The following is a 55,682-nucleotide window of genomic DNA, read 5'->3' as shown; positions in this document are numbered from 1 at the left end:
TACCCCACCCCCCTATCGTACACGACCGCAGGGGGTCATCCTCGCAGTACGATGCGCCCACGGGCTGTGCCATTCGAGGGATTGAAGTACGTCACGACTTGATATCGACCGTCGACTCACCCTACTCTTGGGCTCCGTCAGCCCGGACCCCTTGCCACCACCCCGGTGACACCGGGCGACACCGCCGAATCACCGACGCTCACGCGCCACCCCCAGGTGAACCGGGGAACCACGCCATTGGGGCGAATCCTGCCGCACAACGCAGGTAGGGCGATGCTTCTTCCCGCCCGAGCCCGTCAGCTAACCCGGTAGGCGGTTCGAGGAAGAAGGAGCCGACCACCGGTGCGAATCCGTTATGTCGCCCTGGCCGCGGCAGCGGCAGCTCTTGCGCTGCTGTTCACCGCAAGCCCCGCACATGCGGACCCCAGCCTCGACGAGATCGAAGAACAGGTCGAGAAAAAGGGCGACGAGCTAGAGAAGATCACCGAGCAGTACAACGCCGCCCGGGAGAATCTCAAGAAGGCCGAGAAGCGCCAAAAAGAGATCGAGAAGGCGCTGATCCCCCTGGCCGAGTCGGTCGCCGCCGCGCAAGATGAGGTCGACGCGATCGCTTCGAGCACCTATACCGGCGGCAACCTCAGCCAGGTCAACATCATGCTGTCGGGCTCCCCCGACGAGACGATCGAGCGACTCTCGCTGATCAGTCAACTCGGGCAGACGCAGATCTCCGAGATCCGCTCCTTCAACGAGGCCACCACCGCCCTCCACACCGAGGAGGAGTCGCTGGCGACCACGATCAAGGAGCAGGAGGATCTCAAGAAGGAGATCAAGGAGAAGAAGGACAAGATCGAGGGCGACCTCGACGAACTGCTCGCCATGCAAGACCAGCTGGCGCCGCCGCCCAGCGGCCCCGGCAAGCCCCCGCCGCCCAGCGGCCGCGCGGGCGACGCGGTGCAGTTCGCCTACGACCAGATCGGCGAACCCTACGGCTACGGCGATGCCGGTCCGGGCTCATGGGACTGCTCCGGTCTGACCCAAGGCGCCTGGGGAGCGGCGGGCGTCGGCCTGTCGCACAACACGAACATGCAGTGGAACGAGGTCCCGCACGTGAGCCGCGACGAACTCGCCCCCGGTGACCTGGTGTTCTACAACGGACTCAGCCATGTCGCCATCTATGCCGGCGAGAACGTCATCGTGCACGCCCCACAACCGGGGCAGTCGGTGACGACCGCACCGCTCGACTCCATGTCGATCGACGGATTCGGCCGGCCCAGCTAGACCCGTTCGCACGAACCCGGACACCTCGTCTCAAAGCAACCCGGGGGTGGTACGCTACGGCGCTGACCCCACACAACCTGTCACCACCCCCGGGGACCTTTGAAGGAGCCGGTCATCATGACCACTCCGGTGCCGACCCGGTATCTCGCAACAATCTCCAGACTCCTGTTCACCGGCGCGGTCGTCACCGCGCTCGCCCTTTCTCCGTCGGCGGCGCATGCCGACCCCACATTGGACGAACAGATCGACACCGCTTCCCACGACCTCGAAGTCGTCGTGGAGCAGTACAACAAGGCCGCCGAGGAACTCGACGCGGTCAACGAGCGCTCCGAGGAGATCGACAACGCCCTCGGCCCGCTGCGCGAACTCATGGCCGCCAACGACGACAACCTCAGCGCGATCGCCATGCACTACTACCAGACCGGCGGTCTGAGCCAGCTCAACGCGATGCTCTCCGGTCACGCCGACGAGCTCGCCGAGCGCCTCACGACGCTGGACTTCCTGGCCTGGCAGGAGGACCGCGAACTCACCGGACTCCTGGAGACCCAGCGGGCCCTGGAGTCGGAGCGGACCACCATCGCCGAACTGCGCGTCGAGAAGGAGCGCCTGGAGAAGGAGCTCGCCGAGAAGCGCGGCACGATCGAGACCGAACTCTCCCGGCTGACGACGCTGCGCGACGGCGCCTCCTTCACCTACAACGAGGGCCGCACCTACACACTGGGCTCACTGCCCGCCGGTGGCGACGGCTCCGAGGCGGTCCGGTACGCCCACAGCGCGCTGGGCACCCCCTACCAGTGGGGCGGGTCCTCGCCGGGCGGTTACGACTGCTCGGGGCTGACCTCGGCGGCGTGGAGCAGTGCCGGCGTGGCCCTGCCGCACAACGCGGCCATGCAATGGGACTCGGTCCGCAAGGTCGACCGCGACGCGGTCAAACCGGGCGACCTGGTCTTCTACTACAACGACATCCACCACGTCGGCATCTACGCCGGCGAAGGGAAGATCATCCACGCGCCCGAAGCCGGGCAGAACGTCCGGGTGTCCCCTGTGGACTCCATGCCGGTGTACGGCTTCGGCAGGCCCTGACGACGAGCGAGGACGCGCCCCGGCCACCTGGTCGGGGCGTTTTCTCGTTGTGCGGCCGGCGATGCGGCGCATAGCCTGCGGGCATGAGCGGCAGACTGCGCGAGATCGCCCGCCGGACCGTCGAGATCGCCGAGGCCGGCTGCTACGAGACCCCCTCGGGACGCACGATGGACATCGACGTCGCGGGTGCCGTCCGCGAGACCAGGTGCCACGAACCCGGGGACTCACCGCGGCCGAGCGGATCGCGGGCCGAGCCGGTCGTCGAGGTCACCGCGGAGTCCACTTTGGAGGCAGCGCGGCGGCTGGCGCCCGACGTCGCCGCCCTCGTGTTCGCGTCGGCCAAGAACCCCGGGGGCGGCTTCCTGGGGGGCGCGCAGGCCCAGGAGGAGGCCGTGGCGCGGTCGTCGGGGCTGTACCCGTGTCTGCTGACCCAGCCGGAGTTCTACGCCTTCCACCGGGCACAGGGCGACCTGCGCTACAGCGACCGCGTGATCCACTCCCCCGCCGTCCCGGTGTTCCGCGACGACAAGGGCCGCCTGCTCGAAGAGCCCTACGAGGCGAGCTTCCTGACCTCGGCGGCCCCCAACCTCGGCGCCGTCGAACGCAACACGCCGCACCTGGCCGCGTCGGTGCCCGAAGTCCTGCGCCGCCGCGCCGAACGCGTGCTCACCGTCGCCGCCGCACACGGGCACCGGGTACTGGTGTTGGGTGCGTGGGGATGCGGAGTCTTCCGCAACGACCCGGCGGTGGTCGCGGGCGCCTTCGCGCAAGGCCTGGCGGCGGTGCCGTACTTCGACCGCGTGGTGTTCGGGATCTACGGCGGCGGGGCGGCGCTGGAGGCGTTCGAGGGGGTGTTCGGCGGCCGGGACTGACCGCCGAACCAGAGCTCAGACCGCGACGGGCACCCGCCTTTCTCGTGGCGCCACCCCCAAGGCCACCACCGCGAACACCACGCCCGCCAGCCCGGCCCATCGCAGGTCCCACGCCGCCACGACCACGCCCGCCGAGGCGGCCGCGAGCGCGTGGCCGCCCATGAAGGCCGATACGTTCACCGCCAGCGCGAGGCTGGATCCGCCGGTCCTTCGCGACATCAGCGACTGGAGGGGCGCGGCGAGGGCGTTGGCGACCGCGCCGAGCAGCAGGATCTCGGCGATCGCGGTGGCCTGCATGGTCAGCGCGAAGGGAGCCGCCGCCAGGAGCAGCGCCGTCGCGCCGAGGACGGTGAACAGGGTGCGGCCGAGGTCGCGGTCGGCGGCACGGCCGGCGACGAGGTTGCCGACGAATCCACCGGCGCCGTATCCGAGCAGCAGCAGGGGAACCGCGCCCGCGGTGAAACCGGCCAGCTCGGTCGCCGAGGGTGCCAGGTAGACGAAGACCGACGACACGGCGGCCTGGCTCAGCACGGTCAGCAGAAGCACCCGGCGGGTGTCGCGGCCGGCCAGGACCCGCAGCTCCCGGGCGACGGTGGACTCCGGTCGCGGTGTCCTGGGAACCAGCAGCGCCAAGGGGATCAGGCTGAGCGCGCCCATGACCGCCACCGCGAGGAACGGCGAGCGCCAGCCGTACTCCTGCCCCAGGAAGGTGCCCAGCGGGGATCCGAGGACCGTGGCCAGGGTCAAGCCGGTCGACATGATCGCGAAGGCCGTCCCGATGCGTTGCGGGGCGACGATCTTGGCGCCGGTGGTGAGCGCCGAGGCGAAGAGGGTGGCCTGGGCCAGTGCGGAGATGACGCGGCCGGCGAGGAGCTGGCCGTAGCCGTCGGCGGTGGCGCAGACTACGGCGCCGGCGACGAACAGGGCGGTCAGCGCGAGCATCAGTCCCTTGCGGGGCAGGCGGGTCGTCGCCACGGTGAGCAGCGGGCCGCCGATCAGGACGGTGAGGGCGTAGCCGGTGACGAGCTGCCCGGCCGCCGCGGTGCCGACGCCGAGGGAGCCGGACAGTTCGGTGAGCATTCCGGCGACGAGGTACTCGGCCGTCCCGGAGACGAAGATCGCGGCGGCGAGCGCGAGCAGGGTCGGCAGCGCGGGCCGGATCGAGGGGGTTGGTGGGTTCACCGGCCGAACGCTAAAGTCTGACATCCATGTCAGAGTCCATGTTCTGTGACGGAGGTCTCGCGATACGGATCGGCGAGCTCGCCCGGCGGACGGGCGTCGCGGTGCGGCTGCTGCGTTACTACGAGCAGCAGGGTCTGCTGTCGCCGCGGCGGCTGCCCAGCGGGTACCGGGTGTACGACGAGGGCGCGGTCGAGCGGGTCGGGCGGATCCGGGTGCTGCTGGCGGCGGGACTCTCGACGTGCGTGATCGCGCGGGTGCTGCCGTGCGTGCGGGAAGGGGATTCCGGCAGCTGGCTCATCGCGTGCGAGGAGTTGCGCGAGCGGCTTTCGGTCGAGCGGGAGCGGATCGACGGTGCGATCGAGGCGATGGTGCGCACGCGGGAGATCCTCGACGGTGTGCTGGCCGTCGCGGAGGTCTCGCCCGCGTGACCAGCGCCGAGACGCGAAACGGATGCTGGGCGCACGAGGTCGTGTACGGACCGAAACGAATGATCAACACTTACCAATGTTAAACATTTCAGATTCTGGACTATTTCCCGACGAGGTCTGGTCCGGGCCCGCGATCGTGACGTACGGTGTGCCGAACTGATCCCTGCCCGCACAAACATCCCCTGGGGTGATCATGTCTTTGGCGCTGGTGCCACAGCCTCTGTCCGTCACCGAGAATTCCGGAAGCTTCACTCTCGACGGGGGCGTCTCGATCGTCGCCTCCGGTGAGGCGAGCGGCCCCGCCTGGCTGCTGCACGACGTGCTGCGCGCCGGAACCGGCCTGCCGCTGCCGGTGCTGCCGTCGTCGGACGGTCCCGTCATCACCTTGTCGATCGAGGGCGAGGCCGCCGACTATCCGTCGATCGCCGCCGAGCGCTACACCCTCGACGTGGACGCCGACGGCGTCCGCCTCACCGCCGCGCACCCCGCCGGGCTCGCCCGCGCGGTGCAGACGCTGCGCCAGCTGCTTCCCGCCGACACCCTGCGGGCCGGCGCGGTGCGCAGCGGAAGCGCCGTCGAGGTGCCCGCGGTGTCCATCGTGGACGAACCGCGCTTCGCCTGGCGCGGCGTGATGCTGGACCTCGCCCGGCACTTCCTGCCGAAGGTCGACGTGCTGCGCCAGATCGACCTGGCCGCGCTGCACCAGCTCAACGTCGTGCACCTGCACCTCACCGAGGACCAGGGCTGGCGCATCGAGGTACCGGGCTGGCCGAAGCTGACCGAGACCGCGTCCTGGCGGCCCGAGACCGTCGTCGGCCACGCGGGCAAGCCGCAGGGCTACGACGGGACCCCGCACGGCGGTTACTACACCCGCGAGGACCTGCGCGAGATCGTCTCCTACGCCGCCGAGCGGCACGTGACGGTCGTGCCGGAGATCGACCTGCCCGGCCACGTCCGCTCGGTGCTGGCCGCCTATCCGGAACTGGGCAACCAGGACGTCCCCGGCCGCGAGGACAAGGGCGTGGCCACCACCTTCGGCATCTTCCCCGAGGTGCTGGCGCCGACCGACGAGTCGATCCGCTTCATCAAGGACGTGCTCGACGTCGTCATCGAGGTCTTCCCTTCCCCGTACATCCACATCGGCGGCGACGAGGTCCCGCGCACCGAGTGGCGTGAATCCCCGGCGGCGCAGGCGAAGGCGGCCGAGCTCGGGCTGGCCTCCACCGACCTGATCCAGTCGTGGTTCACCAAGATCATGGGCGAGCACCTGACCGCCGCCGGGCGCACGATGATCGGCTGGGACGAGATCCTCGACGGCGGGGCGCCCTCCGACGCCGCGGTCATGGTGTGGCGCGACTTCTCGATCGCGGCCAAGGCCCTCCAAGCCGGGCACTCGGTCGTCATCGCGCCCCACGACGAGGTCTACCTGAACTACTACGCCTCGGACGACGCCGAGGAGCCGCTGCACATCTTCGGCCTCAACACCCTTGAGGGCATCGCCGAGTTCGAGCCGATTCCCGAGGGCCACACCGCCGACGGCGTCCTCGGCCTCCAGGCCGAGCTGTGGAGCGAGTACATCCCGACCCGCCTCGCCCTGGAGTACTGCGCCTACCCGCGCCTGGCCGTCGTCGCCGACGTCGCCTGGGGCGGCAAGGAAGCACGCGCCGCCGCGCCAGTCCTGGACCGCCTCGCGGTGCACGTCGAGCGCCTCGACGCCCTCGGCGTCAACTACCGCCCCCTCGCCGGCCCTCTGCCGTGGCAGAAGGGCGGCACGGGGCGCCGCGCCCGCGTCGAGCGTCCCTACGAGAACCTGGACGACCACCACGAGAAGCTGAACCTGCCGCCGATCTAGCGGCGACGGCGTGACGAAGGGCCACCGGTGCGCCGGTGGCCCTTCTGCCTTGTGCGGCGGCGAACCCCCGCCACCGCACCCGGTCGGGCGCTGGTGCAGCCCGAACGACCGGATCATGGTCCCCCTTGCCGGCACCGGTGTGAACGGACCCGCCGAGGCAGGCGCCCCGTCCGGGAGCGTGACCGTCGCCGGGCCGAGTAAGGCGCCGCGGCGTGACACGAAGAGAGGGCACGCCTCCGGCAGGCGTGCCCTCTGTCGCGTCCTCCCGGCCCACCCGGTGAACGCGCTATCCGGAAAAAGCTTCAGCACAGGACCCGGCCGGCCCTGAGCGAGGTCACCACCGCGATCCGCGCGGTGGAGTCCACTGTGGATCGGTGCGGCGAACCGGCGACGGCCTTCGACATCGCCACGGCCCGCTCACCCCCTCCGGACTTCCCCTCGACATATGAAACGTGGACGGAGGGTGATTCGGTTGCCCTCGGCGCCCGGCGAAATCGCCGGACCCTCGAGAGCAGCGCCGAAACGGGTGGTGGATCCGCCGCGTCGCGGCGGATCCACCCTGGTCGAAGGAGGGCGCGCCCCCCGCCCGGCGGCGCGCCCTCCACGACGTGCCGGCCGGCCCACCCGTCCGGCACGTCAAGGGATGTGGCTATTTCAGGCCGTAGGCCTTGATGGTGGTGTGCGAGGAGCGCAGCCCGGCGTTGTCGGTCACCGTGAGGCGAGTGGACACCGATTTGGCACCGGCGGGGTGCTTGAGCGTGGCGGTGGCGTGATCGCCGGTCCGGCTGATCGTCACCGTCTTCCACGTCTCGCCCTCGTCGTAGGACACCTCGAACCGCAGGCTCTTGGTGCCCGGGCTGACCTCCGCCGAGTGCTCGACGTCGAGAGTGACCGCCTGCGTCTTCGCCACCGGCGCGAAGCCGTCGGCGACACCGGCCGCACCGAAGCGCACCGCGCTGAGACCCACCGTCGTCCAGACGTCGGGATCGCTCGGCTCGCTCGTGAAGGTCCACTCACCGCTCGACTTCGTCCCGATCGCCGACCACGCCACGTTTCGCGTGGTCTCGCACTTGAGCGTGAAGGTCCCGCCCAGTCCGGCCGGCAGGTCGAAGTCGGCGACGCACGGATCCTGCGTGCTGTCGACGACCACACCGTCCTTGAGGAGCGTGGTGGTACCGGTGACGCCCGCGGTCCAGAACGAGTGGGTCACCAGCGACGCGCTGGGCCCGCTGTACATCGGGATCGCCAGCGACAGCCAGTCACCCGCCCGGTAGACGCCGTAGTCGACCAGCGTCGGCCCGAGCGGCGCCTGGTTGTAGTTCACCGTTCGCGGAGTCGTGCGGACGGCCGATCGCGTGGAGGCCTCGACGTCGAAGTTCTCGATGTCGCCGATCTCCATGTCGCTTCGCCACGACCAGATGCCGTCACCGGGGGTGAAGTACTCCAGGACCGTCGACGGCACCGCGACCTCGACGCCGTAGGCCCCGATCATCACGCCGGCACCGGGCGCGAAGGGGAAGTCGGTGCGAAGCGAGCTCGCCTTGACGCCCTGCGAGTGGTAGACCGCCTTCTCCCGGACGACCTCGCTGTCCTTGATCCGCTTCACGGTTCCCTTGGGCAGCTTGCCCTCGGTCTCGAAGTACAGGTTGTAGCGGTAGGGCTGCGCGGCACCGGCCGGGCTGACCAGAAGCGGGTGCTCGGAGTACCAGAAGTCCTTGCTGGCCAGCAGCGGCGTCTCGACCACGAACGCGGCCTCGCCGGGCGCGATGCTGGCGTCGGCGTGGAACGCGGCGGTCTCGTCATGCGACCACGCCGACAGCGAGACGATGTCGCTGTCGAACTTCTCGTCGGTCCGGTCGGCGAGCCCGACGCTGTGGCGCGTCGCCTTCGTGGCGTCCCACAGGGTCGTGACGTCGGAGTGCGCGACGGTCACGTCGGTCGCCAGCGCCACCGCCGAGGGGGTGGTGCCGTCGCTGTAGATGGAGCCCATGAACTCGTAGGTTCCCGGCGGGACCCGGACCTTGAGCTCGTTGTCGGCGTCGAGGTCGCCGAGGAAGTCGCCGTCCCCGTTCTCCACGTTGAAGAAGAAGCCGCCGAGGTAGTCGACGCTCTCTCCCGCGCGGGGCTTCACCTTCAGCGTGATGTCGTGCATCTCGGGCTCAAGGACGCCGCCGGCGGCGGTGCGCACGACCTCGTCGCCGCCGGTCGCGGTGATCACACCGCTGTAGGCGCCGGCCGGGGATCCCGCCAGCGGGTTGAACGTCACGGTGACCTCGGCGCTGCCACCGGGGGCGATGGTGACGCTCGACTTGTCCACCGTGTACAAACCGGCCGGTGCGGGAGTGCCGTCGGTGGTGCTCGCGGCGACGTCCAGCGCCAGGGTGATCTCGGCGGCCGAGGAGTTGGTGTAGGTGAGCTTCTTGCTCACCCCGGGCTGGCCGTGCGGGAAGGCGAACTTGCCGAAGCTGAGGCTGGCCACGTCCGTGGTCACCTCGGCGACGACACCGCGGCCGATGTCGAGACGCCCGGCGCCGAGCTGGTAGATCGACAGGCCGTCGAGTCCCTTGGCGCTGCTCATGAGCGCCGACTTCAGCTGACGCGCGGTCCAGTCGGGGTGCGCCTGCTTGAGCAGCGCGGCGGCACCGGCGACGTGCGGCGTGGCCATCGAGGTCCCGCTGGCGCCGAAGTAGTAGTCGTCGACGGGCATCGGGCCCTCGGTGCCCGCGGCGCGGGCGGCGACGATGTCACTGCCGGGCGCGGCGATGTCGGGCTTGACGGCGCCGTCACCGAAACGCGGTCCCTGGCTGGAGAAGCCGGAGAGCGTGTCCTGCTTGGTGACGCTGCCGACGGCGAGGGCCTCGTCGGCCGTCGCCGGGCTGGAGACCCCCTCGACCGAGCCGTCGTTGCCGGCGGCGATCACGAAGAGGGTGCCGGAGGCCAGCGAGATCTCGTTGACCGCCTCCGACAGCGGGTCGGTCCCGTCGGTGGGGCCGCCGCCGATGCTCAGGTTCGCCGCGGCGGCGCCGTTGTCGGCCGCCCACTGCATGCCCGCGATGATCGAGCTGTCCTCGCAGAACCCGTCGTCGGTGCAGACCTTGCCGATGATGAGCTCGGCGTCGGGCGCAACACCCTTGTACTTACCGTTCGAGGCCGCGCCGGTACCGGCCACAGTGGACGCCACGTGCGTCCCGTGCCCGTATCCGTCGATGGCCCCGGGGGAGGTTCCGGTGAAGTCCTGGGCCGCGGTCACCTTGCCCTGGAAGTCGGGGTGGGTGGGGTCGTAGCCGGTGTCGAGGACGGCGATGGTCACGCCGGTTCCCGTGTACCCCGCCTCCCACGCCTCGGGTCCGCCGACCTGCGGGACGCTCTGGTCGAGCAGCAGCTTCGACTTCCCGTCGAGCCACACGTGCTTGTAGCCGTAGGAGAGCTCGCCCGAGCGATCGTCGGCGACCAGCCGGTCCCAGACGCCGACGGCGTCCTCTGTGGACACCGCGTAGGCGCCGGCGTCGATGCTGTCGAGGTCGGCGGTGCGGCCGGCTCCGGCGAGGGACTTCTCGGCCCGCGCCTTCTCGTCGTACTGGACGATCAGCGGAAGCGAGGGCGCGTCGGCGAAACCGTCGCGGGCCAGCGCGGTCACGTTGAACAGACGCCGGTCGAGCTTCCCGCTCGCCAGCAGGGCGCCGGCGTCGCGCGGAACGACGTACAGGTCGGTGACACCGTCGCGGGTCACGCTGGTCCGGCCGTAACCGACGCCCTCACGGCCTTCGCCGGGAATGAAGGAGAAGCGGTTGCCGCCCTGGAGTAAAACGGTGTCGCCGGTGACCAGGGTGATGGCCTGGGTCGCCTGCGACGGGTCGAGGGCGTCGGCCGCGTCGAGCGACGCGGGCCGGTCGGGCTCGGCCGCGTTGGCGACGCCGCCGCCGACAAGCAGCGCGGTCACCCCCGCGGTCGCGATCACGGAGCGAATCTTCAAGTTGAACTCCCCAGTCAGCTTGGTGGATCCCGAGGGCTCGATGCCCACGAAGCACAGACGCCGATTTTGGTACCGAAGGTTGCCGTAAGGTCGCCGAAAAGTTCCCCGGCCGTGACCTCGACCATCCGATGTGGACGGTGAGCTGCACTCCCGGCCGGAAACCCGGGATATTCAGTGAATTGGGCACCCGACGGCGAACACCGCACACCTCACCGTGAGTGCGCGCTCGCCGACGGTTCCGGCGACGGCCGTGCGGGTCGGCTCCGGGGAGCGTCCTGCCGATACGGTGCGAACGTGAACACAGCCCGACCGCGGCGCCTCGCCATCGCCGCCACCGCAGCCCTTCTCGCCCTCACGGCCTGCTCTCCCGACGGTCGGGTGACACCGCATCCCTCGGGCTCCGCGGCCCCGGGCGACGGTGTCCCCGCAGACGGCGCGGGCCCCGCCTTCTACTACCTCGGCTCGACCGCCGACTTCGCCTCGACCTCGGTGTACCGGCTGGCCGACGGCAAGGTGGAGGAACTCGTCGAACTCGAGTACTCCGCCGCCTGGCTGAGCGCCAACATCTCCGCCGACGGTTCCGTCGTTTCCTACGTGACGATGGAAGGCCGCCTCAACGTCATCGAGACCGAACCCGGCGGTGTCACGCGGGAGGTCGTCTCCGACGCCGACCCCATGTGCGTCGAGCCGGTATGGAGCCCGCAGGGCCACCTGCTCTACGGCCACTTCAGCCGCGACTCCGGCATGGCGACGGTCCACATCGCCGAGCCTGGCGCGGATGTCGGCCCGCCGATGGGCGAGTCCGGCGACTGCCACTACCGCTACTCCGCCGACGGCACCAAGATCGTGGTGGGCGCCCTCGGCGACGGTGACGTGTCCATCATGGACGCCGACCTGTCGAACGCCCGCGACGACACTTTCGAAATCCCCGGTCGCGTGATCACCGACCTCTCCGACGTCGGGCCCGGCGCCGCGCGCATCTGCGTGTCGACCGTCGCCGACGGCGATCCGGTCGGCGACGTCGCCCGCACTCTCGCCTGCGACACCGTCATCGACACCGCGACCGGTGAGGTCGTCCCACTGCCGATGGACGGGGTCCTCGGCGTGCGCTTCGCCCCCGACGGCTCCATGCTCGTGCGCACCGAGGGCGAGCTGACCTTCGTCGGCGCCGACGGCACGCCCGGCACGACGATCCCCGAGCCGGCCGAGTTCGCCGACTACGCCCTGCTCGACTACGTGCCCTGATCGTCCATAGAGGACGGGCACGTCCCCCGTGGGAAGGGGACGTGCCCGTCCGGGCGGAACCTTGCGTCCGGGAGTAACGGACGCCGGCCCGGGTCGACGGGTCAGCAGGCGCCGAGGTCGGCCCACACTCCCCACTGGCCGGTGCTGCCGGGTGTCTCGCCCTGTGTCCACCACTTCGCGCGCCAGTTGTGACCGGCGTGCGAGACGAGGTTCCCGCCGTTGTAGACCTTGGTGGCCAGCCACGCGGGGTTGGCGCAGGGCCCGGCGGTCGGTGACGTCGTCGGCGACACGGTCGGCGAGGTCGTGGGCGAGGCGGTCGGGTCGGTCGGGTTGGGGCCCGTGCCGCCGCCGCGCGGGTGGTCCACCGAGAGCCGGTAGGACTTGCCGCCGAAGGTGAGCTTGTAGTTCGACGGCGAGGAGATCGGCAGCCGGTAGACGATCTTCACCGCGGCCGAGGCTCCCGGCGCGATGTTCTGCCAGCTCGGGATGGTCATCTTCGCGTGCTGGAAGTCGCCTTTGAGACCACCGTTGTTGTTGCCGCCGGTGTGCCCGCACGGCCCGTTGGTCAGCGTCCAGCCCGACTGCTGCGACATGTCGCAGGGCGCGGTGGTGGCGTAGTCGAACTCCAGCGTCGCGCCACCGGGGATGGTGGTCGTGGAGTTGTTGGTGATCTTCATTTCCGGGTTGATCGGGTAGTTGGCGTCACCGACGGCGTAGCCGCTCAGGGAGACGTTGACGTTGAGCTGGTCGGCCGGCATCGGGCCGTTGGCCTTGAGGTTGCCGTAGGGGCCGGCGTTGTTGAGCTTGTTGTACAGCGCCGAGACGAGCGTGTCGCCCATCTCCCACTGTCCCTTGGCCGCGTTGAACCGGTAGTCGCCCGACAGCTCCCAGAACATCACGCCGCCGAGCCCCTTCGCGGCGACGAAGTCGGCCTTGGCGTTGATCGACTGCTCGTCCTCTGTGGACAGGAAGACCTTCTTGGTGCTGTTCCACAGCCAGGGCGCGACCAGGGTCGAGGAGTAGTTGCGCGCGTAGTCGCCGGTGATGCGGTCGGCGGGGTTGTTGACCGGGTCGAGTCCGTAGTCGTCGAGGTAGTCGGGGTTGATGCCGTCCTCCAGGTTCTTGGCGTGCCACATGGGATTGGCGCCCGAGGGGACCTCTCGGCCGGTGGTGTCGTCGTCGTGCCAGAGGTTGTCGATGCCGATCGCACCGTCTCCACAGGGGACGGTCGAGCCGACGTCGCTTCCCGTGCCCGGTGGGCACTTCGTCTGGTCGGCCAGCGCCGAGCTGCCCCACAGGCCGTTGGTCCCGCCGGTCACGTTCTGCCAGCCGCGCGTGTAGAAGGGCACGCCTATGTTGATGCGGCCGGCGGGCATCGAGCCCCGGAAGTAGTGGTAGGCCCAGTCGGTGTTGAGGTAGCCCTGGCCGTAGGTGCCGTACATGCTCCAGTGCTGCATCTCGGCGTCGGTGCCGTCGTCGTAGAGGGCGGCGTTGGGGCCGACGAACTTGTTCCACGAGCCGTGCAGGTCGTAGGTCATCAGGTTGGCGTAGTCGAGGTACTGGGTGACCTGGTAGGACTCGCTGCCGCGCAGGATCCAGCCGGAGGCCGACACCGCGGCGGTCGACATGTAGTACTGGCCGTCGGCGGCCGAGGCCGCGTTGAGCTTCTCCCGCAGCGTGCGCATGAGGTTGACGTAGCCGGCCATGAGCCGCGCGCGGCGGGGCTCGGCGAAGGTGAAGTCGAGCGGGTTACCCGCGTGGGGAGCGCTCGTGGCGTACTCGTAGTCGATGTCGACGCCGTCGAAGCCGTACTGGCGGATGAAGGCGACCACCGAGTCGGCGAAGGTGTTGATCCTCGACTGGTCGTCGGCGAGGGTGTAGAAGCCGCCGTCGTTGACGCGGGTGCCGGAGTCGTCGAAGTAGCCGCCCGACTCGGCCCAGCCGCCGACCGAGATGAGGGTCTTGACGTTGGGGTTGGCCTTCTTGTACTTCGTCAGCAGGTTGAAGTGGCCCTTGTAGGGCAGGGTCGGGTCCATCTCCGCGCCGGGGACGCCCGGCCAGGTCATGCCGGTGTGGGGGTTGTTCGGGCCGGGGGTGCCGACCGAGATCTTGCTGGCGCCGTCGATGTGGGCGAAGGCGTAGTTGAGGTGGGTGACCTTGCCCCAGGGGATGTTGGGGACGAGGTAGGTGGGCTGGTTGTTCGAGCCGTTGCGCCAGCTGGCGAAGTAGCCGATCACGCGGCGGTCGGGGCCGCCCATCTTCTCGCGGCCGTCGGCGTCGTAGACGTCGCAGTAGGGGACGGAGACGCCGGACTGGAGGTAGACGCCGTCGGGGCGACAGAGGGTGTGGTCTTCGGCGGACTGCGCGATGGTGGGGACGAAGATCCCCATGACCAGGGCCAGTGCGGCGACGACGACGCCGGTGATTAACGGCAGTGGTCGGATTCGGGGCCGAGTGCTCATGAGGTCCTCCGGGTGTGGCCTCGGGGTGCCGTGGGGTGGGCGTAGTTGCCAGGAACCTTTACGGTTCGGCGTGTTTACAGTTTGGGTCACGGCGTGTGTCCTGCGCAAGGCATTGAGGGGAAGTGTCGGGGGTGCGAGGGATGATCGGCCAAACGGTGAATCCGGTCGAGGGCCGCCACAGAGAGGAAGAGAGGCACTGACGATGTTCACTGGAGCGACCGCCCGCCTGACGGTCCAGAACTGCGGCGAGACGCCCCTGCAACTTGCCGTGGAGCCGTGGGCGGACGAACACCGGCTCCCGCCGGGGCAGACCTGCGTCGTCGTCACCCACGCGCCGAGAGCGGACGGCTCCTGGTGTGGGACAACGCGAAAGAACGAGCCCTTCCACGTCGAGCATCGGCAGGACTCGATCGTGGTGTGGGCCCACGGCTACTGCTTCCACCTCAGCGACCTGGCGGGCGGCGAGATCTACGCCGCCGACCGGGAGTGCCCCGCCCAGAGCTCGGCCCCCTGAAGCCCACCCCTCCCCCACCCCGCCGCCCCACCGTCGGCCGACAGCCCCGCCAAGCGCCCGCCGCACCACCCTCACGTGAACACAGGACATCTCGCCCCCGACCGCGAAAATCCGACACTGTGACCTGCGATACGAAACGGTGCCGTATCGGATCTGGCGGCGTAGTTTCGGTCGGGACTTAATTCTGAGACGTACCCGTATCGAAACCTGAGGGATCCCATGTCATCCAAGCCCGCTGGACCACCGTCCACCGAGGCGCCCATGGGCGGACACCCCCGCCGGTGGGCCATTCTGAGCGTCCTCGTCGTCAGCCTGCTCGTGGTCGTCCTCGACAACACCGTGCTGAACGTCGCGATGAAGACCATCTCCGACCCCGACGCCGGCCTCGGCGCCACCCAGAGCGAACTCGCCTGGGCGATCAACTCCTACACCCTCGTCTTCGCCGGCCTGCTGTTCACCTTCGGCGTCCTCGGCGACCGGATCGGCCGCCGCCGGATGCTCGTCGCGGGCATGGCCGTCTTCGGCCTGGCGTCCTTGATCTCGGCCTTCGCCACCACCCCTGAGCAGCTCATCTGGGCCCGCGCGGGGATGGGCGTCGGCGCCGCCGGAATCCTGCCGGCCACCTTGTCGATCATCTCCAACGTCTTCGACCCGCGCGAGCGCGGCAAGGCGATCGGCCTGTGGGCCGGCGCGGTCGGCCTGGGCGCGGCCATCGGTCCTGTGCTGGGCGGCTTCCTGCTGGAGAACTTCTGGTGGGGCTCGGTCTTCCTGATCAACGTCCCGGTGGTCGTCATCGGGCTGATCGCGATCTTCGCGCTGGTCCCCGAGTCGAAGGACCCCAAGCCCTCGAAGCTGGACATCGTCGGCGTGCTCATGTCGATCGTCGGCCTGACGCTGCTGACCTACGGCATCATCGAGGGCGGCGACAGCGGCGACTGGGGCCAGTTCACCGTGTGGGGCAGCCTCGTCGGAGCCGTCGTGGTCCTGACCGCGTTCGTGTTCTACGAGCGCCGCATCGAGAACCCGGCGCTGGACGTCACCTTGTTCCGCAACCGCACCTTCGCCGGTGCGACGGGGACGATCGGCCTGGTGTTCTTCGCCGCGATGGGCCTGATGTTCTTCTTCGCCTTCTACCTCCAGGCCGTGCACGCGCTCAGCCCGATCCAGACCGGTCTGCTGTTCGTGCCCTTCGCCGCCGCGCAGCTGATCTTCGCGCCGCGCAGCGCCGCGATGGTCAAGAAGTACGGCGCCCGGGCCGTCTCCTCGGTCGGCATGGGCATCGTGACCGTGTCCTTCCTGGTCTACCTGACCTTCGACGAGAACACGCCGATGTGGCTGGTGGGCGTGATGTTCTTCGTGCAGGGCGCGGGCATGGCCAACGTGATGCCCCCGGCGACCGAGGCCGTCCAGGCGTCGGTGCCGCGCGAGAAGGCCGGTGTGGGCTCGGCGGTGTCGAACACGATCCGCCAGGTCGGCGGCGCGCTGGGCGTCGCGGTGCTGGGCTCGGTCCTCTCGCAGATCTACCGCGAGGAGATCACGCCGGCGCTGGCCGGGCTGCCCGAGGACGTCCGCGAGACGGCCTCCAGCTCGATCATGACGACCTACGCCGTCGCCGACCAGTCCGGTCCGGCCGGGCAGGCGCTGATCGGCCCCGCCAACGACGCCTTCATCACGGCCATGCACACCACGACGATCGCCGCGGCCGTCATCGCCGCCGCCGGAGTGCTGGTGAGCTGGGTGCTGCTGCCGGGCCGCAAGGCCCAGCAGCCCGCCGAACCGGAGACGCCGCCGTCGGTCGAGCCCGTGCTTGTGGAAGCCTGAGACCATGACCATCTCCGCTGACGCCGGGGCGGCGCGGGCTCCCGGGAGGCCGCGCGACCCCGGAGTCGCCGAAGCGATCTTCGAGGCCGTGTTCAGCCTCCTGGCCGAGGGCGCCTCCATCGAGGCCCTCTCGATCGAGGCGATCGCGTCCAAGGCCGGTGTCGGCAAGGCGACGATCTACCGTCGCTGGCCCGGCAAGGACGAGCTCATCATGGACGCCATCTCGGCGATGAAGAGCAAGATCCCCGAGCCGAAGGGCGAGTCGGTCCGCGAGGACCTGCTGGCCATCATGCAGAGCACGGCGGTCTCGCGGGACGTCGACCGCGACGCGCGGGTCATCCCGTGCATCGCGCTGGAGATGCGCCGCAACCCGAAGTTCGCCAGGCTGCACGCGGAGGTCATCGAGGCAAGGCGGGAGGTGTCGCGGGCGGTGCTCCGGCGCGGCATCGCCACCGGTGAGCTGCGGCCCGACATCGACATCGAGGTCACGCTGCTGATGCTGACCAGCCCGATGCTGACGAACAAGTTGTTCGGGCCCTACGCCGGGATCGAGACGACCGAGCTGTCCGAGAAGGTGCTCGACACCGTCCTCACCGGCGTCGCCGGACCGAATCTCTGATCACCCCGAAGGACCCCGGGCCGCAGGTCGGCCCGGGGTCCTTGTACCTCAGGCTGTTCTCAAGTATGTGGTGTACGGCCAAAATCATTGCCAACGCATGCATCCGCATGGAATCGTCATGACGGTGAGATATATGTCAGGGGAGTGAACACTCCCCGTGACGATTCGACCGTGCGGAGATGATGCCGAGTGCACGTGCAGCCGACCCATGGCGAGGCCGTCGAGCGTCTGCGCGACGCCCTGAGCTCCCTCCCCGCCGACGCCCCCCTCCGGCTGGCCAAGCGGAGTTCGAACCTCTTTCGCTTCGGCGCCCGCGAGACCACGCCGGGCCTGCCCACCGAGGGCCTCGACCAGGTCCTGTCGATCGACGCCGAAGGGCGGACCGCCGAGGTCGGCGGCCTGATCACCTACGGCGAGCTGGTCGCCGCGACCCTCCGGCACGGCCTCATGCCGCACGTCGTCCCGCAGCTCAAGACCATCACGCTCGGCGGGGCCGTCGCCGGGCTGGGCATCGAGTCGACGTCCTTCTACGCCGGCCTGCCGCACGAGTCGGTGGTCGAGATGGACGTGCTGACCGGCGCCGGCGAACTGGTCACGGCCACCCGCGGCGGCGCGCACGACGACCTGCTGCGCGGCCTGCCCAACTCCTACGGGACGCTCGGCTACGCGCTGCGGCTGGTGATCGACCTGCTGCCGGTCAAGCCCTACGTGACCGTGCGGCACCTGCGCTTCGACGACCCGAAGGCCTGCTTCGCGGCGATGGCCGAGATCTGCGCCGAGCGGACGCACGACGGCCGGCCGGTGGACTTCCTCGACGGTGTGGTCTTCGGCCCGCGCGAGATGTACCTGACCCTCGGCACCTTCGCCGACGAGGTCCCCTACGCCTCTGATTACACGGGCATGGGGATCTACTACAAGTCGGTCCGCGAGCGCCGGATCGACCACCTGAGCGTGGCCGACTACCTGTGGCGCTGGGACACCGACTGGTTCTGGTGCTCGGCCGCCTTCGGTGTGCAGAACCCGCTCGTGCGGGCGCTGTGGCCGCGCGGGCTGCGCCGCTCCGACGTCTACCGCAAGCTCGTCGCGCTCGACCAGCGCCACGGTGTCACGGCCCGGCTGGACGCGATGCGCGGCAAGCGCAACGAGTTCGTCGTGCAGGACGTCGAGGTGCCCATCGAGCGGGCCGCGGAGTTCCTCACCGAGTTCTGCGCCGAGGTGCCGATCCGGCCGATCTGGCTGTGCCCGCTGGCGCTCGCCGACTCGGCCCCGTGGCCGCTGTACCCGCTGTCCCCCGGCGAGACCTACGTCAACTTCGGCTTCTGGGCGACCGCGCCACTGCGCGAGGGCCAGGCCGGCGACCACCACAACCGTTACGTGGAGCGGCTGGTCGACGGGCTCGGCGGGCACAAGTCGCTGTACTCGACCGTCCACTATGACCGGTCGGAGTTCTGGCGGCACTACAACGGAGAGGCGTACGGGCGGCTCAAGGAGCGATACGACCCGCGCGGGCGATTTCGGGATCTGTACGAGAAGGTGGCAGGTGATCATGCGACTGTCTGATGTGTACGAGAGGTTCGTCGGGCCCGACGTTCCGGTGGCGTTCCAGGGCTACGACGGCAGTCACGCGGGACCGAAGGACGCGGTGGCCACCATTGTCGTCCGCGATCCGCTCGCGCTGAACTATCTGGCGACCGGCTTGCGCGGCGGGATCGGGCTGGCGCGCGCCTACATCACCGGCGCCATCGACGTGACCGGGGACCTTTACGCGGGGCTGAAGGAGTTGTGGGACAGCGTTTCGCCGCCGTCGAGGGGCGAGGCGCTGGGCATCTTCAGCAAGCTGGGCGGCCTGAAGCTGCTCAAGCGCCCGCCGCTGCCTGCCGGGGAGGCCAGGCTGTCGGGGCGCACGCACTCCAAGCGCCGCGACGCCGCCGCGATCGCCCACCACTACGACGTCTCGAACCGTTTCTACGAACTGATCCTCGGCCCGTCGATGGCCTACACCTGCGCGGTCTACCCGAAGGCGGAGGCCACCCTCGAAGACGCGCAGTTCGAGAAGCACGACCTGGTCGCGCGCAAACTCGGTCTGCGGCAAGGGATGCGGCTGCTCGACGTCGGCTGCGGATGGGGCGGGATGGTCATGCACGCCGCCCGCCAGTACAACGTGAAGGCGCTGGGGGTGACCCTGTCGAGGGCGCAGGCGACCTGGGCGCAGGAGGCCATCGAGCGCGAAGGGCTCTCCGACCTCGCCGAGGTGCGGTTCATGGACTACCGCGACACCGCCGAGACCGGCTTCGACGCGATCAGCTCCATCGGACTCACCGAGCACATCGGCCGGGCCCAGCACGCCGACTACTTCCGTTCCCTCTACGAGAAACTGCGGCCGGGGGGTCGGCTGCTCAACCACACCATCACGCATCCCGACGGGACGCTCCCGCCGAACGAGCGCGGCGGGTTCATCACCCGCTACATCTTCCCCGACGGGGAGCTGTCGGGGCCGGGGAACCTGATGACGCACATCCACGACGTCGGCTTCGAGGTGCGGCACTCGGAGAACCTGCGCGAGCACTACGCCATGACCCTCGGCGGCTGGACGGCCAACCTGGAGGCCAACTGGGCCGAAGCCGTCGCGGAGGTCGGCGAGCAGACGGCGCGGGCGTGGTTGCTCTATCTGGTGGGATCTCGGCTGGGTTTCGAGCACAATGGAATCGAGCTGCATCAGTTCCTCGCGGTGCGGCTGGACGGCGTCGACGCGCACATGCCGCTGCGTCCCGACTGGTGACCGCCGGCCGGTGACGGCCGACCGGTGCCGTCGGTCGAAGGCCGACCGCGTCCCGAGCCGCTTGGGGAAGGGTTCGGGGCGCGGTCTCTTCGTGTCCACGTAGGAGACTCGCACGACTGAAACCCCGGCTCCCGCGACCGGGGTCCTCAGCCCCGATACGGCCGCGGCCTCCGGTCTCGGGAGACGCGGGCTAAATCCCCCTTCCTCACCACCGGAATCTGCTGCGTGGGGCGGTCGGATTCGTAGGGCTCGCGGGGCCGGTTGATGGGCAGCTGGCCGCCATCGCCCACCAGGTCCCGCAGGGGCGAGGCGCCGGTGCCGAGTTGGCGCTGCAGCTCACCCAGGTGCGCCGTCACGGAGTCGCGGCGGCCCGTGAGGTTGTCCAGCTCTTCGCGCAGCGGCGCGACCATGCCGCGGGCCTCGGTCTCGGCCTCGGCGCGGATGCGGGCGGCCTCGGCCTCCGCCTCCGTCCGAAGCTGGTGGGCGGTGGCGTCGGCGCGGGCGGCGAGGTCGGCGGCGCGGCGGTCGGCGTCGAGGCCGCGTTCCTGGGCGCGCTGCTCGGTCTCGCTCGCGCGCTGCTCGGCGAGGATGGAGCGCTTCTCGGCCTCTTCGAGGAGGTTGGTCGCCAGGGTCACGGACTGGGCGTGGCGGGCCGAGTCCTCGCATTCAGCGCGTTCACGCTTCTCGGCCAGCGCCAGCGAGAGTTCGTGCATCTCGCTCTGCCGCTCGTCGGCGGCCTCGGCGAGCAGCGTGTTGGCGGCGCCTTGCAACTCGTCGACGTCACGGGCGACACCGGCGCGCAGCTGGGTGACCTCGCGGTCGGTGACAGCGCGGTGCATGGAGATTTCACGCTCGGCCGTGGATTTGAGTTCGGAGGTCTCGTTCTGCGCGATGCTGCGGATCTGCTCGCATTCGCGGGCAGCGTCGGTGACCTTGAGGTCGTGGTCGTGGCGGGCGGTGGTGCGCAGTTCTTCGGCCTCGGCCGCGGCCGAAGCGCGGGCGTCGGCGGCGTCGCGAATGGCGGAGGACATGACGGACTGTGCCTCCGCCCGGGCCGACTCGGTGGCCACCGCGGCTTCGGCGAGGGCGCGGGAATGGATGTCGACGGCCTGGCGGCGGGCGTCCTCGCGCTGGTCGTCGGCCTCCAGTTCGGCCGCGCGGAGCAGCTTCTCGACGCGTGCCCCGAGCCCGGCGAGAGTGGGCCGCTCGTTCTCCGCTATCGCGGCGGCGGAGTCGGCGAGGCGGCGCTCAAGGTTGGCGATGCGCTCCTCGGTGCGGCGGAGCTTGGTGCGCACGTCGTCGAGGCGGCGCTCGGCCTCGACACGGTGCTGCTTGGCGGTTTTCATGGCGGCGAGGACCTGGTGGGCGTAGGTGTCGACCTGGGCGCGGTCGTAGCCGCGCATGGCGACCGAGAATTCCGTCGTCTGAAGATCGGAATCGAAAAAGTTAGACATGTCAGTCCATGAGTTTTTTGGGGATTTTACCCGACTAGCACATCATCGCACCGTAAAGCCGGGTTTATCCGAGTACGACCCGCCTTGTCCGGCGTGCTTTCGCGAAAGGTCGTTCTCACGCCATCAGCGCGAAGGCCCCCGCCGACGCGGCCAGCCCGGCGGCGACCGTGACCGCCACGTAGACGGCCGCCCGGCCGCCTCGCCGACCCTCGATGAGCTTGATCGTGTCGGATCCGAAGGACGAGAAAGTCGTCAGCGCCCCGCAGAACCCCGACCCCGCGAGGGCGTAGGCCTCGCTCGACACCGCGGCCCCGGTCAGCCCTCCGAGCAGCGCGGAGCCGACGACGTTGACGAGCAGCGTCCCCCACGGGAAACCCGTCCAGCGCGGCCCGAGCGAGCGGATCGCGTGGTCGGCGAGGTAGCGCAAGGGCGCACCGACGGCCGCGCCCAGAGCGACCAGGAGCCACATCATGACGTCTCCCCCGCGTTCCCCGCCGCCCGCGGCGCCCGGCGCATCACGGTCAGGCCCACCCAGACCGCCGCCAGCCCGAGTACGAGCGAGGCGACGACATAGAGAACGGCGGCCGTGACCCGGCCGTCGGCGAGCAGCCCGCGCGTCTCGTCGGCGTAGGTCGAGAAGGTCGTGTACCCGCCGAGGACACCGACGCCGAGAAACGGCTGCGTCAGCGGCGGCGTCCGGTGCCGGGCGAGATAGCCCAGGAGCACGCCCATCGCCAGGCAGCCCGAGACGTTGACCAGGAAGGTTCCCAGCGGCCAGCCCGACGGCGTGGGAATCAAGATCGTCAATCCGTGACGGCCGAGCGCACCGACCACACCACCAAGTGAAACGGCCGCCAACGTCGCACGCATGTGCACATTCTGCACTCTCTACGCTGTCCCCCATGCTGTTTGGGGCGCTTCTGCTGGCGCTGATCGTCGTGGGCACCGCCTCGCTCCTCAGGGTCGGCCGCACCCTGCTCGACCGTCTGATGGCCGCCGTCGTGGTCGTCGCCGGAATAGCGGTCGGCGCGGGCTTCGCGTTCACGCTGTGGCCCTGGGGCCTCAACCCCTGGGCCGTGTCGGTGATCGCGCTGCTCTTCCTCGGCGGGGCGGCCCTCATCACCGGGCGCCGTCCGAGCCTGCCGCGCAAGTTCCTCGGCTCGGACCTGATCCTGCTCGGCGGCGCGGTCTTCGCGACCCTCGTCGCCGCCTGGCCGACCCTCAACAGCGACTCGGCGGCCGAAAGGCTCTCCTACTCGGCCATCACCGGCGACCGGATGCGCCACTTCAACCTCTTCGACGGCGTCCTGCGCATCGGCGGCTACCCCTTCCTCGACTACGACGCCGCCGCGCCGATCGTCCAGGACGACATCGCCAAGGTCTACCCGCAGAGCGCGCACTACCTCTACGCGCTCGTCGACTCCTTCCTCACCGGCGGCGGCATCGGCGACGCCGTCGCCGAGTACGACCGCTACTACTCCTACGTCATCGCCGGCTTCGCGTTCCTCACGCTGGCCACGGCATGGGCGGTGCGCTGGATCGCCGGCCCCGGCCTTCGCGGCTGGCGCCGCGACCTCGCCATGTCGGCGGGCGCGAGCGCGGTCGCGGCGGGCGTGCTCACCACGGCGCTGTGGTGCTCCTTCGACCCGCAGGTGCTGGCGACGGCGTTCCTGGTCGTCGCGGCGGCGTTCCTGGCGCGCGGGCCGCGCTCGACCGCCGAGCACCTGCTCGTGGCGCTGTCGGCGAGCGTCGTGGCGGTCTCGGCCTATCCCCTGTTCGCGCTGTTCCTGGCGCCGGTCGGGATCTGCGCGGCGGTGGTCTACCGGCGCAGGGTGCGGCGGCATTGGGTGGCGTCGTCGGTGCTGGTCGCGGTCGCCGCGGTGATCGTGCTGGTCCCGGTCGTCATGGCGCAGACGGCGGGCCTGGAGACCGGCGAGCACCTGCTGCTCAAGGGCTACGTGGTGCGGCCGTCGTGGATGTCGCTGCTGGCCCTGCTGGGGCTCGCCGCGGCGGGCCTGTGCGTGCGCAACTCGCGGCGCTCGCCGGTCCGGCGCGTTTACGGGATAGGGCTGGCGGCGGCGTGCGTGCCGCTGATCGCGATCGGCGCCTACCAGCTCGCCGAGATCGGCGAGCTCACCTACTACTTCGACAAGGGCGCGCAGGCGGTGTTCGTGCTGCTCATCGTGGCCGCGGGCGTGTCGGTGCGGTGGCTGCGGTTCCGGGTCGGCCCGGCGGGGACGAAACGGAGGGTACTGGCGGCGGTCGCGGCGGTCGCGCTCGGCGCGGTGCTGGCGGGCGCGGTGAGCATCGGCCCGGTGCAGTTCGACCGCGACGCGCACGCGCTCGGCGGGGACACCACCTGGGCGCGGGTGTGGGCCGGCGGCGAGTTCTATCGGGGTCCGCACGCGGCGGCGCTGGCCTACCTGGTCGAGAAGGGTTACCTGGAGGGACCGGCGACGGTGGCGATCACCAGCCCCGATCCGGGCACGAACGCCAACGTGTCGCTGGGCCTTTCGGTGCTGCGGCACGATCTCGGCCGGATGCGGCAGCAGGTGTACGCGACGGGCTACGCGCCGGAGGATCTCAGCGCGCTGGAGCTGGCGATCGTGGCCTCGCCGGTGCCGCTGCGGCTGGTCACCAACGACCTGGACGTCTCGGCCCACTTCGAGGCCTTCGGCCGGGACAATCCGGGTCTGGAGTTCAGCGTGGTCCTCGACCAGGGGGCACCGCAGTAGTCACCCGGGTCCCGCCGGGGCATTGATGTCGGGGCACTGAGCAAGAATCCCATTCATGTTCGCCGAACTCGACCGGGTCGACTGGTCCGCGCTCACCCACGCCTACGGTCCCGCCGACGACGTTCCCGAGATGCTGCGAGGGCTCGTCAGCTCCGACCCCGCTACCAGGGAGGAAGCCCTCGACGGCCTGTACGGCGCCGTCCACCACCAGGGCGACGTGTACGAGTGCACGGTCGCGGCGATCCCCTTCCTGCTCGACATCGCCGCGGACACCGCGATCGACGGTCGCGGGGACGTCCTGGACCTGGTCGCGAGCATCGGCGGTGTCGACGATGAACCGCACACCGATCCCCTGTACGAGCAGGCACACCGTGCCGTCACCGGGGCCGGGCGCCTGTACCTCGGGCTGCTGACCGACCCTGACGCGGGAGTGCGGCGGGCCGCCGTCGCCATGTCGGCGGCCTGCGGTCAGGGGGCCGAGCCGGTCGCCGAGACGCTGCGACGGCGGTTCGAGATCGAGACCGACCCGGAGGTGCTGACCGCGATCATCGCGGCCATGGGCCGGCTCGGCGGCCCCGGCTGGCTCGGCGAGCAGGCCGCCGGACAGGCCGATCCGGTACTGCGCCTGACGGCCCTGACCGCCGTCGCGCGCCAGAACCCCGACACCCCGCCGCCGGACATCGTCGCGACCGCGCTGGCGACCTTCGGTGAGATCTACGCACACGACACGCCGCCCACGGCCCCGGCCGGGTTCTCCACGGACACCCTGATCGGAGCGTTGCGCGAAGAGGCCGAAAGGCAGGCGGCGGACCGGCGCAGTCCGCAGGCATCATCGTTGCTGCACGACTTCAGCGAAGCCCTCGGCGACCGGGTCGAGGACCGCACGCGGCTGCTGACCGCGCTGCTGGGCGGCCCGGCCTGGGAGACGCGATACGACGCGGCGCTGCGGTCATCGCGCCTCCTCCAGCACTGGCGCGGCGACTACGACGAGCTGGTCGGTCTCGTCGGCGAGCAGCTGGCCGACGAGCATCCACGGCTGCGCGGGCAGGCCGCCGAGACGCTGAAGGATCTCGGCGACCTGGCCGCCCCGGCCGCCGACGCGCTGGCCGCCGCCCTGTCGGAGGCACCGCGCGAGGCGGCGTCCGACCGCACCGACCCGAAGCTGCCCTGGCTCGTGCTCTGGGAGGGCGGAGAGCCGACCGTGGGCCCGCTCCTGTACGCCCTCGCGAGGCTGCGGGACCGGCGCGCGCTGCCGGCGCTGCGGTGGGTCCTCGAAAGCGGGCGGCCGGTCCGCCACATCGGCCCGTTCATCGGGCGCTTCGGCGCCGAGGCGGCCGAGCTGGTTCCGGTCGTCCGCACGCGCCTGCGTGAGCTGGGCGCCGAGCGGTGGGAGGACGGCGGGCTGGTCCAGGCGCTCATCGGGATCGGCGAGGCCTCGGCGGGGGCGGTCGACGAGTTGCTGGCGCTGCCACCGCACGAGCATCAGGTCCTCACCGCGCTGGGAGCCGTCGGCCCCCGCGCGGCGGACGCGGCGATGCCGGTGGTCCGCGGAGTGCTCGACACCGGCGAGGGCCAGACCGCGGTCGTCGCGGCGAGATCGCTGTGGCGGCTGGGAGGCGACCCCGGACTCGTACTGCCGGTCTTGCTGCGGAGCCTGTCGGAGGACCCGTCCGGCGGGGCCGCCGCGGTGATCGCCGAGCTGGGGCCCGTCGCGGCGCAGGCCGCCGGTCGGCTGCGCAAGGCGATGCGCTCCGGACGCGCCGAGCGGCCCTGGCCGCGCCTGAGAGCCGCGGTGGCACTGTGGAAGGTGACCGGCGACGCCGACGCCGTGCTGCCGCTGCTGAGCGGGTTGTGGCCGGCCCGCCCGTTCATGCGCCGGGACATCGCCGAATGCCTCGCCGACATGGGTACGGCGGCCGCGCCCGCCCGTGCGCTACTCCGGGCGGAAGTCACCCGCAAACGGCGGCACAACTCCTCCGACAACGGCTGGAGCAGCGAGCAGGTACCAGAGGACCTCGCACTCCTGCGCGCCTGCCGCACGGCTCTTCGCGCTTCGGGCGCGACCGACGGCGAGTGACGGTCACGCTAACCCGGCGAGCCAGCCTCGGCGGGCGGCCTGCATGCCGGCCTGGAAGCGGGTCGTGACGCCCAGCCTGGCCAGCAGGGCGCTGATGCGGCGGCGGGCGGTGTGGACGTGCACGTCGAGCTGGCGGGCGATGGCCTCGTCCTTGAGGCCGCCGGCGAGCAGCGCGAGCAGGGCACGGTCGGCCTCACTGGGCGCGTCGACCTCGCCGCCGAGCGGCATCGCGGCGTCCCAGAGGGCCTCGAACAGCGGGATGAGGGCGTTGAGGAGCAGGCCGTCGTTGACGACGATGGCCTGCGTCGACGGGTCCGCCGAGGGCGACGGCGGGAGCAGGGCGGTGCGGCGGTCGGCGATCATCAGCTTGGTCGGCACCGCGCGATGGACGCGCACGGCCAGCCCGAGTTCGACGAGTTCGCTGATCGAGGCCATCCGGCCGGGCAGGTCGAGGGCCTCCTGGTCCATGACACGCCGGATCTGCACACCGCGGGCGATGGCCTGCCCGACGTCGGAGTTCGCGGCGCTGCTGAAAGGCTCGCACGGAGCGGCCATCAGGTCGGGCATCGCCAGCTGGGCGTAGGGCGGGGCGTCGAGGACGAGCAGTTCGTCGCGGACCGTGGCGACGAGTTCGGAGGCGCGGCGGGCGACCTCCACCTGCCCGACGACCAGTTCGACGCCGTCGACGGGCAGCGCGCCCGGTTCGGCCGCGAGGAAGTCCGCGGCGAGGTGGTCGACGTGGGCGGCGGCGGCCTCGAGCTCGGCGCGCTGCTCGTGCAGCCCTGCCAGGCGCCGGTGGAGGACCGCGCGCAGGGCCACCGAAGGGGCGACGGGGCCGTGGTCGGTGAGGAAACCCATGGCGGCCAGGCGATCGGCGTCGGCGCGGACGTCGGGTAGCGTGCGGTCGAGTTCGGCGGCGAGGGCGTCGGGTCTCGGGGGACCGCCGGCGCGGAGCATCGCCCGGTACAGGGCCGCCTCGCCGTCATCGAGGCCGATCCAGTCGGCTGGCGGATGTTCGCTCTCCATTTGATCGAGTCTGCGCACCGATCGCCGCGCCCACAAGTCTTCATGTCCACAACTGGGCAGCCGAAAGTATTGATCATGCGGTCATTGATCACCTTGAATGAGTGCGCCCCGACCCGTCCCCGCGGGTCCCTCTCACAAGTCCATTGGAGACCACGTGTCCAGATCACGTGTGCGCCTGCTGGCGATGACGACGGCCGCGTGCGCCGCCGCCGCGCTGCTCACGGCGACGCCCGCACACGCCGAGGACGGAGTCGATCCCTCGGCGATCGTGCCCGGCACCGGAACCGATACGCCGGCTCAGGTCAGCGGCGACGAGAAGACCGTCTCGGCAGACGACCCGGTCGCCGCCGCCAAGGAGTACCTGGGCGAGCACCAGGCGACCTTCGCCATCGACGGCGCCGAACTGACCCCGATCGGGACCTACGCCGCCGACGGGACCGAGACGGTCCGCTTCGCTCAGAGCCACCAGGGCGTGCCGGTCTTCGGCGCGCAGTACCTGGTGCACATGCGGCCCGATGGGGGCGACACGACCGTCCTGGGCGCCAACGGGAGCTACTACAGCGACCTGACGGTCGACACCGTCGCGACCGCGAGCGCCGAGTCGGCGGTCGAGCAGGCGCGCGGCTACGTCGCCGGGCAGCTGTCGAAGGGCGTCTTCGACGGCGGCGGCATCGACGCGGTGAGCGGTGTGTCGAAGGGCCTGGTCATCGTTCCCGACGGCTCCGGCCGGCTCGCCTACCAGGTCACCGTGACCACAGTGGACCCCAAGGAGGGCACGCCGGTCGTCAAGGAGGTCTTCGTCGACGCCGACACCGCGTGGCCGATGTTCTCCTACGACGGGATCCAGTTCTCCTCGCCCGTCGAGGGCACGGGTGTGAAGGCCGACGGCAGCGAGGTCCCGCTGGGACTCACGCAGGCCGACGACGGCACGTTCCAGATGGTCGACCAGTCGCACGGCTCGACGATCAGCACCTACGACGGCCGCGCCTACGACGTCAACGACGTGCTCGGCCGGATGCCCGCCGACATGCCCGTCTTCGTCGGCCCGACCGCGCACTTCGACGGTGAGGCCACCGAGTCGGGCGCCGTCGACGCGCACGCCAACGCCGCCCACGTCTACGACTACTACGCGGGCCTCGGCCGTGACGGCCTCGACGGCCAAGGCGCCGACATGGTGTCGGTGGTGGGCGTGACCTCCTGGGGTCAGCCCTTCGTCAACGCCTTCTGGGACGGGCAGAAGATGGTCTACGGCGGCGGCGACGCCGAGTACAAGACCCTCTCGGCCGACCTCGACGTCGTCGGGCACGAGATGACCCACGGCGTCATCGAGCACTCCGCCGGGCTGATCTACGCCCACCAGTCGGGTGCGATGAACGAGGCGATCGCCGACTACTTCGGCAATGCCGTCGACGTCGACGTCACCGGCACTTCCATGCGCCACCCCGACGCCGGGCTGCTCGGCGAGGACCTGTGCCGCACCGCCACCCCGCGCGAGTGCGCCCTGCGCGACCTCAACGACGGCCGTACCACCGCCGACTACGAGGGCCTCACCTGGGAGTACGACAACGGCGGCGTGCACTACAACTCGACGATCTTCTCCGGTGCCCTGTGGGACATCCGCGAGACGATCGGCGGCGAGAAGGCCGACCGGCTCATCTACAAGGCGCTGACCGAGTACATGACGCCGACCGACGACTTCGTCGACGGGCGCAACGCCGTCATCCAGGCCGCCTTCGACTCGCGGCTGTCGCTGCTGACGCAGGCCAAGATCGTCGCCGCGTTCGTCAAGCACGGCATCATCACCGGCTGGGAGCAGCGCTCCGGCGACGCGAAGATCCTCATGGAGGACATCACCGCCGAGCGCACCGGACCGGCCGCGGCCGGCGGCTGGTGGGTCGCGCCGAAGGGCGAGATCGACGGCGACGGGCCCTACGCGCTCTACTCGGGCCGCACCAACGGCAAGGGCGAGCCGATCAAGCTCGCCGAGCCCGAGGGCGACCGCTTCAACGTGCTGCCCGCCACCGACGGGCAGTGGGCCGTCTGGTTCGCGTGGGGCTCCAGCGACGCCAAGATCATGCGCGCACCCGTCGACGGCTCCGCCCCGGCGGAAGTGCTGTGGACGACGCGCGGCGCGTCGGCGCTGTCGGTGCACGGGGACTGGATCTCCTGGAACACCTTCGATCCGCGCTCCGGCACCAAGCAGTGGTACATGAACGCCGCCGTTCCCGGCAGCGCGCAGATGGTCGACAACACGTACTACATGCGCAGCGGGTTCGGCGAGGTCCGCGACGGGAAGCTGTACTACCTGCTCGACTGGCCCGACCGCACCGACGGCGGCCGCATGCACCTCAACATCGCCGTACGCGACCTCGCCACCGGCCAGGAGACCCTCCTGCCGGAGATCCTCGACGCCTCCGGTGAGGCCTCCGCCGACCTGTACGCGCCGAAGGTCACCGACGAGCACATCGTCATCGGCGTCGACCAGGTCCGCGGCGGCCCCGCCGGCATCTGGCGGATGAACCTCGACGGCACCGGGGTGACCACCCTGATCGACGAGGCCGAGGGGCCGCTCCTCGGCGGCTACGACGCCACCGAGGAGGCCGTGACCTACGAGAACTGGCCCGGCGTGACCGTCCCGCAGGTCTACCAGATCGGCATCGACGGCGGCGCGGCGAAGAGGATGTCCTGCGCCGACGGTCTCCAGTACCGCGTGACCGCCGACGAAGGGCGACGGGCCCTGTGGCTCGACGGGTCCTACGGGACGACGGCGCTGGTGACGCGCGACAAGCCGGTGCGGCGGTGCCGGTGAGCCGCGGTCGACGCCGCTTGAAGCCGCGATAGGGCTTTACCGGTAAGGAGAGGGGTCCGCGCGTAGCCCGGCGCGGGCCCCTCATTCGTGGGGCGGGGTCAGTCCGAAGCGGCCGGCGAGGGGGTGCCGGACCACTTCGAGCGCCAGTCGGCCGAGGGCCACCTCGCGACCCGACCTGCTCAGGGCGCCGCAGGCCAGCACTCTGGAGACCAGGCGCATCACGGCGGTCTTCTCGTTCTCGTCCCCCAGGACGGTCCACACACTGTTGGCGAGGTCGTAGCACTCCTCGTCGCGTCCCTGCTCTTCCAGCCACATGCACACGACCAGACTCATCAGGGCGAAGGTGCCCTCACCGAGTTCCTCGTGCCGGTCCCGGAAACCGCGCAGGACCTCCGCGAGCAGCTCCAGGCGGCGCTCGACGGTGAGGACCACGGCCAGACCCGCCCGGTGGACCGGTGGCGGGTACTCGATGATCCGGCGGTAGAAATCGTCGCTCAGCCGCGACTGGGTGCGCCGCGCCTCGTCGACGAGGTAGTCGAAGGGATGGCACACGTCCGGCTCGGCCGGATCGCGCCAGAGCAGGTAGGCGGTCGACTTGACCGGCTCGGCGAGCCAGGCCCAGGCCTCCTCCAAGCTCTCCGGCCGCAACCGCGCGCCACCCCGCGAGGCCAGGTAGTCGGCGTGCAGGTCTTCGACCAGCCGCCTCGGCACACCGAGCCGGAAACTTCCGGTCCGGCGGCAGTCGACGGCGGCGGCCACCAGTGCCGCCGCCCGGGGATGCCACCCCTCGGCCCACGCGCCGCGCCACAGTCGCAGCGCGTCGGGACCGGCGGCGAGGTATTCGGTGACGCCGGTGTCCGGCGCGTCGAGCGCCTCGGCGATCCGCTCGTCGGCGCGCCGGGCCTCGGCACGCGCCCGCTCCGCCGCGCTGAACGCCCGGGCAACCACGATCTCGCGGGGGCGGGAGAGGAGCACCCGTGGTTCCCACTCCGGCAGCGGCGCCTCGCGCAGTGCCTGCATCTGGCCGGCGCCGATGGTCGCCACGACGGCACGGTGTCCCTCGACCGACAGCAGTTCCTCGACCTGGGCGGCGCTCAGGCCGTTCTCACCGATGAAGCGCTGAAGCTCGTCGAGCCACAGTACGGCCGCGTCGTGGCGGCGCGTCTCGGCCAGAGCGGCGGGAAGCGCGGCCGGATTCTCCGGCACGATGAGGCGGTGGCCGGGCAGGACAGCCCGCACGGCCTCGTAGGCCGAGCGGCTCTTGCCCGCCGTGGAGTCGCCGGTCAGGAGGACGAAGCCGCCTTCGGCCAAGGCCGCGCGGAGTTCGCCGTCGAAGTCGCGCGGGATGTAGGGCGGGGGCCCGGCCGGGTGCGGCCGCGCGGGGTGGACACCCAACAGCACCGGTTCCTTCATGTCCGACACCAGCGGGGCCCGAAACGGCTCTCGTTCCCGCGGCTCCCGGCGCTCGGACGCGCGCTTCGCCCGCTCAAGGGCCAGCGCGGCCGGGACCGTCGCCAGCGCCGCCAACGCGGCGGCCGACCCCAGCCACCACCATTGCCTCACCCCGGCCGCCAAGACGACGGCCGGGGTGGCGGTCACTAAAGCCAGCAGGGCGGCGACCCACCCCGGCCGTCTCCACACGTCGCACCCCTCCGCATCAAAATGCCCAGGGCTCCACGATCCCAGCTACTCCCCGCGCCGCGCCGCCGTCGCGCCCGGCGTGTCGTGATGGCCCTCACCGCGACCGTCCGCCTGGCGGTCGACCTGGCGCTCGATGCGGTGGCCGGTCCGGCCTTGCTCGTCTCGTCCCCGCGCGTCTCGGTCCTCGTCGCCGTACGACACCCCCGCCACCGCCGCCTTCTCGCCGTCGTCGAGCTTCGACTCGTCGCGCAGCTCCACGAAGGGCTCGGCGTCCTTGGGCCGCAGGCCCTCGTCGACGGCCTTGGCCCTGCGCAGTTCGGCGTCGAACTCCAGGCCCAGCAGCACGGCGATGTTCGAGATCCACAACCAGACGAAGAACACGATGACGCCGCCGAGCGTCCCGTAGGTCTTGTCGTAGGACCCGAAGTTCGCCGCGTACACACCGAATCCCGCCGAGGCCACGATCCAGATCACCACGGCCAGCAGGCTGCCCGCCGAGATCAGGCGGAAGCGGCCGGTCCGGGCGTTCGGCGCGGCCCAGTACAGCAGCCCGAACACCAGCGACACCAGCAGAACCAGCGCCGGCCATTTCGCGATGTTCCACACCGAAACGGCCGTCCCGCCGAAGCCCAGCTGTCCGCCGACCCACTCGGCGGCCGGACCGGTGAACACGACCATCAGCGCGCAGATCGCCAGCAGCACGCCGACGATCACCGTCAGCAGCAACTGGAGCGGCTTGGTCTTCCAGAACGGCCTTCCCTCGGGCACGTCGTAGACCACGTTCGACGCCCGGATGAAGGCGCCCACGTAACCCGACGCGGCCCACAGGGCCGTCGCCAGACCGACGATGAACACGACGGAGGCGCCACCGGAACCCTGAAGCCCGTGCGCTCCTTGCGTGAGCAGGTCGCGCGCGGGTCCGGGGGCGATGGCGCCCAGTTCGTCGATGAGCGGCTGTGTCGCCGACTGGCCGAGCATTCCGAAGATCGACACCATGACCAGCATGCCCGGGAAGATCGACAGCACGCCGTAATAGGTGAGCGCGGCCGCCCAGTCGGTGAGGTTGTCGTTTCCGAACTCTTTGACCGTCCGCTTGACGACCCCCCACAGCTTCATCCCCGCCCTCCCCTCAGCGGCCCGACAACTTCCGGACGCCGACGGCCCCACCGCGGTCGATGGTGGCCTTCACGATCGCGAAGATGGCGCCCTGCAGGGCGGCCGCGGTGAGGATCTCGCCCCAGCCTTTGTCGGCGTCGGTGACGTCGGGGGTGTCGTCGTCGCCGGTCGACAGCTTCCACAGCTGCTTGAAGGCCCAGCCGGCGACCATACCCCCGGCGACGCCGGCCACTAGGCCGAAAGGCTTGTACAGCAGCTTCTTCACCGTTTACCTCCAAGTCCACGCCAGATCATGAGGCCGACCGCGACGGCCGCCCCCAACGCGACGACGAGGGCCGCCGCGGGAATGTCGTGCAGTACTCGCACACCGGTGGCCGCACGGTCCTCGATGGACTCGCGTACTTCGTGGAGCGCCTTGCCCGCGCGAGCCTTCACGTCCAGCTTCGCGGTGAGGGCCTCGACGGTGTCGCCGAGCTCGGCGCGCGTGACGGCGATGTCGGCCCTGATGTCGTCGATGTCCGGTGGCGTCTCCGGTTCGGGTTTCGCCACGGTCGCACGACGGATCGAGGGATCCTCGAAGCTCATCTGCCGCTCCTCTCCTTGATCTCGTCGATGTCGGCCTGCACGCTCTCGGCCGTCTCGGTCGGTTTGAGCGGGACGGCCTCCTTCACGCGCGACCGGCCGACGAGGGCCAGAATCCCGGCGACGACCAGCACGGCGACACCCACCAGGAGCGCCGCCAGCCACGCCGGCATCACCAGCGCCAGTGCCAGGACCGCCGCGGCGAGAAGGACGCCGAGGCCGTAGAGGGCGAGCAGCCCACCGCCGCCGAACAGGCCTATGCCCAGCCCGGCCGAGCGCCCTTTATGGGCCATCTCGGCGCGCGCGAGCGCCAGTTCGTCACGTATCAGGTGGGACATCTGCTCTGTGGCGCGGCGGACCAGCTCGGCTGTCGATGCTTCCGCCGCGGGCGCTCGGCCCGCCGTGTCGGTCATGATGCGCTCCCTCCGGTGACCGTGGGGATACCCCGTGAGGACCGGTGCGAAACCGGCACCGACCTTCACTATCACCCGACGGGGGGACCCGAGCGCGGTAAACGCCGAACACGGAGAAAGGGTCCACGGCCCCACCAGCCGTGGACCCTTCAGGAGGGGAGGGGCTAGCCCCGCTCCGCCGGGGCTCGCGGCGGCACGGCCCCCGCCGCCACGGCCCTGACGATCGGGCAGGGGTAGGGCAGTCCGTCGTCCTTGCAGAGACCATCCGGGTTGGGTGCGTGAATGTGTCCGGCATCGTGATCGATGATTCGATCCTCGACCGTCCTCGGGCGGCCGGTCGCTGGAGTCTTCATTGGACGGTGTGCTCCTAGTTATCCGGCCGGGTGGTGCTCTGCCACCCGGCGGCGGTTGCGATTGGACCCAACTTCAGCACGCCGAATGGGAATTGGCGGTCGTCAAGTTGACACTCACGCTTGAGATTCACCGGGACGGGAACACCCCTGACCAGCGAACTTGTCTACACAAGTGGCCGCAATTAACCGATCGTGACCCGACCGGCGCCCATTCCGTCCGCACGGCCTCGGCGAACTCTTCGGCGTGAGAAAGCCGCTGCACAGTGTTCATAACTGAGAGCACGCCCGAATGAGCGGTCTTGGTGCGAGAAGAGTCGTCTACTGACCGATTTCCGACTCATTACGCCTGCTCGGCCGCCGAAAGGCACTTCGCGGCTTGTCCGATCGCCGACGCCGTGCCCGAATGACCGTTTCGGCGACCGGAGAATGGGTCTGCCCACGTCCCTCGCCGCGGCGGTCCCCTCGGATTCGGGTGGTCGATCATGACAGCGTACGACGAATTCCAGACCCTGGCACGGCTGCTCGTCCGCGGCCGCTTCCACGAAGGGCGGCGCCTGGTCGCCGACATGGAACTGCGCGGCACCGGGCGCGGACGCGGCCGCTACCTCGCGGCGCTGTTCTACCTCTCGGTGGCGCGCAGGTTCCCCGAGGGCACCGAGCCGCACCTCGTCGCCGGTCTGGTCACCGAGGTCAGGGCCCATCTGGACCCCGCCGGCGAGGTCTTCGAGACCCGGGCCGCCGCGGTACTGGTCGCGACCGCCCTCGGCCGCGCCGAGGGATTCGCCGAGCCCGTCACGGCCGAGGCGGTCTCGCGGCTGGAGCTGCTGCTGGTCTTCCACCTGCTGTCGGTGCCGCCGATCGGCGACGGGGAACTCGACGAGCTGCTGTGCGCGGCGGCGCGTCTGGCGGCACGCGGGTGAGGCGCGCCGCCCCGCGGATCCGCCGCACGTCGGCCCGAAGGGACTCCCCGGAAAGCTGAACCGTCACTCCTGGTCTTGGCGGCCTCCGAGCGCGAGCGCCGCGTGCACGAGGGTGAGGTGGCTGAAGGCCTGCGGGAAGTTGCCGACCTGGCGCGAGATGTGCGGGTCGTACTCCTCGGCGAACAGGCCCAGGTCGCTGGCGAGGCCGAGCAGTTCCTCGAAGAGCTCGACGGCCTCCTCTCGGCGGCCGCCCTCGGCGAGCGCCTGCACGAGCCAGAAGCTGCACGCGAGGAAGGCGCCCTCGCCGGGCGGCAGTCCGTCGACCGCCCCTTCGGCCGTGATGGCGTTGGTGAGGTAGCGCCACACGAGCGGACCCTGCCGCAGTTCCTGGTCGACGGCGGCGATGGTTCCGAGCACGCGCGGGTCGTCCTTGGGCAGGAAGCCCACCGTGCCGATCTTGAGGAGGGACGCGTCGACGGTCTTCGATCCGTAGTACTGGGTGAAGGTGTTGAGTTCGGGGTCGAAGCCCTTGGCGAGCACCTCGGCGTGGATCTCGGCGCGGACCTTGCGCCAGTGTTCGAGGTTGCCGGGCAGTTTGTGCTTCTCGCAGGCCTTCACCGCCCGGTCGAAGGCGACCCAGCTCATGACCCGGGAGTGCGTGAAGCGGCGCGGCTCGCCGCGCATCTCCCAGATCCCGCTGTCGGGCTGGTGCCAGCGATCGGCGAGGCTGTCGATGAGGGTCGCCTGGAGCGGCCAGGAGAAGTCGTCCTCGTGGAGGCCCCGGTCGCGCGCGACGGCGAGGGCGTCCATGACCTCGCCGTAGACGTCGAACTGGACCTGTCCGTGGGCGGCGTTGCCGATGCGCACCGGTGCGGAGCCGAAGTAGCCGGGCAGCCAGTCGGCGGTCCACTCCGAAAGGCGCCGCTCGCCGCCGATGCCGTACATGATCTGCAGGTCCTCGGGGTCACCGGCGACGGTGCGCAGCAGCCACGCCCGCCAGGCGCGGGCCTCGTCGCGGAATCCGGTGTCCAGCAGGGATTGCAGCGACAGGGCCGCGTCGCGCAGCCAGCAGAAGCGGTAGTCCCAGTTGCGCGGTCCGCCGACCTGTTCGGGCAGCGACGTCGTCGGCGCGGCGACCATCCCGCCGGTCTCGGCGAAGGTCAGGGCCTTGAGCGTCAGCAGGGAGCGCAGCACGACGTCGTGGTAGGGCCCGTTGTAGCTACAGCGTTCGGCCCACGCGTGCCAGTAACCCATGGTCGCCGACAGCCGCTCGTCGGTGTCGTGGCAGCGTGGAAGCCTTTGGTGCGAGGGGTACCAGGTCAACGAGAAGTCGAGGACCTGTCCCTTGCGGACGGTGAAGGTGCCCGAGTGCCGGTGGTCGACGGCGTCGGGGAGGACGTCGCCGCGCAGGCAGATCGCGTCGGGTCCGGCGACGGCGCTGATCGCCTCGCGGCCCTCGTGGTCGTGCACCCGCCGCACCCACGGCCGAACTCGGCCGTAGTCGAAGCGCAGCACGAACTCCTGGCCCATCTCGACGTCGCCCTCGATGCCCTCGACACGGCGGAAGAGGTCGGCCCGGCGGTCGCGCGGGGGCATGAAGTCGGTGATCCGGACCTTGCCGTCGGGGGTGCTGAACTCGGTCTCCAGGACCAGCGAGGCCCCGACGTAGCGGCGGCGCGCGGTGGCGCGCTCGTCGGTGGGCGCGATCTTCCAGCGGCCGTTCTCGGCGTCGCCGAGGATGGCGGCGAAGACCGCGCCGGAGTCGAAGCGGGGCAGGCACAACCAGTCGATCGAGCCGTCAAGCCCGACCAGTGCGGCGGTGGTCAGGTCCCCGAGCAGCGCGTATTGCTCAATCGGCAGTGGCATCCACCCATGATGCCGTCCGAGCCCCTGCGGCGTCCCCGGAAAGGGGCCGCGGAGACCGGCCCGGTTCGGGCCGGTCTCCGCCTTGCTATTCGGTCACCACCCCGGCGACCAGGCAGAGTTCCCTGCCGCGGCCGGCGCCGGACCGCTCGCGCAGGTCGTCGAGAATTTCGGCCGGCTCGGAGTGCTCGCAGGACAGCAGGGCACCGAGCGCGACGGCGGGGTTGACGCCGTCGCCGTTGATGACGCCGTCGGTGAACAGGACGAGCCGGTCGCCGGTCCGCAGCGCGGCCTCGTTGTCGTTGTAGACGAGCCCGTCCGCCGACCCGACCGGCAGCCCCAGCGCGCCCGGGATGACCTGCCCGGCGGCGCCGGCGGAGCAGCGGATCAGGGCGCCCTGACCGGCCGCGGCCCACGCGGCGGTCTTGGCGGCGGCGTCGACGACCACGACGGTGATCGCGGCGGTCCGGCCCGACTCGAGCCGCGCCGACAGCGTGTTCAGCGCGGTGAGCAGCGCGCCGGGGGTCAGCCCGGCCAGCCCGTAGGCGACCGCGGCGTGCCGCAGCCGCTGGCAGGCCGCGGCGGCGTCGGCGCCGTGCACCTCGCCGACGATGAGCAGTACCCGGCCGTCGGGGAGCTCGACGTTGTCGTACCAGCAGTTCAGGACCGGCGTGGCCGGGCCGGTGATCAGGCCCCGGATGGCGAACCCGGGCAGGTCGAGCCGGGCCGCCGGCGCCGACAGGACGTCGAGGAGGCTGTCGCGCGAGTCCAGCTGCACCTGCCCGGCGGCGACGTCGCCCTGACTCTTCTTCAGGCGGGCGGCCAGGGCGCTGGAGTCGGTGATGTCCAGGCAGGTGCCGGTCACGCAGACCAGCGCGCCGTCCTCCTGGATCGCGACCACCTCCAGCAGGAAGTGCCGCCCCTTGACCGGACCCGCCCCGCGAACCTGGACGCTGAGGGGCAGGCCCTTGACGAGCGTCTCGTCGATCTCGGCGACAAGGGCCTGCAGGTCGGCCGGGTCGATGAGCTCGCCGACCTCGGCGGTCGGCAGCGGTCCCTGCCCGGGATCACGGCCGACGAGCCGGTACATGCCCGGCGACCACAGCGTCTGCCCGGTGTTGAGGTCCCAGCGGAAGGAGCCGGTGCCGGTGGCCTCCTCCGACAGCAGCAGCTGGTCGTAGAGGAGGTCGGAGTCCTGGTGGACCTTGCCGGTCACCAGCACGCGGTCCCACAGGCGGGTGGCGTGCAGGTCGACGGAGTAGGTGCCCCGGGTCCCCTCGATCGCCGCGTCGACGTATACGCCCTTGAGGACGCGCTGCTCGCCGCTCTCGGCGACCTCGGTGAGCCACGGGACGAGCCGCTGGCTGCCCAGGCGGGGAAGGAAGGTGATGAGGCTGCCGGCCGAGTCGCCGAGATCCTCGCCCGCGGCGAGGTCGCGGGCGGGACCGCTGGAGGCCTGGACCTGGAAGTCGACGATCTGGTCGTCGTCTCCGTAGATGGGCGCGAGGAGCACCACGGGCTCGGCGAGCGCGTCGAGGACGAGCGGGAGGACCGAGGCGTTGCCGCCGGCCTCGTCGTCGCGGCCGCCGAAGACGTCGATGGCCGCGAGGTGGGCGCAGCGCTGCGAGACGGGTCCGGCAAGTCCCAGTAGATAGGTGTAGCCGTCGTCGTCGAGGGTGACCTTCTGCTCCCAGAACAGTTCGAGCACGCCCAGGACGCTGCCGTCGGCGATGAGGGGAAGCGCGACGAGTCCCTGTGTGGAGTTGGGCGCCACCGTGGTGGGGAATTCGGTGCGCAGCGTCTCAGGGTCTGTGATCAGTACCGCACGGCGGAGGCGGACGGCCTCGACCATGGGCAGGCCCTCGATGGGCGGTACGCGCGACCACTGGCTGCGGGCCTCGGTCGGGAGGCCGCTGGCTCCGGCGAGGCGGAGGGCGCCGTCGACGTCGAGGAGCATCAGTACGGCGGTGGCGGGGGTGGGCCAGCCGAGGGTGGAGGCGGCGACCGCCTCGGCGATCTCGTCGAAGGTCAGCGCCGACTCGATGCGACCGGCGAGGAGACGGTGGCGGGCGGTGGGCTCGGCGAGGTTCTCGGCGAGGTCGGCGGCGTATCCGCTTACCTCGTTGGTGGGCTGGGGGAAACGCGTGAGGACCTCGGCTCCGGCGACTTCGGGGGCGTCGACGGAGTCGAGGCCCGGGGTCCGCCCGGCGACCAGCGCGGCGGCGAGTTCGGCCAGTTTGACGTTGGAGTGCGTGGACAGCTCGATGAGCTGGGCGAAGGCGTCCTCGGGGCTCACCGACAGACGCTCGGAGAGGATTCCCTTCGCCTGCTCGATGACGGCCCTGTTACGCATGGCACGTCGTAGGCCGTCGCGCTCTTTGCGCAGCTTGGCCACGGTGTTCGACAACGTCTCAAGGGCGTCGCCTGATGGTTCAACGGACTCGGTCACGCGTTCAGTTGAGCGGAAAACCCGCGCCTTGTCCAGTCGAAGTCGATCAAGGGGCGAAGCACCCATCGAAGAACGTGTGTTTCGATCGTCAGGCGGGGGGTAACCAGTGGTCATGGAATTTTTGCTCTGGATTCTCGCCGTGATCCTCGTAGTAGCGGGGATCGTCGCCCTGTTCCGTCGGCAGCTCCTCTGGGGCATCGTGCTCATCATCATTGGGCTGCTGGTAGGACCCGGTGGAGTAAGTATCTTCACCTAGCCGAACGATCCATCCACATGCCGGCGGCCGGTGCCCATGAGGCACCGGCCTTTTCTATGCGTTCATCCCGTTACGCGAAGTTAGCTTGACCCCAAGACTTCCCATCGGCGTGAGAACTTGGTAGAGTCCTTCCCAAGCGACCGATCGGTATCCGAAGTCCAAACCCGGCTTCGATGACCATCGCCTCGCGAGGCGGGGATTTCCCGCCGGAACGCGGTAGACGCGACCTTCGCCACGGATGGTCGACCCGCGAGGCGCTCCAGCAGCGGGCGCCGACTTTAGATCTACTGCTTCCCGCATGCCTTGGCTATGTATGCCCGTGCGGAGCAGCCTCTCCCTCGATGGAGGTGGACCACATGTCCACGATCGTTGAACGCACCCCTCGTACCACCGGTACCGCCCGTACCATCCGCCCCTCCCGTCCCCAGACGGACCTGGTCGACGACGGCGTCCGCCGTTCGCTCGACGAGCTGGCCGCCCTCCCCTCGGGCGACCCCAAGCGGATCCCCCTCCGCAACGAGATCGTCAGCAAGACCCTCCCGCTCGCCGACCGCCTCGCGCGGCGATTCGCCCACCGCGGCGAGCCCCTGGAGGACCTCACGCAGGTCGCCCGCGTCGGACTGCTCAAGTCGGTCGAGGGCTTCGACCCCGAGCGCGGCAGCGGCTTCATCGGCTACGCCGTCCCCACGATCCTGGGTGAGCTCAAGCGCCACTTCCGGGACAAGGGCTGGAGCATGCGCGTCCCGCGTCGCCTCCAGGAGGCGATGGTCAACGTCAACTCCTCGATCGACCCGCTGAGCCAGCAGCTCGGCCGCACGCCGACCGTCGACGACCTCGCCGAGCACCTCGGCCTCGACGCCGAGACCGTCCGCGACGGAATGGGCTGCGCGCACGCCTACGCGGCGATGTCGCTGCACACCCCGACCGAGCACGACGGCGGTCGCGAGATCATCGACATGGTCGGCAACGAGGACCCCGCGCTGGAGGCCGCCGAGGCCCGCGTCGCGGTGGAGCCGCTGCTCGCCAAGCTCCCCGACCGCGAGCGCAACATCCTCAAGATGCGCTTCTTCGACGGCATGACGCAGTCGCAGATCGCGTCGAAGGTGCACCTCTCGCAGATGCACGTCTCGCGTCTGATCAGCCGCAACCTCACCCGTATGCGCGAGTGGATGCGGGATGGCGCCGAGCATGCTTCGGCCCGCAATGGGTAGTCCTCTCCCAGGGAAGTAGTCATACCTAGGGAGGCCCCCGAATGGCACAGCTCGTGCGCAACGTCATGACACGCGACCCCGTCTGCGTTCCCGCGGACACCCCGGTGACCGTGGCCGCGCAACGCATGCGCGACCACGACATCGGCGACGTCCTGGTCATGTCCGGCGGTGAGCTGCGGGGCATCGTCACCGACCGCGACATCGTCGTACGCGGTCTTGCCACCGGCGCGGACATGGATCTCGCCCGCGTCGGTGACCTCGCCACACCTCAGCCCGCGTGCGTCGGTCCGGACGATCCGGCCGACCACGCGGTGCGGGTGATGCGGGAACTGAGCATTCGCAGGCTCCCGGTCTGCGAGACCGACGGCACTCCGGTGGGGATCGTGTCGCTCGGGGATCTGGCCGTCGAGCGCGAACCGAACTCGGCGCTGGCGCAGATCAGTGTGGCGACCCCCAATGCGTGACCGGAGGACGGACCGATGAGCACCATCACCGAGAGCGTCACCATCGAGGCGCCGGCGCGCGCCACCTACGAGCAATGGGCGGCCTACGAGTCCCTCCCCCGTTTCGCCGACGGCGTCATCAACGTCGAACAACGAGACGACGACGTCACCCACTGGACGGTGAGCATCGCCGGGGTCACCCGCGAGTTCGACGCCCAGGTGCTCGAACGGATTCCGGGCCGCCGGCTGGCCTGGAGGTCGCTGGACGGGCCGCAGCACGCCGGCGCGGTCGAGTTCGAGGCCATCGACGACAACACCACGCGCGTCACCGCGCGCATGGACCTGGTGCCCGAGGGCTTCGCGGAGATGGCCGCCGACCGGCTCGGCGTGATCAACGTCCGCGTCCGCCGCGACTTGGAGCAGTTCAAGCAGTACATGGAGGACGGCGCGGGCCAGACCGCCGCCGCCGCCCGGCCGGAGCAGTGGCAGGAGCCGCCGCTCCAGGACACGGTCTAGGGCTTGAGAGAAGGCCGCGACCCACGGGTCGCGGCCTTCTTTTCGTGGGTTCTCGGTCCTGTCCCATTGGGGCGGCGGAGCGGCCCGCCACGGTGGGCCGCTCCGCCCGGTGGGAGAGGTGAGGCTGGTTACTTCGAGCCGCCGACGGCGCGGGCGAGCTCGGCCTTGTTCATCTTCGATCGGCCCTCGATGTTCTTGCGCCTGGCCTCTTCGTAAAGCTGGTCGCGGGTGCGTCCGCCGGGTCCCGAGTGGGACCGCAGACCGCCGCGCCTCGACGACGAGATGTCGGTCCTGGAGAGGCGGCTTGACTCCTTGGCCTCTCCGGCGCGGGCGCGTTCCTTGTTGACGGTCCTGGCGGCGATCTCCTCCGCGCGATCGGCGGAGCGGCCGGCGTCGAGCTGAGATTCCTTCACATGCTCGTACTGGCGTTCGCGCTTGTCGCTCCACTGGCCCCTCGGCATGGCGGTGACTCCTCTCGGATGCGTCGGCCGTCTTCCTCGACGCGGTTCCCCCGATGGTCCGTCCCTTGTCCCCTCCTGGCCCGATACCCGGCGCAGCCGCTGATCAAACACACGTTTGCGCTGGTCCGCCGGTGGGTAACCGGACAACATGACACGATGTACGTAGGCCGAGGGAGGACCCCTGATGGACGCCGTCACCGCCATACTTGACGACCATCGCCTGCTCGAAGATCTCTTCGACCGCCTCGCCGGGGCGAAGAGCCGCGACCGGGAACGCCTGTTCGCCGAACTCAAGGTCCGCTTCGGGGTGCACACAACCGCCGAGGAGAGCCTGGTGTATCCGGCGCTGCTGGTGCACCACGACGGCGAGGGCTCCGAGGTTCATCACGGCATCCGCGAGCACCGCCTCGCCGAGGCGAAACTGGCCGAGATCGACGCCGCCGACGCCGACGAGTTCATCGCGGCCCTGCGCGACTTCACCGCCTCCGCGCGTCATCACATCGCCGAGGAGGAGGGTGAGATCCTGCCGGCCCTGCGGGCCGCGATCCCGCCCGATCGCCTGCGCGAACTCGGACAGGACTTCGAGACCAGGCGGGTGAGCGTGCTCAACCGCGCGGGCCTCGACTGGAGCGTCTGCGCCCGATGAGCGGCGACCAGCGCGAACGGCCGGTGCCGGGAAGCGAGGGGGCGCACCCCAAACCCGCGCCTCTGCGGCTGCGCGTGCACCTGGCCGTCTTCGGCCTGGTGCTGTCCGGCGCAGCGGCGTTCTTCACCTGGCGCGCCGGTTTCACCTGGGCGACGGTCGCGTTGATCGTCGTGGCCGTGCTGGCGCTGGCCGACCTGATCTGGTTGCGCACCAAGGGAACCCTGCGACGGGTCCCACCTGCGAGTCCCCACCGATCGAACGGAGGTGAGCGGTGATGACCATGCGTCCGACGTCACCGGAGCGCACGTTTGACCGAATCCCCCGGAGGGTATCCGCCAGCCATGCCCGAGACACCACCCAGTCCCGAGTCCGAGGTTCCGTCGCAGCACGAGAGCGACGCGGACCAGTGGAAGCGCAACTTCGCCGAACTGCTGCAAGAACTGCGGGTCGTGCAGACGGGCAACCAGATCCTGTTCGCCTTCCTGCTGACCGTGGCGTTCTCCGCAAGGTTCGTCGAGACCACCGCGCTTCAGCGCTACGTCTACGTCGGAACCCTGGTGGCGGCGACGGCCGGGACGGCGATGATCATCGCGCCGGTCAGTCACCACCGGCTCCTGTTCCGGCAGGGCGCCAAGGAGCAGGTCGTCCGCATGGCCTCCCGGCTCGCCATGTACGGCCTGGTCTGCGTGATGCTGGCGCTCTCGGGAGCACTGTTCCTGGCCGTCGACATCGTGATGGGGAATACATGGGCCTCCGTGATCACCGCAGGCACGATCCTGTTCCATCTGATCGTCTGGTACGTCATGCCCTTGCACCGCAAATGGCGGGCACGGTTGTCAGAGTCCACCTGAGCGCGCCGCAGTCCGGGTTCTTATAACGTGGCCCGATGCGGATCCTGCTCCTCGGAGGCACCCGGTTCATCGGGCGGCGCGTCGCCGCCCGGCTGCTCACCGAACATGACGTGACCTTGCTCAACCGGGGCACCGATCCCTTGTGGGACCGGGATCTACGTCGAATCACCGTTGATCGTGACGAAGCCGCCGACACAGCCGAAGCGCTGTCCGGCGGCTTCGACGTGCTGGTGGACATCTCGGGTGCACGGCCGGGGCATCTGGCCGGGACCCTCGGCTTCGCAGGCCGCTACATCTACCTCGGTTCCGCGGCGGTCTACGACCGCGAGGCGAGCGGTTTCCCCTTCCGGGAGGACGATCCGGCCGACGGGGACCCCGTCTGGGGGGACTACGGCCGTGACAAGGCCGCCTGCGAGAAGCTGCTGCGGGACGCCTACGGCGAGCGCCTGACCGTGCTGCGCCCGCCCTACGTGTACGGGCCCTTCAACAACGAGCCCCGCGAGTCCTTCGTGTGGGCCCGGCTGCTGCGCGGAGAGACGGTGCTGGTGCCCGGGGACGGCGACCGGCTCGTCCAGTTCTGCCACGTCGACGTGCTGGCGGAGGTCGTGGCCGCGGCGGTCGCCGAGCGCCTGGATCCGGGTACCTACAACGTCGCCGAGTCGACGCCCTACAGCTTCGCCGGATGGGTCGGCGTGCTCGCGCGGGCCGCCGGCGTCGAGGCGCGCATGTCCCCTGTGGACGACCCGAAGGTCCCCGCGCGCGACTACTTCCCTTTCCGGGACGTCGACCTGGTCCTCGACACGAGCCGCATCGACGCCGCCGGAGTGCTGCCCTACGTGCCGCTCCCGCTCGGCGCGGCCCGGACCTTCGCGTGGTTCGAGCAGAACGGTGGGCTCGCCTACGAGCCCACCGCCTACGAGCGGAAGACCATGCGCCGGGGGTCGTGGCGCTAGCGCGCCGCCCGGCTCAGGGGATGAGCAGGACCTTGCCGGTGGTGCGCCTGGCCTCCAGGTCGCTGTGCGCCCGGCCCGCCTCGGACAGCGGGTAGGTCGCGCCGACCCGCACGTCGAGCTTCCCGTCGGCGATCCAGGACAGGATGTCGCCCACCCGCCACTCCAGTTCGGCGCGGTCGAGGACATAGTGCGCGGCCGTCGGCCGGGTCAGGAACAGCGAGCCGAGCTTGGAGAGCCTCATCGGGTCGAAGGGCGCGACGGCACCGCTGGCACCGCCGAAGAGGACCATCATCCCGCGCGGACGCAGGGCGGTCAGCCCTTCGTCGAAGGTCGCCTCGCCGACGCCGTCGTAGACGACGTGGGCGCCCCGGCCGCCGCTGAACTCGCGGACCTTCCCGGCGAACCCGTCGTAGCCGATCACCTCGTCGGCCCCGGCCTCACGGGCGAGCTTGGCCTTGTCGTCGTTGGAGACCGTCGCGATGACGCGCCCGCCCCGCAGCTTCACCATCTGCGTCAGCAACAGCCCCACACCACCGGCGGCGGCGTGCACCACCGCGACGTCGCCCTCGGCGACGGGATACGTGGAGTTGCTCAGGTAGTGCGCGGTGATGCCCTGGAGCATCGCGGCCGCCGCGACCTTCGGATCGAGCCCCGCGGGGACCTTCACGACCTTGTCGGCGTCGACGGCGACCTTCTCGGCATAACTGCCCGGCCCCTGATGCCAGGCCACTACATCGCCGACCGCCACGCCCGACACGCCCTCGCCGACGGCCAGCACCGGACCCGCGCCCTCGCCGCCCGGCGTGAACGGCGTCGACATCGGGTAGCGGCCCTCGCGGTGGTAGACGTCGATGAAGTTCACCCCCGCCGCGACGACCTCGACGAGGACCTGGCCGGGACCGGCGACGGGATCAGGGGCGTCGGTGTAGACGAGGGCGTCCGGCCCACCGGTTTCACTGATGACAATGGCCTTCATTGCTCTCCTTGGCCGGCGGCTGACGAAGCCGCCTTTGCGGTAGGGGGCCGGGCTGCGGCACCGCTTCCGGTGCCGGGTTCCCGGTACGCCTGCTTGTTTCACTCTCCCCCAACCACGGAGGCCCGGGACTTATTCGCCCGTTACCGTCGGCGCGTGGACATTCCCCCGATCCCGCCCTGGCCCGCCGACGAGGCCGGCGCCCTCGCCGAACAGGAACGCCTCCGCGGCCTCCTCGAACCCGGCCCCGCCGCCACCGGCTACCGCCTGGTCACCGGCGTCGACGTCTCCTACGGCGACGAGAACCTGGTCGCGGCCGCCGTCACCATCGACCTCGAAACCCTCGGCACCGTCGAAGAGGTCACCCGGGAGGGAACCGCCCGCTTCCCCTACGTCCCCGGCCTGCTCGCCTTCCGCGAAATCCCCACGCTCCTCGACGCGCTCGCCGGCCTCACCCGCGTGCCCGACCTGCTCGTCTGCGACGGCCACGGCCTCGCCCACCCGCGCGGCTTCGGACTCGCCTGCCACCTCGGGGTACTGCTCGGGCTCCCCACGATCGGCGTCGCCAAGAACGCCCCCTGGCCCGGTGAGGCGCCCGGCCCCCACCGGGGTGACACCGCCGCGGTCGTACGCGAAGGCGAGGAAGTCGGCCGCTGCCTGCGCACGCAGGACGGAGTGAAACCCGTCTGGGTGTCGACCGGCCACCGCACCGACCTCGACGCGGCCTGCCGGGTGGTCCTGGCGCTGGCGCCGAAGCACCGGCAGCCGGAGACCACCCGGAGATCCGACGGCCTCAGCCGCCGCGTGCTCAGGGCGTGATGCGGGCCAGGACGCCCGTCTCCAGCGCCACCCACACCGCGTTGTCGGGCCCGTAGACCAGACCGTGCGGCTCGGAATCGGGCGTCGGGAGGGCGTAGACCTCGATCTCACCCGCCGGCGTGATGTGACCGACGCGGTTGGCGCCCCACTCGGTGAACCACATGCCCTCGGGGCCGGGCGCGATCGCGTGCGGACGCGAACCGCGGTCGGGCAGCGGGTACTCGGTCAGGCCACCGTCGAAGCCGATCCGGCCGATCTGCCCGGCGCCGATCTCGACGAACCAGATCGCGTCGGGTCCGGCGGCGATGCCCACGGGCGCCGCGTTCGCGGTCGGCAGCTCCATGAGCTTCAACTCGCCGGACTTGGCGTCGATGCGCCCGACGGAGTTGGCCTGGTTGGCGGTGAACCAGACGCCCCCGTCGGCGGCGGTGGTGATCATCGAGGGCATGGCGCCGGCGAGCGGCAGCGGGAAGTTCGTCAGCTCGCCGGAGGCCGGGTCGAGGCGCACGACGCGGTTGGCGGCCATCTCGGTGTACCAGAGCTCGCCGTCGAAGCCCGCGGTGATCCCGAAGGGACCGTCCTCGGTGTCCTCGTCCGGGCCGTAGGACTCCAGGACACCCGCCTTGGGGTCGAGGCGGCCGATCCGGTGCGACTTCGACTCGGTGAACCACAGGGCGCCGTCGCGGCCGGTGGTGATGATCGCCGGCCCGGCGGCCGGGTTCTCCAGCGTGCGCCCCGTCAGCTCGGCGGTCTTGGGGTCGAGGCGGCCGATCGTTCCGGCGTGGATGAGCGTGAACCACAGCGCACCGTCCGGGCCGACCGTGATCGCGTAGGGTCCGGCGTCCGGCTCGGCGACGCGGATTTCCTGGATGGACGGCATGGGGGTCCCTTCCGACGGCTTGGCTGGTCCTCGCCGATCATGCCCGACCGCGGCCTCGCGCGTCGAGGAAGGTGGCGCGGCCTCAGTCCGTCACCGCACCGGCCAGGCCGTGCAGGGCGGCGGCGATGGCGGCCCGGCTGGCGGTGATGGCGTCCTCGACGTTGTCACCGCGCCGCAGGCTGGCGACCACCGTCGCCTGAGCCGCCCCCAGGAAGGCTCCGACGACACCGACGGCGGTCAGCTCGTCGATGGTCCGGTAGCTGCGCGAGATCGCCCGCGCGAGGTCGATCTGGGAGGCCATCACCAGCTGCTGCGCGCGGGCCTGGAGCACCGGCTCGGCCATGACCAGCCGCATGCGCACCTTCGCCGTGGACATGCCCACGTCGAGGGCGTCGCTGCGGATGAGGCCGAGGACGTGGTCGATGACGCGCAGGAGCAGATCGCCCAGGGATTCGCCCGGTTCGCGTTCGGCGATCATGCGCAGCGCGATCCGCATGCGCACCTCGGCGTCGGCGAACAGGACCTCCTCCTTGCTCGGGAAGTAGTTGAAGAAGGTCTTGGTCGACACCTCCGCCGCCGCGGCGATCTCGGCGACCGTCGTCTCGACGTAGCCCTTCTCGTCGAACAGCCTGGTAGCGGCGTCGACGAGGGCTCTTCGCGTGCGGAGCTTCTTGCGTTCCCGGAGCGTCACTTCACCCACCATGAGCGAACTTTACACCAGCAGCTTTTTTACACCCATTGTAATTTTCTGCCGGGTGAGGTTTAGTGAGAGGCAGGCACAACTCCTACACAAAGGAGCAAGTGATGACACAGGCACCATCGGCGCCGCGCCTGCCCGTCGAGCGGACGGACCCCTTCGACCCGCCCAAGCGGATCGGCGAGCTGCGCGAGACCGAGCCGCTGTCGCGGCTGAGCTTCCCCGACGGACACCTCGGCTGGCTCGTCACGAGCTACGCGCTGACCCGGCAGATCCTGGCCGACCCGCGCTTCAGCTCCCGCCAGGAACTGCGGCACTTCCCGCTCGACCACCCCCTGGCCCGCGAGCCGCAGCCGCCCGCCCGGCCCGGCATGTTCATCCGCATGGACGGCGAGGACCACGGCCACTACCGGCGCCTGCTCACCGGCCAGTTCACCGTCCGCCGGATGCGCGCCCTCGAACCGCTCGTGCAGGAGATCATCGACTCCGCCCTCGACGACCTGGAGGCCGCCGGGCCCGGCGCCGACCTGGTGAAGCACTTCGCGCTGCCCGTCCCGTCACTGGTGATCTGCGAACTGCTCGGCGTCCCCGCCGCCGACCGCTCGAAGTTCCAGCGGGACTCGGCCACGATCATGCGGCTCGACAGCGGCGGCGAGGAGGTCTGGGCGGCGCTGGGCTCATTGACCGCCTTCCTCGGCGAGCTCGTCGCGGCCAAGAGGGCCGAGCCGACCGACGACATCCTCGGCGGCCTGTGCGCGACCGGTGAACTCGACGACGAGGAACTGGTCAACATGGCCCTGCTGCTGCTCGTCGCCGGGCACGAGACCACCGCGAACATGCTCGGGCTGGGCACTTTCGCGCTGCTGACGCACCCCGAGGAGCGGGAGAAGTTCACCGCCGGCCCCGGCGTCGTCAACGGCGTCGTCGAGGAACTGCTGCGCTGGCTGTCGATCATCCAGTACGGCGCCACCCGCACCGCCCTGGAAGACGTCGAACTCGACGGGGTGCAGGTCAGCGCGGGCGAGTGCCTGATCTTGTCGGTGCAGGGCGCCAACCGCGACCCGGAGCGCTTCACCGACCCCGACGTCCTCGACGTCACGCGCTCGGCGCAGGGGCACCTGTCCTTCGGGCACGGTATCCACCAGTGCCTGGGACAGCAGCTCGCGCGCGTCGAGATGCGGCTGGCGTACGCGTCGCTGTTCCGCCGCTTCCCGACTCTGCGCCTGGCCGTCGAGCCGGAGCAGGTCCCCACGCGCACGAACATGCTGATCTACGGCGTGCACGAGCTGCCGGTGGCCTGGTGAGCGCGATGGAGGTGGAGGTCGACGCCCGCAAGTGCTGCGCCGCGGGCATGTGCGCGCTGACGGCCCCGGAGGTCTTCGACCAGGACGAGGCGGCCGGGACGGTGGTGCTGCTGGCGGCGCGGCCGCCGCAGGCCGCGTGGGAGTCGGTGTGGGAGGCGGCCGACAGCTGCCCGGCCGGGGCGATCACGGTTCGCGACTGATTGCGGGCCCGCCGGGTGGAGCGTGGCGCTTCACCCGGTGGGCGTCAGGAGTTCGGCGCGCACGGCCGCCGGGTCGCGGGCGAGGGCAACGCGGACGCAGGCGGCGATCAGGCGCGGCAGGTCCTCTTTCGGCGCGAGGGCCGCCAGGCGACCGGGCGTGCGCGGCAGGCCGAGGGCCTCGGCGCCGTCGGCGGCCCGGTCGTCGACGTAAGGCGCGAGGTCGGGCCACACCCCCTGCGCCTCGCGCAGAAAGATCGACGTGCCCGTCGGCCCGATCCCGGGTACCTCCTGGAGCAGCCGCGAGACACCGTCGGCGTCCCCGCCCTCGCGGTGCAGCCGGCGCAGGTCGCCGCCCCAGCGCTCGCCGACGAGGACGGCCCCCTCGCACAGGATCGTGGCCGTCGACTCGTCGTAGCGGCGGTAGTGGGCGCGGCCGAGGGCGTCGACGCGGTACTGCCAGTCCGACTCGCGCATCGCCTCGGGCGTGCGCAGTTTCGCCCGGGACAGCTCGCGGGCGGCGCCGACGGCCATGTCGGCGCCGATCGGCTTCGAGAGCAGGACCGTCAGCACGAGCAGCCGGTACAGCGGCGACGGCTTGTCCCGCAAGGCGATGCCGGCCTGCTCGGCGTAGGTGCGGCCGTAGCGGTCCAGTAGAGCGCGAACGAGGCCGTCGCGAGTACTCATGGCTGGGGAGTGCCCAGGTCAGGCGGTGGACATGCCCGTTCAACCCGCGTTCAGCGTCAGCAGCGTGATCTCCGGCGGCGCGCCGACCCGCACCGGCGGGCCCCAGTAGCCCGCGCCGCGCGTGACGTACACCTGCGTGCCGTCGACGGTCTCCAGCCCCGCCGTCACCGGCTGCTGGAGGCCCACGACCATGTTGAACGGCGCCATCTGCCCACCGTGGGTGTGCCCCGACAGCTGCAGGTCGACGCCGAACCCGGCCGCCTCCTTCACCTGGAGCGGCTGGTGCGCCAGCAGCACCACCGGCCGCGCCTGGTCGCGACCGTCGAGCGCGCGCTCCAGGTCGGGGCCCTGCCCGCTGGCCTCACCGCCGAGGTCGTTGACGCCCGCCAGGTCCAGCACGGCGCCCCCGCGGGTTATCTCGACGCGCTCGTTGACCAGCGGCGTCACGCCGAGCTCGCGCAGCTCGTCGATCCACTCCTGCGGCCCTTCGGACGTGTAGTACTCGTGGTTGCCGGTGACGAAGTAGGACGGCTTCTCCAGCTCCGACAGCGGCCGGGCCAGGTCGCCCAGCTCGGCGACCGACCCGTCGACGAGGTCGCCGACGATGGTCACCAGGTCGGCGTCCAGCTCGTTGATCATCCGCACGATCCGCTCGGTGTGCCCGACGCCGGTCAGCGGCCCGAGGTGGATGTCGCTGACGACGGCCACCCGCAGCCCGTTCATCCTCGGGTCGAGCTTGGCCAGCGTGATCGGGACCCGCTCGATCTTCGGCGGCCCGAGCGCCGAGCGCATCCCGAACCCGACCGTGGCCGCCGCGCCGACCCCCGCGACCACGGCCGAGGTGCGGGCGATGAACAGCCGCCGGGTCAGCACCGGCGAGGCAGCGGCGGGCGCCTCGGGCTCCGGCGAGGGCTCCGCCTCCTCGTCGGCGACGACGTCACCGGCGGCCTTCGCCGTCGCCTCCTGCCGCTTCGACACGCGGTTGGCGATCGCGCGGGGGATCTCCAGGAGCACCAGGAACAGCAGCAGATAGACCATCAGCGCGAACCAGATGTAGCCCGGCCAGGCGATGACGTGCTCGACCCCTGCCGGGAACAACCGGGCGCCCGCGAGCGCGCCGACGGTCACGAGCGCCATCGCCACCAGCGCCCACGTCAGGCCCCGGCGCCAGGGCCCCGGCCCCGTCGTCGACTTGATCAGCCGATGCCACAGGTAGTAGTGAACGCCCACGACGATGACCGTCATGAACACGGCGAAGCCGAGCATCTGCAGCATCCGGGGGCCCCAATTTCGTTCGACGTGACGGAAGAAGCAAACGTCCGCGGCCCTGAGAGGAGCCTGAGGTCAGGCCTTGCGGCCGACCACCATGGTGAAACGGTACGACGGCGCGCTGAATCCGGGGTCGCCCATCAGCCGCGTGTAGCGGGCCAGTTCACCCTCGGTGAATCCGGCGGCCAGCAGCGCGTCCCACTTCTGCTCGATGTTCACCTTGTACAGGCGCGCGCCGGTGCCGCCGCCGGTCCAGCTCTCGGCGTGCTCGGTGGTGTGCACGTCGGCGAGGCCCTCGGCGCAGAACGCCTCGTGCGCGGCGTAGGCCCACTCCATGTCGCCGCCGTGCGCGGCCAGGACGGTCAGCAGGCCGTCGGTGACCTTGGCGAAGAGTTCGGCGTCGCCCTCGCCCGGCGCCCGGTACACGCGCAGGGGCTGGCTGCCGAACTCGCCGACGGCCAGGTGCCCGCCGGGGGCGAGGTGCCCGACGAGCCGGGAGACGATCTCGCGGCGCTGCGGCAGGTGCACCAGGAGCAGGCGGGCGTGGATCAGGTCGAAGGGGCCTTCGGCGGTGACCTCGGCGGGCAGCTCCTCGCGGACGTCGGCCCGGTGGACCGTGACGCCGGGGTGCTCGCCCAGCAGGCCGGTGTCGAGGTCGACGGCGGTGACCGCGCCGCCGCGCCCGGCGAGCCAGCGCGCGATCGACCCGGCGCCGGGGCCGAGTTCGAGGCAGCGCGGCGCCTCGGGCAGCGGGAGCGCCGACAGCCGGGCGGTGGTCAGCGGGTCGAGGAAGCGCTGGATGGAGTCGAGCTGGTGCTCGGCCTGGGTCGAGGAGTTGGAGAAGGTGTAGCTGTCGGTGCGGCTCATGGCCCGCCTTTCACTCGGTGGGGGTGGACTCGCCGTGCAGCGCCAGGGCCGCGACGATGACGGCGGGGTCGGCCCGGACGGTCTCGCCGGGGGCCGACACGCCGAGCCGTCCGCCGATCAGGACGGTGACCCGGTCGGCGGTCGAGGTCGCCGCGTCCAAGGAGGGGGCCGTGACCAGCACGGACATGCCCTCGTCGCGCAGGGACGCGACCGTCTGGGCGATCTGCCCGGCCAGGGCGGGCACGAGCCCTTCGGTGGGTTCGTCGAGAAGCAGCACGCTCGGCTGCGCGAGCAGCGCGCGCGCGAAGGCGAGCATCTGCTGCTCCCCTCCCGACAGGTGCGCGCCCTTGTGGCCGCGGCGCGCGGCCAGCTGCGGAAACAGGTCGAGGACGCGCGCGGGCGTCCACGGGCCGCGCGTCTTGAGCAGGCCGAGGTGTTCGGCGACGGTAAGGGAGGCGAACACCCGCCGGCCCTGCGGGACGAGCGCCAGGCCGCGCCGGGCGCGGTGGTGGGTGGCGTGGCGGGTGACGTCGGCGCCGTCGAGCAGGACACCGCCCGAGCGGGCCGGGACGAGCCCGGCGAGGGCGTGCACGAGCGTGGTCTTACCGGCGCCGTTGTGGCCGACGACGGCGTGGACCTCCCCGCGCGCGAGGGTCAGGTCGACACCGTGCAGGACCGTGCCGCCGTGGTAGCCGGCGCGCAGGCCGGTGGTCTCAAGCCGCACCGAGTGCTCCCTGGTAGATCTCGCGGACGCGCGGGTCGGCGGCGACCTCGGCCGGTGCGCCGGTGGTGAGGACGGCGCCCTGGTGGAGGACGGTGACGGTGTCGGCGAAAGCCCGGACGAGGTCCTGGTGATGTTCGACGAGCAGGACCGCGACCTCGCCGCCGATGGTCTCCAGCGCGGCGAGGAGGCGTTCGACGTCGTCGTCGGTGAGCCCGGCGGCCGGTTCGTCGAGGAGCAGCGCGCGCGGGGAGGCGGCCAGGGCCACGGCGAGTTCGAGGAGCCGCCGGCGGCCGTGGGACAAGGCGTCGGCGGGGGTCCGTGCGTCGGCGGCGAGGCCGAGGGCGTCGAGCCGCGCGAGGTCGGCGGCGCGGTCGCGGCGCAACCAGCGCTCGGCGAAGGAGCGGGCCGGCCAGGCGCCGAGGGCGACGTTGGTGAGGCAGTCGGCCGAGCCGACCAGCGCCGGAGTCTGGAAGGTCCGCCCGAGACCGAGGCGCGCCCGCCGGGCCGGACCGGCGCGGGTGACATCACGTCCGGCGAGGACGATCCGCCCGGCGCTCGCCGTGACGTTGCCGGCCGCCAGGTGCAGCAGCGTCGACTTGCCGGCGCCGTTGGGGCCGATGAGGGCGTGCCGGGCGCCCTCCTCGACGGTGAGGTCGACGCCGTCGACGGCCTTCAGCGCGCCATAGGCGCGGCTCACCCCGCGAAGCTCAAGCACCGGCCGCTCCCTTGCGCAGGCCCAGCCGCTCCGCCACGCCGGACAGACCGCCGGGAAGCAGGTAGACCGCGGCGATGAACAGCACGCCCAGCAGCAGCGGCGCTCCTCCCTCGCCGGGGATCTCGGGGGCGATCCGGTCGCGGACGGCGACGACCACCGCGACACCCGCCAGCGCGCCCGGTATCGAGGCGGCGCCGCCGATGACGACGGCGAGCAGGACCAGGGCGGCGACCTCGAAGCCGGCGTTGTCCGGCGAGACGGTCCGCTGGACCGCGACGAGCAGGCCCCCGCCGATCCCGGCGATCGCGCCCGCGCCGGTGAAGGTCCACAAGAGCGTGAGCGACACCCGGTGGCCCGACGCGCGCATGCGGGCCTCGTTGTCGCGGCAGCCGCGGATCAGCGTCCCCGCCGGAGAACGCAGCACGAGCATCGCCACACCGAGCACGACCAGCGCGGCGGCGACGATGTAGGTGTAGACCTCGGGGATCTTGACCAGTGCGTCCCCGCCCGGAAACGCCGGCGTGGCCGGGACGCGGTCCATGCCGTCGGTGCCGCCGGTCAGGGAGGTCCACTGCCCGGCGGTGATCGCGGCGAGCTCGCCGATGGCGAGGGTGACCATGAGGCAGATGACTCCCCGGGTCTGGACCACGGCGGCGCCGGTGAGCAGGGAGAAGACGGCCGCGGCCGCGCCCGCCCCGAGGAGCTGGACGACGCCGGGAAGCTCGGCGTGGGCGAGGTGCGCGGCGGTGTAGGCGCCGACCGCGTAGGGCGCGACCTGCCCGAGGGTCGGGAGGCCGGCGACTCCGGTCATGAGCGCCGTCGACGCGGCGAGCAGGCCGAGCCCGGCGACGCGGGCAACGGTGAGCAGCGTGTAGTTGTCGGCGAACAGCGGCATGGCCAGCAGGACGGCGACGACCGCTGCGGCGGCGGCGAGGGGAAGGACGCGACGGAGAGGCCCGGAGGTCATGTGGGTTTCCCTGCGGTGCAGAGTGGACGGTCATGGGCCGCCGACCGTTTCCCCTCGCCGACCTCGTTCCCGGGCCGCTGCGCGGGGTGATCCTCGACGGCGTCCACCGCCTCCTCCAAGCCGAGCTCGCCGGCCGGGCGACCCTGCCGGCGAAGATCCTTCGGCCGGAGCATCTCGACCGCATAGCCGTGCCCTGACCCGCTCACACTCTCCCCGCCTTCAGCCCCGCGAACCCGCCGCGCCAGCCCCGCACGAGCAGCGCCACCGCCATCGCGGCGAACAGCAGGTACGGCGAGGCGGAGGGGGCCAGCACGACGCCGAGGCTCTGCACCTGCCCGACGGCGATCGCCGCGAGGAAGGCGCCGCCGATCGAGCCGAGCCCGCCGACGACCACGACGATCAGCGACAGCAGCAGCGTGTGGGATGCGGTGCTCGGCCCGGGGCCGAGGATCGGCGCGCCGAGGGCCCCGGCGACGCCGGCGAGGGCGCCACCGGCGGCGAGGACCGCCGCAAGGACCATGCGCGGGTTCACGCCGAGCGCGGCGACCATGTCCCGGTCGTCGACGACGGCCCGCACGTGCGCGCCGGCGCGCGTGCGGGTGATGACCAGCCAGCCGGCCAGCGCCAGGAGGGCGGCCACGCCGATGAACAGCAGCCGGTAGGCGGGGAACCGGTGCCCGGCCACGTCGACCGAGCCGTC

Annotated in this window: 52 protein-coding genes and 1 riboswitch (1 of these 53 running past the window's edge); of the genes, 27 read left to right on the top strand and 25 right to left on the bottom strand. The window is 70.9% G+C overall.

Translation table 11 applies throughout. The features are described 5' to 3' along the window. The first annotated feature begins 172 nt into the window (after positions 1-172). Positions 173-331: riboswitch (cyclic di-AMP (ydaO/yuaA leader) on the top strand. Positions 332-342: 11 nt separating this feature from the next. The 3 genes from AB0I28_RS15830 (at position 343) to AB0I28_RS15820 (ending at position 3,233) form a co-directional block, all read left to right on the top strand. Beyond that, on the top strand, positions 343-1,278 hold the full coding sequence (locus AB0I28_RS15830) for an NlpC/P60 family protein (RefSeq protein WP_357493728.1): 936 nt from the start codon (positions 343-345) through the stop codon (positions 1,276-1,278). Positions 1,279-1,395: 117 nt separating this feature from the next. Beyond that, complete coding sequence (locus AB0I28_RS15825) at positions 1,396-2,361, top strand: NlpC/P60 family protein (protein WP_357493726.1); 966 nt, start codon at positions 1,396-1,398, stop codon at positions 2,359-2,361. Positions 2,362-2,444: 83 nt separating this feature from the next. Then, a complete protein-coding gene (locus tag AB0I28_RS15820) occupies positions 2,445-3,233 on the top strand; it encodes a TIGR02452 family protein (RefSeq protein WP_357493724.1) in 789 nt (262 codons plus the stop codon). 15 nt (positions 3,234-3,248) lie between these two features. Here AB0I28_RS15820 and AB0I28_RS15815 read toward each other — a convergent pair whose 3' ends face one another. Continuing rightward, the gene (locus AB0I28_RS15815; protein WP_357493722.1) at positions 3,249-4,415 is read right to left on the bottom strand and encodes an MFS transporter; all 1,167 of its coding nucleotides are present in this window, start codon (positions 4,413-4,415) and stop codon (positions 3,249-3,251) included. Positions 4,416-4,441: 26 nt separating this feature from the next. Here AB0I28_RS15815 and AB0I28_RS15810 point away from each other — a divergent pair, with 26 nt between their 5' ends. Next, positions 4,442-4,843, top strand: coding sequence for a MerR family transcriptional regulator (locus AB0I28_RS15810; protein ID WP_357493720.1), 402 nt, complete (start codon positions 4,442-4,444; stop codon positions 4,841-4,843). A 208-nt stretch (positions 4,844-5,051) separates the two neighbouring features. Beyond that, a complete protein-coding gene (locus AB0I28_RS15805) occupies positions 5,052-6,695 on the top strand; it encodes a beta-N-acetylhexosaminidase (RefSeq protein ID WP_357493718.1) in 1,644 nt (547 codons plus the stop codon). Between the two features lie 649 nt (positions 6,696-7,344). Here the strand turns inward: AB0I28_RS15805 and AB0I28_RS15800 are convergent. After that, positions 7,345-10,668 carry a S8 family serine peptidase gene (locus AB0I28_RS15800; protein ID WP_357493716.1) on the bottom strand — a complete coding sequence of 1,108 codons (3,324 nt, stop codon included), beginning with the start codon at positions 10,666-10,668 and terminating at the stop codon, positions 7,345-7,347. A 294-nt stretch (positions 10,669-10,962) separates the two neighbouring features. Between AB0I28_RS15800 and AB0I28_RS15795 the strand changes: the two genes are divergently transcribed. Continuing rightward, the gene (locus AB0I28_RS15795; protein WP_357493714.1) at positions 10,963-11,913 is read left to right on the top strand and encodes a hypothetical protein; all 951 of its coding nucleotides are present in this window, start codon (positions 10,963-10,965) and stop codon (positions 11,911-11,913) included. A gap of 101 nt (positions 11,914-12,014) precedes the next feature. On the opposite strand, the gene AB0I28_RS15790 is transcribed toward AB0I28_RS15795, so the two are convergent. After that, complete coding sequence (locus tag AB0I28_RS15790) at positions 12,015-14,375, bottom strand: glycosyl hydrolase family 18 protein (RefSeq protein WP_357493712.1); 2,361 nt, start codon at positions 14,373-14,375, stop codon at positions 12,015-12,017. A gap of 202 nt (positions 14,376-14,577) precedes the next feature. Here AB0I28_RS15790 and AB0I28_RS15785 point away from each other — a divergent pair, with 202 nt between their 5' ends. The 5 genes from AB0I28_RS15785 (at position 14,578) to AB0I28_RS15765 (ending at position 20,108) form a co-directional block, all read left to right on the top strand. Continuing rightward, entirely contained in the window at positions 14,578-14,889 is a 312-nt protein-coding gene (locus AB0I28_RS15785; protein ID WP_357493710.1) for a hypothetical protein, read from the top strand. 261 nt (positions 14,890-15,150) lie between these two features. Then, complete coding sequence (locus tag AB0I28_RS15780; protein WP_357493708.1) at positions 15,151-16,710, top strand: DHA2 family efflux MFS transporter permease subunit; 1,560 nt, start codon at positions 15,151-15,153, stop codon at positions 16,708-16,710. Between the two features lie 4 nt (positions 16,711-16,714). Continuing rightward, on the top strand, positions 16,715-17,329 hold the full coding sequence (locus tag AB0I28_RS15775) for a TetR/AcrR family transcriptional regulator (protein ID WP_357493706.1): 615 nt from the start codon (positions 16,715-16,717) through the stop codon (positions 17,327-17,329). Between the two features lie 195 nt (positions 17,330-17,524). Then, positions 17,525-18,889 carry an FAD-binding oxidoreductase gene (locus AB0I28_RS15770; RefSeq protein ID WP_357493705.1) on the top strand — a complete coding sequence of 455 codons (1,365 nt, stop codon included), beginning with the start codon at positions 17,525-17,527 and terminating at the stop codon, positions 18,887-18,889. Then, complete coding sequence (locus tag AB0I28_RS15765) at positions 18,876-20,108, top strand: class I SAM-dependent methyltransferase (RefSeq protein WP_357493703.1); 1,233 nt, start codon at positions 18,876-18,878, stop codon at positions 20,106-20,108. Before AB0I28_RS15770 ends, AB0I28_RS15765 begins: the two co-directional genes overlap by 14 nt. Before the next feature lie 146 nt (positions 20,109-20,254). Here the strand turns inward: AB0I28_RS15765 and AB0I28_RS15760 are convergent, their stop codons facing one another. The 3 genes from AB0I28_RS15760 to crcB all read right to left on the bottom strand — a co-directional run bounded on the left by AB0I28_RS15760 (position 20,255) and on the right by crcB (position 22,432). After that, a complete protein-coding gene (locus AB0I28_RS15760) occupies positions 20,255-21,562 on the bottom strand; it encodes a DivIVA domain-containing protein (RefSeq protein WP_357493701.1) in 1,308 nt (435 codons plus the stop codon). A 115-nt stretch (positions 21,563-21,677) separates the two neighbouring features. Beyond that, complete coding sequence (locus tag AB0I28_RS15755; protein ID WP_357493699.1) at positions 21,678-22,034, bottom strand: CrcB family protein; 357 nt, start codon at positions 22,032-22,034, stop codon at positions 21,678-21,680. Further along, the gene (gene crcB / locus AB0I28_RS15750; protein ID WP_357493697.1) at positions 22,031-22,432 is read right to left on the bottom strand and encodes a fluoride efflux transporter CrcB; all 402 of its coding nucleotides are present in this window, start codon (positions 22,430-22,432) and stop codon (positions 22,031-22,033) included. Before crcB ends, AB0I28_RS15755 begins: the two co-directional genes overlap by 4 nt. A 32-nt stretch (positions 22,433-22,464) precedes the next feature. Between crcB and AB0I28_RS15745 the strand changes: the two genes are divergently transcribed. Continuing rightward, a complete protein-coding gene (locus tag AB0I28_RS15745) occupies positions 22,465-24,297 on the top strand; it encodes a hypothetical protein (protein ID WP_357493696.1) in 1,833 nt (610 codons plus the stop codon). 55 nt (positions 24,298-24,352) lie between these two features. Next, complete coding sequence (locus AB0I28_RS15740) at positions 24,353-26,374, top strand: hypothetical protein (RefSeq protein ID WP_357493694.1); 2,022 nt, start codon at positions 24,353-24,355, stop codon at positions 26,372-26,374. A 3-nt stretch (positions 26,375-26,377) separates the two neighbouring features. Here the strand turns inward: AB0I28_RS15740 and AB0I28_RS15735 are convergent, their stop codons facing one another. Further along, positions 26,378-27,400 carry a hypothetical protein gene (locus AB0I28_RS15735; RefSeq protein WP_357493692.1) on the bottom strand — a complete coding sequence of 341 codons (1,023 nt, stop codon included), beginning with the start codon at positions 27,398-27,400 and terminating at the stop codon, positions 26,378-26,380. Between the two features lie 154 nt (positions 27,401-27,554). Between AB0I28_RS15735 and AB0I28_RS15730 the strand changes: the two genes are divergently transcribed. Then, a complete protein-coding gene (locus AB0I28_RS15730; RefSeq protein WP_357493690.1) occupies positions 27,555-30,209 on the top strand; it encodes a M4 family metallopeptidase in 2,655 nt (884 codons plus the stop codon). A gap of 81 nt (positions 30,210-30,290) precedes the next feature. Here AB0I28_RS15730 and AB0I28_RS15725 read toward each other — a convergent pair whose 3' ends face one another. From AB0I28_RS15725 to AB0I28_RS15705, 5 genes are read right to left on the bottom strand one after another with little or no spacing between them, the layout of a single operon-like run. Then, on the bottom strand, positions 30,291-31,850 hold the full coding sequence (locus tag AB0I28_RS15725; protein ID WP_357493688.1) for a hypothetical protein: 1,560 nt from the start codon (positions 31,848-31,850) through the stop codon (positions 30,291-30,293). 45 nt (positions 31,851-31,895) lie between these two features. Continuing rightward, positions 31,896-32,966, bottom strand: a complete 1,071-nt coding sequence (locus tag AB0I28_RS15720; RefSeq protein WP_357493686.1) for a YihY/virulence factor BrkB family protein — start codon at positions 32,964-32,966, stop codon at positions 31,896-31,898. 13 nt (positions 32,967-32,979) lie between these two features. Continuing rightward, a complete protein-coding gene (locus tag AB0I28_RS15715; protein WP_357493684.1) occupies positions 32,980-33,231 on the bottom strand; it encodes a DUF4235 domain-containing protein in 252 nt (83 codons plus the stop codon). Further along, on the bottom strand, positions 33,228-33,551 hold the full coding sequence (locus tag AB0I28_RS15710) for a DUF3618 domain-containing protein (protein ID WP_357493683.1): 324 nt from the start codon (positions 33,549-33,551) through the stop codon (positions 33,228-33,230). The genes AB0I28_RS15715 and AB0I28_RS15710 overlap by 4 nt, the downstream gene beginning before the upstream one ends. Continuing rightward, positions 33,548-33,961, bottom strand: coding sequence for a phage holin family protein (locus tag AB0I28_RS15705; protein WP_357493681.1), 414 nt, complete (start codon positions 33,959-33,961; stop codon positions 33,548-33,550). The genes AB0I28_RS15710 and AB0I28_RS15705 overlap by 4 nt, the downstream gene beginning before the upstream one ends. Positions 33,962-34,796: 835 nt before the next feature. Here AB0I28_RS15705 and AB0I28_RS15700 point away from each other — a divergent pair. Beyond that, the gene (locus tag AB0I28_RS15700; RefSeq protein WP_357493679.1) at positions 34,797-35,234 is read left to right on the top strand and encodes a hypothetical protein; all 438 of its coding nucleotides are present in this window, start codon (positions 34,797-34,799) and stop codon (positions 35,232-35,234) included. Positions 35,235-35,297: 63 nt separating this feature from the next. Here the strand turns inward: AB0I28_RS15700 and AB0I28_RS15695 are convergent, their stop codons facing one another. Further along, the gene (locus tag AB0I28_RS15695) at positions 35,298-37,100 is read right to left on the bottom strand and encodes a glycoside hydrolase family 15 protein (RefSeq protein WP_357493677.1); all 1,803 of its coding nucleotides are present in this window, start codon (positions 37,098-37,100) and stop codon (positions 35,298-35,300) included. A gap of 85 nt (positions 37,101-37,185) precedes the next feature. Beyond that, complete coding sequence (locus AB0I28_RS15690; RefSeq protein WP_357493675.1) at positions 37,186-39,546, bottom strand: SpoIIE family protein phosphatase; 2,361 nt, start codon at positions 39,544-39,546, stop codon at positions 37,186-37,188. A 112-nt stretch (positions 39,547-39,658) separates the two neighbouring features. On the opposite strand from AB0I28_RS15690, the gene AB0I28_RS15685 reads away from it, so the two are divergent. The 4 genes from AB0I28_RS15685 (at position 39,659) to AB0I28_RS15670 (ending at position 41,972) form a co-directional block, all read left to right on the top strand. Further along, positions 39,659-39,802 (top strand): GPGG-motif small membrane protein, encoded by a 144-nt coding sequence (locus tag AB0I28_RS15685; protein WP_357493673.1) that lies wholly within the window; start codon positions 39,659-39,661, stop codon positions 39,800-39,802. A 356-nt stretch (positions 39,803-40,158) separates the two neighbouring features. Further along, a complete protein-coding gene (locus AB0I28_RS15680; protein ID WP_357493671.1) occupies positions 40,159-41,013 on the top strand; it encodes a SigB/SigF/SigG family RNA polymerase sigma factor in 855 nt (284 codons plus the stop codon). A 41-nt stretch (positions 41,014-41,054) separates the two neighbouring features. Continuing rightward, entirely contained in the window at positions 41,055-41,477 is a 423-nt protein-coding gene (locus tag AB0I28_RS15675; RefSeq protein WP_357493670.1) for a CBS domain-containing protein, read from the top strand. 15 nt (positions 41,478-41,492) lie between these two features. Beyond that, positions 41,493-41,972, top strand: a complete 480-nt coding sequence (locus tag AB0I28_RS15670; protein WP_357493668.1) for an SRPBCC family protein — start codon at positions 41,493-41,495, stop codon at positions 41,970-41,972. Positions 41,973-42,100: 128 nt separating this feature from the next. On the opposite strand, the gene AB0I28_RS15665 is transcribed toward AB0I28_RS15670, so the two are convergent. Beyond that, complete coding sequence (locus AB0I28_RS15665; RefSeq protein WP_357493667.1) at positions 42,101-42,433, bottom strand: plasmid stabilization protein; 333 nt, start codon at positions 42,431-42,433, stop codon at positions 42,101-42,103. Positions 42,434-42,617: 184 nt separating this feature from the next. Between AB0I28_RS15665 and AB0I28_RS15660 the strand changes: the two genes are divergently transcribed. The 4 genes from AB0I28_RS15660 (at position 42,618) to AB0I28_RS15645 (ending at position 44,883) form a co-directional block, all read left to right on the top strand. Continuing rightward, entirely contained in the window at positions 42,618-43,079 is a 462-nt protein-coding gene (locus AB0I28_RS15660; protein WP_357493666.1) for a hemerythrin domain-containing protein, read from the top strand. Then, on the top strand, positions 43,076-43,354 hold the full coding sequence (locus AB0I28_RS15655) for a hypothetical protein (protein ID WP_357493665.1): 279 nt from the start codon (positions 43,076-43,078) through the stop codon (positions 43,352-43,354). The genes AB0I28_RS15660 and AB0I28_RS15655 overlap by 4 nt, the downstream gene beginning before the upstream one ends. Positions 43,355-43,420: 66 nt before the next feature. Then, the gene (locus AB0I28_RS15650; RefSeq protein ID WP_357493664.1) at positions 43,421-43,930 is read left to right on the top strand and encodes a DUF6328 family protein; all 510 of its coding nucleotides are present in this window, start codon (positions 43,421-43,423) and stop codon (positions 43,928-43,930) included. Positions 43,931-43,965: 35 nt separating this feature from the next. Further along, positions 43,966-44,883 carry an NAD-dependent epimerase/dehydratase family protein gene (locus AB0I28_RS15645; RefSeq protein WP_357493663.1) on the top strand — a complete coding sequence of 306 codons (918 nt, stop codon included), beginning with the start codon at positions 43,966-43,968 and terminating at the stop codon, positions 44,881-44,883. Between the two features lie 13 nt (positions 44,884-44,896). On the opposite strand, the gene AB0I28_RS15640 is transcribed toward AB0I28_RS15645, so the two are convergent. Beyond that, positions 44,897-45,859 carry a quinone oxidoreductase gene (locus tag AB0I28_RS15640; RefSeq protein ID WP_357493661.1) on the bottom strand — a complete coding sequence of 321 codons (963 nt, stop codon included), beginning with the start codon at positions 45,857-45,859 and terminating at the stop codon, positions 44,897-44,899. Positions 45,860-46,012: 153 nt separating this feature from the next. Between AB0I28_RS15640 and AB0I28_RS15635 the strand changes: the two genes are divergently transcribed. Further along, positions 46,013-46,675 carry an endonuclease V gene (locus AB0I28_RS15635; protein ID WP_357493659.1) on the top strand — a complete coding sequence of 221 codons (663 nt, stop codon included), beginning with the start codon at positions 46,013-46,015 and terminating at the stop codon, positions 46,673-46,675. On the opposite strand, the gene AB0I28_RS15630 is transcribed toward AB0I28_RS15635, so the two are convergent. Continuing rightward, positions 46,665-47,555, bottom strand: a complete 891-nt coding sequence (locus AB0I28_RS15630; RefSeq protein ID WP_357493657.1) for a virginiamycin B lyase — start codon at positions 47,553-47,555, stop codon at positions 46,665-46,667. The genes AB0I28_RS15635 and AB0I28_RS15630 overlap by 11 nt on opposite strands. An 82-nt stretch (positions 47,556-47,637) precedes the next feature. After that, a complete protein-coding gene (locus tag AB0I28_RS15625; protein WP_357493655.1) occupies positions 47,638-48,258 on the bottom strand; it encodes a TetR family transcriptional regulator in 621 nt (206 codons plus the stop codon). A gap of 101 nt (positions 48,259-48,359) precedes the next feature. On the opposite strand from AB0I28_RS15625, the gene AB0I28_RS15620 reads away from it, so the two are divergent. Continuing rightward, positions 48,360-49,556, top strand: a complete 1,197-nt coding sequence (locus AB0I28_RS15620) for a cytochrome P450 (RefSeq protein ID WP_357493653.1) — start codon at positions 48,360-48,362, stop codon at positions 49,554-49,556. A gap of 5 nt (positions 49,557-49,561) precedes the next feature. Next, the gene (locus tag AB0I28_RS15615) at positions 49,562-49,756 is read left to right on the top strand and encodes a ferredoxin (RefSeq protein ID WP_357494275.1); all 195 of its coding nucleotides are present in this window, start codon (positions 49,562-49,564) and stop codon (positions 49,754-49,756) included. A gap of 30 nt (positions 49,757-49,786) precedes the next feature. Here the strand turns inward: AB0I28_RS15615 and AB0I28_RS15610 are convergent, their stop codons facing one another. From AB0I28_RS15610 to AB0I28_RS15585, 6 genes are all read right to left on the bottom strand, one after another. Continuing rightward, positions 49,787-50,440, bottom strand: coding sequence for a hypothetical protein (locus AB0I28_RS15610; protein ID WP_357493651.1), 654 nt, complete (start codon positions 50,438-50,440; stop codon positions 49,787-49,789). A 39-nt stretch (positions 50,441-50,479) separates the two neighbouring features. Next, a complete protein-coding gene (locus tag AB0I28_RS15605; protein ID WP_357493649.1) occupies positions 50,480-51,715 on the bottom strand; it encodes a metallophosphoesterase in 1,236 nt (411 codons plus the stop codon). Positions 51,716-51,784: 69 nt separating this feature from the next. Beyond that, positions 51,785-52,576 (bottom strand): class I SAM-dependent methyltransferase, encoded by a 792-nt coding sequence (locus tag AB0I28_RS15600; protein WP_357493647.1) that lies wholly within the window; start codon positions 52,574-52,576, stop codon positions 51,785-51,787. Positions 52,577-52,586: 10 nt separating this feature from the next. Further along, positions 52,587-53,300 (bottom strand): ABC transporter ATP-binding protein, encoded by a 714-nt coding sequence (locus AB0I28_RS15595; RefSeq protein ID WP_357493645.1) that lies wholly within the window; start codon positions 53,298-53,300, stop codon positions 52,587-52,589. Next, positions 53,290-54,015 carry an ATP-binding cassette domain-containing protein gene (locus tag AB0I28_RS15590; protein WP_357493643.1) on the bottom strand — a complete coding sequence of 242 codons (726 nt, stop codon included), beginning with the start codon at positions 54,013-54,015 and terminating at the stop codon, positions 53,290-53,292. Before AB0I28_RS15590 ends, AB0I28_RS15595 begins: the two co-directional genes overlap by 11 nt. After that, positions 54,008-54,982, bottom strand: a complete 975-nt coding sequence (locus AB0I28_RS15585) for a branched-chain amino acid ABC transporter permease (RefSeq protein WP_357493641.1) — start codon at positions 54,980-54,982, stop codon at positions 54,008-54,010. Before AB0I28_RS15585 ends, AB0I28_RS15590 begins: the two co-directional genes overlap by 8 nt. Positions 54,983-55,014: 32 nt before the next feature. Here AB0I28_RS15585 and AB0I28_RS15580 point away from each other — a divergent pair, with 32 nt between their 5' ends. Beyond that, complete coding sequence (locus tag AB0I28_RS15580; protein WP_357493639.1) at positions 55,015-55,179, top strand: hypothetical protein; 165 nt, start codon at positions 55,015-55,017, stop codon at positions 55,177-55,179. 5 nt (positions 55,180-55,184) lie between these two features. Here the strand turns inward: AB0I28_RS15580 and AB0I28_RS15575 are convergent, their stop codons facing one another. Beyond that, positions 55,185-55,682 carry the 3' portion of a branched-chain amino acid ABC transporter permease gene (locus AB0I28_RS15575; RefSeq protein ID WP_357493637.1) on the bottom strand. It continues 381 nt past the right edge of the window, so the window shows 498 of its 879 coding nt (coding positions 382-879); its start codon lies off the right edge, out of view; its stop codon occupies positions 55,185-55,187.

Source organism: Phytomonospora sp. NPDC050363 (assembly GCF_040655735.1).
GTDB lineage: Bacteria > Actinomycetota > Actinomycetes > Mycobacteriales > Micromonosporaceae > Phytomonospora.
This window is presented reverse-complemented; position numbering and strand designations above follow the sequence as displayed.

Excerpts from the sequence above, each read along its gene's own strand:
- AB0I28_RS15825 (WP_357493726.1), top strand. The coding sequence starts at position 1,396 with ATGACCACTCCGGTGCCGACCCGGTATCTCGCAACAATCTCCAGACTC.
- AB0I28_RS15820 (WP_357493724.1), top strand. The coding sequence starts at position 2,445 with ATGAGCGGCAGACTGCGCGAGATCGCCCGCCGGACCGTCGAGATCGCC.
- AB0I28_RS15810 (WP_357493720.1), top strand. The coding sequence starts at position 4,442 with ATGTCAGAGTCCATGTTCTGTGACGGAGGTCTCGCGATACGGATCGGC.
- AB0I28_RS15790 (WP_357493712.1), bottom strand. The coding sequence starts at position 14,375 with ATGAGCACTCGGCCCCGAATCCGACCACTGCCGTTAATCACCGGCGTC.
- AB0I28_RS15785 (WP_357493710.1), top strand. The coding sequence starts at position 14,578 with ATGTTCACTGGAGCGACCGCCCGCCTGACGGTCCAGAACTGCGGCGAG.
- AB0I28_RS15780 (WP_357493708.1), top strand. The coding sequence starts at position 15,151 with ATGGGCGGACACCCCCGCCGGTGGGCCATTCTGAGCGTCCTCGTCGTC.
- AB0I28_RS15775 (WP_357493706.1), top strand. The coding sequence starts at position 16,715 with ATGACCATCTCCGCTGACGCCGGGGCGGCGCGGGCTCCCGGGAGGCCG.
- AB0I28_RS15765 (WP_357493703.1), top strand. The coding sequence starts at position 18,876 with ATGCGACTGTCTGATGTGTACGAGAGGTTCGTCGGGCCCGACGTTCCG.
- AB0I28_RS15760 (WP_357493701.1), bottom strand. The coding sequence starts at position 21,562 with ATGTCTAACTTTTTCGATTCCGATCTTCAGACGACGGAATTCTCGGTC.
- AB0I28_RS15755 (WP_357493699.1), bottom strand. The coding sequence starts at position 22,034 with ATGATGTGGCTCCTGGTCGCTCTGGGCGCGGCCGTCGGTGCGCCCTTG.
- crcB (WP_357493697.1), bottom strand. The coding sequence starts at position 22,432 with ATGCGTGCGACGTTGGCGGCCGTTTCACTTGGTGGTGTGGTCGGTGCG.
- AB0I28_RS15745 (WP_357493696.1), top strand. The coding sequence starts at position 22,465 with ATGCTGTTTGGGGCGCTTCTGCTGGCGCTGATCGTCGTGGGCACCGCC.
- AB0I28_RS15740 (WP_357493694.1), top strand. The coding sequence starts at position 24,353 with ATGTTCGCCGAACTCGACCGGGTCGACTGGTCCGCGCTCACCCACGCC.
- AB0I28_RS15735 (WP_357493692.1), bottom strand. The coding sequence starts at position 27,400 with ATGGAGAGCGAACATCCGCCAGCCGACTGGATCGGCCTCGATGACGGC.
- AB0I28_RS15720 (WP_357493686.1), bottom strand. The coding sequence starts at position 32,966 with ATGAAGCTGTGGGGGGTCGTCAAGCGGACGGTCAAAGAGTTCGGAAAC.
- AB0I28_RS15710 (WP_357493683.1), bottom strand. The coding sequence starts at position 33,551 with ATGAGCTTCGAGGATCCCTCGATCCGTCGTGCGACCGTGGCGAAACCC.
- AB0I28_RS15705 (WP_357493681.1), bottom strand. The coding sequence starts at position 33,961 with ATGACCGACACGGCGGGCCGAGCGCCCGCGGCGGAAGCATCGACAGCC.
- AB0I28_RS15700 (WP_357493679.1), top strand. The coding sequence starts at position 34,797 with ATGACAGCGTACGACGAATTCCAGACCCTGGCACGGCTGCTCGTCCGC.
- AB0I28_RS15695 (WP_357493677.1), bottom strand. The coding sequence starts at position 37,100 with ATGCCACTGCCGATTGAGCAATACGCGCTGCTCGGGGACCTGACCACC.
- AB0I28_RS15685 (WP_357493673.1), top strand. The coding sequence starts at position 39,659 with ATGGAATTTTTGCTCTGGATTCTCGCCGTGATCCTCGTAGTAGCGGGG.
- AB0I28_RS15680 (WP_357493671.1), top strand. The coding sequence starts at position 40,159 with ATGTCCACGATCGTTGAACGCACCCCTCGTACCACCGGTACCGCCCGT.
- AB0I28_RS15675 (WP_357493670.1), top strand. The coding sequence starts at position 41,055 with ATGGCACAGCTCGTGCGCAACGTCATGACACGCGACCCCGTCTGCGTT.
- AB0I28_RS15670 (WP_357493668.1), top strand. The coding sequence starts at position 41,493 with ATGAGCACCATCACCGAGAGCGTCACCATCGAGGCGCCGGCGCGCGCC.
- AB0I28_RS15665 (WP_357493667.1), bottom strand. The coding sequence starts at position 42,433 with ATGCCGAGGGGCCAGTGGAGCGACAAGCGCGAACGCCAGTACGAGCAT.
- AB0I28_RS15660 (WP_357493666.1), top strand. The coding sequence starts at position 42,618 with ATGGACGCCGTCACCGCCATACTTGACGACCATCGCCTGCTCGAAGAT.
- AB0I28_RS15655 (WP_357493665.1), top strand. The coding sequence starts at position 43,076 with ATGAGCGGCGACCAGCGCGAACGGCCGGTGCCGGGAAGCGAGGGGGCG.
- AB0I28_RS15650 (WP_357493664.1), top strand. The coding sequence starts at position 43,421 with ATGCCCGAGACACCACCCAGTCCCGAGTCCGAGGTTCCGTCGCAGCAC.
- AB0I28_RS15645 (WP_357493663.1), top strand. The coding sequence starts at position 43,966 with ATGCGGATCCTGCTCCTCGGAGGCACCCGGTTCATCGGGCGGCGCGTC.
- AB0I28_RS15640 (WP_357493661.1), bottom strand. The coding sequence starts at position 45,859 with ATGAAGGCCATTGTCATCAGTGAAACCGGTGGGCCGGACGCCCTCGTC.
- AB0I28_RS15630 (WP_357493657.1), bottom strand. The coding sequence starts at position 47,555 with ATGCCGTCCATCCAGGAAATCCGCGTCGCCGAGCCGGACGCCGGACCC.
- AB0I28_RS15625 (WP_357493655.1), bottom strand. The coding sequence starts at position 48,258 with ATGGTGGGTGAAGTGACGCTCCGGGAACGCAAGAAGCTCCGCACGCGA.
- AB0I28_RS15620 (WP_357493653.1), top strand. The coding sequence starts at position 48,360 with ATGACACAGGCACCATCGGCGCCGCGCCTGCCCGTCGAGCGGACGGAC.
- AB0I28_RS15615 (WP_357494275.1), top strand. The coding sequence starts at position 49,562 with ATGGAGGTGGAGGTCGACGCCCGCAAGTGCTGCGCCGCGGGCATGTGC.
- AB0I28_RS15610 (WP_357493651.1), bottom strand. The coding sequence starts at position 50,440 with ATGAGTACTCGCGACGGCCTCGTTCGCGCTCTACTGGACCGCTACGGC.
- AB0I28_RS15605 (WP_357493649.1), bottom strand. The coding sequence starts at position 51,715 with ATGCTGCAGATGCTCGGCTTCGCCGTGTTCATGACGGTCATCGTCGTG.
- AB0I28_RS15600 (WP_357493647.1), bottom strand. The coding sequence starts at position 52,576 with ATGAGCCGCACCGACAGCTACACCTTCTCCAACTCCTCGACCCAGGCC.
- AB0I28_RS15585 (WP_357493641.1), bottom strand. The coding sequence starts at position 54,982 with ATGACCTCCGGGCCTCTCCGTCGCGTCCTTCCCCTCGCCGCCGCCGCA.
- AB0I28_RS15580 (WP_357493639.1), top strand. The coding sequence starts at position 55,015 with ATGGGCCGCCGACCGTTTCCCCTCGCCGACCTCGTTCCCGGGCCGCTG.